At 52.4% G+C, this 56,652-nt stretch carries 57 protein-coding genes, 1 tRNA gene and 1 other annotated feature (1 of these 59 only partly in view); of the genes, 34 read left to right on the forward strand and 24 right to left on the reverse strand.

The window, feature by feature from the left end:
- The 5 genes from F0Q32_RS20535 to xthA form a co-directional block, all read right to left on the reverse strand.
- Positions 1–524, reverse strand: a 524-nt coding sequence (locus F0Q32_RS20535; protein WP_149464566.1) for an ABC transporter substrate-binding protein, incomplete at its 3' end; no start/stop codon positions are given.
- 22 nt (positions 525–546) lie between these two features.
- A complete protein-coding gene (locus tag F0Q32_RS20540) occupies positions 547–1,110 on the reverse strand; it encodes a carboxymuconolactone decarboxylase family protein (RefSeq protein WP_149464567.1) in 564 nt (187 codons plus the stop codon).
- Complete coding sequence (locus tag F0Q32_RS20545) at positions 1,110–1,814, reverse strand: TVP38/TMEM64 family protein (protein ID WP_149464568.1); 705 nt, start codon at positions 1,812–1,814, stop codon at positions 1,110–1,112. Before F0Q32_RS20545 ends, F0Q32_RS20540 begins: the two co-directional genes overlap by 1 nt.
- A 106-nt stretch (positions 1,815–1,920) precedes the next feature.
- Positions 1,921–2,595 carry a TVP38/TMEM64 family protein gene (locus F0Q32_RS20550; protein ID WP_370516898.1) on the reverse strand — a complete coding sequence of 225 codons (675 nt, stop codon included), beginning with the start codon at positions 2,593–2,595 and terminating at the stop codon, positions 1,921–1,923.
- A 219-nt stretch (positions 2,596–2,814) separates the two neighbouring features.
- Positions 2,815–3,621 (reverse strand): exodeoxyribonuclease III, encoded by an 807-nt coding sequence (gene xthA / locus F0Q32_RS20555; RefSeq protein WP_149464569.1) that lies wholly within the window; start codon positions 3,619–3,621, stop codon positions 2,815–2,817.
- A 310-nt stretch (positions 3,622–3,931) separates the two neighbouring features.
- Between xthA and F0Q32_RS20560 the strand changes: the two genes are divergently transcribed.
- From F0Q32_RS20560 to spy, 7 genes are all read left to right on the forward strand, one after another.
- The gene (locus F0Q32_RS20560) at positions 3,932–4,084 is read left to right on the forward strand and encodes a Hok/Gef family protein (protein ID WP_015964762.1); all 153 of its coding nucleotides are present in this window, start codon (positions 3,932–3,934) and stop codon (positions 4,082–4,084) included.
- A 441-nt stretch (positions 4,085–4,525) separates the two neighbouring features.
- Positions 4,526–5,746 (forward strand): aspartate aminotransferase family protein, encoded by a 1,221-nt coding sequence (locus tag F0Q32_RS20565; protein ID WP_149464570.1) that lies wholly within the window; start codon positions 4,526–4,528, stop codon positions 5,744–5,746.
- Positions 5,743–6,777, forward strand: a complete 1,035-nt coding sequence (astA, locus tag F0Q32_RS20570; protein ID WP_149464571.1) for an arginine N-succinyltransferase — start codon at positions 5,743–5,745, stop codon at positions 6,775–6,777. The genes F0Q32_RS20565 and astA overlap by 4 nt, the downstream gene beginning before the upstream one ends.
- Positions 6,774–8,252 carry a succinylglutamate-semialdehyde dehydrogenase gene (gene astD, locus F0Q32_RS20575; protein ID WP_149464572.1) on the forward strand — a complete coding sequence of 493 codons (1,479 nt, stop codon included), beginning with the start codon at positions 6,774–6,776 and terminating at the stop codon, positions 8,250–8,252. The genes astA and astD overlap by 4 nt, the downstream gene beginning before the upstream one ends.
- A complete protein-coding gene (gene astB / locus F0Q32_RS20580) occupies positions 8,249–9,574 on the forward strand; it encodes an N-succinylarginine dihydrolase (protein ID WP_149464573.1) in 1,326 nt (441 codons plus the stop codon). The genes astD and astB overlap by 4 nt, the downstream gene beginning before the upstream one ends.
- Positions 9,575–9,583: 9 nt before the next feature.
- On the forward strand, positions 9,584–10,555 hold the full coding sequence (astE, locus tag F0Q32_RS20585) for a succinylglutamate desuccinylase (RefSeq protein WP_149464574.1): 972 nt from the start codon (positions 9,584–9,586) through the stop codon (positions 10,553–10,555).
- 319 nt (positions 10,556–10,874) lie between these two features.
- Positions 10,875–11,366, forward strand: a complete 492-nt coding sequence (gene spy / locus F0Q32_RS20590) for an ATP-independent periplasmic protein-refolding chaperone Spy (RefSeq protein WP_188016895.1) — start codon at positions 10,875–10,877, stop codon at positions 11,364–11,366.
- Positions 11,367–11,443: 77 nt separating this feature from the next.
- Here spy and nadE read toward each other — a convergent pair whose 3' ends face one another.
- Entirely contained in the window at positions 11,444–12,271 is an 828-nt protein-coding gene (gene nadE / locus F0Q32_RS20595; RefSeq protein ID WP_149464576.1) for an ammonia-dependent NAD(+) synthetase, read from the reverse strand.
- A gap of 233 nt (positions 12,272–12,504) precedes the next feature.
- Between nadE and osmE the strand changes: the two genes are divergently transcribed.
- From osmE to chbG, 7 genes are all read left to right on the forward strand, one after another.
- Positions 12,505–12,846 carry an osmotically-inducible lipoprotein OsmE gene (osmE, locus tag F0Q32_RS20600; RefSeq protein WP_015964753.1) on the forward strand — a complete coding sequence of 114 codons (342 nt, stop codon included), beginning with the start codon at positions 12,505–12,507 and terminating at the stop codon, positions 12,844–12,846.
- Positions 12,847–13,131: 285 nt separating this feature from the next.
- On the forward strand, positions 13,132–13,452 hold the full coding sequence (locus tag F0Q32_RS20605) for a PTS sugar transporter subunit IIB (protein ID WP_015964752.1): 321 nt from the start codon (positions 13,132–13,134) through the stop codon (positions 13,450–13,452).
- 79 nt (positions 13,453–13,531) lie between these two features.
- Positions 13,532–14,890: a PTS N,N'-diacetylchitobiose transporter subunit IIC gene (gene chbC, locus F0Q32_RS20610; protein ID WP_149464577.1), complete on the forward strand. Its 1,359-nt coding sequence runs from the start codon at positions 13,532–13,534 to the stop codon at positions 14,888–14,890.
- A 48-nt stretch (positions 14,891–14,938) separates the two neighbouring features.
- Positions 14,939–15,286, forward strand: a complete 348-nt coding sequence (gene chbA, locus F0Q32_RS20615; protein ID WP_149464578.1) for a PTS N,N'-diacetylchitobiose transporter subunit IIA — start codon at positions 14,939–14,941, stop codon at positions 15,284–15,286.
- A 12-nt stretch (positions 15,287–15,298) separates the two neighbouring features.
- Complete coding sequence (chbR, locus tag F0Q32_RS20620) at positions 15,299–16,138, forward strand: transcriptional regulator ChbR (RefSeq protein WP_255475680.1); 840 nt, start codon at positions 15,299–15,301, stop codon at positions 16,136–16,138.
- A gap of 111 nt (positions 16,139–16,249) precedes the next feature.
- Entirely contained in the window at positions 16,250–17,596 is a 1,347-nt protein-coding gene (locus F0Q32_RS20625; protein WP_149464580.1) for a 6-phospho-beta-glucosidase, read from the forward strand.
- 11 nt (positions 17,597–17,607) lie between these two features.
- Entirely contained in the window at positions 17,608–18,363 is a 756-nt protein-coding gene (gene chbG, locus F0Q32_RS20630) for a chitin disaccharide deacetylase (protein ID WP_149464581.1), read from the forward strand.
- A gap of 59 nt (positions 18,364–18,422) precedes the next feature.
- On the opposite strand, the gene katE is transcribed toward chbG, so the two are convergent.
- Entirely contained in the window at positions 18,423–20,681 is a 2,259-nt protein-coding gene (gene katE / locus F0Q32_RS20635) for a catalase HPII (protein ID WP_149464582.1), read from the reverse strand.
- A 220-nt stretch (positions 20,682–20,901) separates the two neighbouring features.
- On the opposite strand from katE, the gene cedA reads away from it, so the two are divergent.
- The gene (gene cedA, locus F0Q32_RS20640; RefSeq protein WP_149464583.1) at positions 20,902–21,144 is read left to right on the forward strand and encodes a cell division activator CedA; all 243 of its coding nucleotides are present in this window, start codon (positions 20,902–20,904) and stop codon (positions 21,142–21,144) included.
- A gap of 65 nt (positions 21,145–21,209) precedes the next feature.
- On the opposite strand, the gene F0Q32_RS20645 is transcribed toward cedA, so the two are convergent.
- From F0Q32_RS20645 to hxpB, 4 genes are all read right to left on the reverse strand, one after another.
- The gene (locus F0Q32_RS20645) at positions 21,210–22,601 is read right to left on the reverse strand and encodes an L-cystine transporter (RefSeq protein ID WP_149464584.1); all 1,392 of its coding nucleotides are present in this window, start codon (positions 22,599–22,601) and stop codon (positions 21,210–21,212) included.
- Positions 22,602–22,732: 131 nt separating this feature from the next.
- The gene (locus tag F0Q32_RS20650) at positions 22,733–23,323 is read right to left on the reverse strand and encodes a metal-dependent hydrolase (protein WP_149464585.1); all 591 of its coding nucleotides are present in this window, start codon (positions 23,321–23,323) and stop codon (positions 22,733–22,735) included.
- A 90-nt stretch (positions 23,324–23,413) separates the two neighbouring features.
- The gene (gene kduD / locus F0Q32_RS20655; protein WP_149464586.1) at positions 23,414–24,175 is read right to left on the reverse strand and encodes a 2-dehydro-3-deoxy-D-gluconate 5-dehydrogenase KduD; all 762 of its coding nucleotides are present in this window, start codon (positions 24,173–24,175) and stop codon (positions 23,414–23,416) included.
- Positions 24,176–24,328: 153 nt separating this feature from the next.
- Entirely contained in the window at positions 24,329–24,997 is a 669-nt protein-coding gene (gene hxpB / locus F0Q32_RS20660; RefSeq protein WP_149464587.1) for a hexitol phosphatase HxpB, read from the reverse strand.
- A 145-nt stretch (positions 24,998–25,142) separates the two neighbouring features.
- Between hxpB and F0Q32_RS20665 the strand changes: the two genes are divergently transcribed.
- Complete coding sequence (locus F0Q32_RS20665) at positions 25,143–25,679, forward strand: YniB family protein (protein WP_149464588.1); 537 nt, start codon at positions 25,143–25,145, stop codon at positions 25,677–25,679.
- A gap of 35 nt (positions 25,680–25,714) precedes the next feature.
- Here F0Q32_RS20665 and yciA read toward each other — a convergent pair whose 3' ends face one another.
- The gene (gene yciA / locus F0Q32_RS20670; RefSeq protein WP_149464589.1) at positions 25,715–26,113 is read right to left on the reverse strand and encodes an acyl-CoA thioester hydrolase YciA; all 399 of its coding nucleotides are present in this window, start codon (positions 26,111–26,113) and stop codon (positions 25,715–25,717) included.
- Between the two features lie 213 nt (positions 26,114–26,326).
- On the opposite strand from yciA, the gene uraH reads away from it, so the two are divergent.
- The 3 genes from uraH (at position 26,327) to F0Q32_RS20685 (ending at position 28,002) form a co-directional block, all read left to right on the forward strand.
- Entirely contained in the window at positions 26,327–26,737 is a 411-nt protein-coding gene (uraH, locus tag F0Q32_RS20675) for a hydroxyisourate hydrolase (protein ID WP_149464590.1), read from the forward strand.
- Between the two features lie 495 nt (positions 26,738–27,232).
- A tRNA-OTHER gene (locus tag F0Q32_RS20680) sits at positions 27,233–27,310 on the forward strand.
- 164 nt (positions 27,311–27,474) lie between these two features.
- Complete coding sequence (locus F0Q32_RS20685) at positions 27,475–28,002, forward strand: anti-virulence regulator CigR family protein (protein WP_149464591.1); 528 nt, start codon at positions 27,475–27,477, stop codon at positions 28,000–28,002.
- A 123-nt stretch (positions 28,003–28,125) separates the two neighbouring features.
- Here the strand turns inward: F0Q32_RS20685 and F0Q32_RS20690 are convergent, their stop codons facing one another.
- From F0Q32_RS20690 to F0Q32_RS20700, 3 genes are read right to left on the reverse strand one after another with little or no spacing between them, the layout of a single operon-like run.
- Entirely contained in the window at positions 28,126–28,662 is a 537-nt protein-coding gene (locus F0Q32_RS20690; protein ID WP_015964669.1) for a septation protein A, read from the reverse strand.
- A gap of 53 nt (positions 28,663–28,715) precedes the next feature.
- Positions 28,716–29,459 (reverse strand): YciC family protein, encoded by a 744-nt coding sequence (locus tag F0Q32_RS20695; protein ID WP_149464592.1) that lies wholly within the window; start codon positions 29,457–29,459, stop codon positions 28,716–28,718.
- A gap of 24 nt (positions 29,460–29,483) precedes the next feature.
- A complete protein-coding gene (locus tag F0Q32_RS20700; RefSeq protein WP_149464593.1) occupies positions 29,484–29,888 on the reverse strand; it encodes a YkgJ family cysteine cluster protein in 405 nt (134 codons plus the stop codon).
- Positions 29,889–30,162: 274 nt separating this feature from the next.
- On the opposite strand from F0Q32_RS20700, the gene ompW reads away from it, so the two are divergent.
- On the forward strand, positions 30,163–30,798 hold the full coding sequence (gene ompW, locus F0Q32_RS20705) for an outer membrane protein OmpW (RefSeq protein WP_108475630.1): 636 nt from the start codon (positions 30,163–30,165) through the stop codon (positions 30,796–30,798).
- A gap of 82 nt (positions 30,799–30,880) precedes the next feature.
- Here the strand turns inward: ompW and F0Q32_RS26220 are convergent, their stop codons facing one another.
- Entirely contained in the window at positions 30,881–31,039 is a 159-nt protein-coding gene (locus F0Q32_RS26220) for a hypothetical protein (RefSeq protein WP_188016896.1), read from the reverse strand.
- Between the two features lie 239 nt (positions 31,040–31,278).
- Between F0Q32_RS26220 and F0Q32_RS20710 the strand changes: the two genes are divergently transcribed.
- Positions 31,279–32,121: a GGDEF domain-containing protein gene (locus tag F0Q32_RS20710; protein WP_255475683.1), complete on the forward strand. Its 843-nt coding sequence runs from the start codon at positions 31,279–31,281 to the stop codon at positions 32,119–32,121.
- Positions 32,122–32,387: 266 nt separating this feature from the next.
- Positions 32,388–33,284 (forward strand): diguanylate cyclase, encoded by an 897-nt coding sequence (locus F0Q32_RS20715; RefSeq protein ID WP_149464595.1) that lies wholly within the window; start codon positions 32,388–32,390, stop codon positions 33,282–33,284.
- Positions 33,285–33,550: 266 nt separating this feature from the next.
- Here F0Q32_RS20715 and trpA read toward each other — a convergent pair whose 3' ends face one another.
- Genes trpA through F0Q32_RS20740 form a run of 5 tightly spaced genes read right to left on the reverse strand, consistent with a single transcriptional unit; the run spans position 33,551 to position 40,091 of the window.
- On the reverse strand, positions 33,551–34,360 hold the full coding sequence (trpA, locus tag F0Q32_RS20720; RefSeq protein ID WP_149464596.1) for a tryptophan synthase subunit alpha: 810 nt from the start codon (positions 34,358–34,360) through the stop codon (positions 33,551–33,553).
- Positions 34,360–35,553 (reverse strand): tryptophan synthase subunit beta, encoded by a 1,194-nt coding sequence (gene trpB / locus F0Q32_RS20725; protein ID WP_149464597.1) that lies wholly within the window; start codon positions 35,551–35,553, stop codon positions 34,360–34,362. Before trpB ends, trpA begins: the two co-directional genes overlap by 1 nt.
- An 18-nt stretch (positions 35,554–35,571) precedes the next feature.
- A complete protein-coding gene (gene trpCF / locus F0Q32_RS20730) occupies positions 35,572–36,930 on the reverse strand; it encodes a bifunctional indole-3-glycerol-phosphate synthase TrpC/phosphoribosylanthranilate isomerase TrpF (RefSeq protein WP_149464598.1) in 1,359 nt (452 codons plus the stop codon).
- A 3-nt stretch (positions 36,931–36,933) separates the two neighbouring features.
- Positions 36,934–38,529, reverse strand: a complete 1,596-nt coding sequence (gene trpD, locus F0Q32_RS20735) for a bifunctional anthranilate synthase glutamate amidotransferase component TrpG/anthranilate phosphoribosyltransferase TrpD (protein WP_015964659.1) — start codon at positions 38,527–38,529, stop codon at positions 36,934–36,936.
- Positions 38,529–40,091: an anthranilate synthase component 1 gene (locus F0Q32_RS20740; RefSeq protein ID WP_149464599.1), complete on the reverse strand. Its 1,563-nt coding sequence runs from the start codon at positions 40,089–40,091 to the stop codon at positions 38,529–38,531. The genes trpD and F0Q32_RS20740 overlap by 1 nt, the downstream gene beginning before the upstream one ends.
- Positions 40,092–40,125: 34 nt before the next feature.
- Positions 40,126–40,220 (reverse strand) — a sequence feature (Trp leader region).
- A gap of 163 nt (positions 40,221–40,383) precedes the next feature.
- Between F0Q32_RS20740 and rnm the strand changes: the two genes are divergently transcribed.
- The 4 genes from rnm (at position 40,384) to F0Q32_RS20760 (ending at position 45,367) form a co-directional block, all read left to right on the forward strand.
- Complete coding sequence (gene rnm, locus F0Q32_RS20745; RefSeq protein WP_149464600.1) at positions 40,384–41,265, forward strand: RNase AM; 882 nt, start codon at positions 40,384–40,386, stop codon at positions 41,263–41,265.
- The gene (locus tag F0Q32_RS20750) at positions 41,262–41,882 is read left to right on the forward strand and encodes an L-threonylcarbamoyladenylate synthase (RefSeq protein ID WP_015964656.1); all 621 of its coding nucleotides are present in this window, start codon (positions 41,262–41,264) and stop codon (positions 41,880–41,882) included. Before rnm ends, F0Q32_RS20750 begins: the two co-directional genes overlap by 4 nt.
- A 198-nt stretch (positions 41,883–42,080) precedes the next feature.
- The gene (rluB, locus tag F0Q32_RS20755; protein WP_149464601.1) at positions 42,081–42,965 is read left to right on the forward strand and encodes a 23S rRNA pseudouridine(2605) synthase RluB; all 885 of its coding nucleotides are present in this window, start codon (positions 42,081–42,083) and stop codon (positions 42,963–42,965) included.
- Between the two features lie 209 nt (positions 42,966–43,174).
- Positions 43,175–45,367 carry a TonB-dependent siderophore receptor gene (locus tag F0Q32_RS20760; RefSeq protein WP_149464602.1) on the forward strand — a complete coding sequence of 731 codons (2,193 nt, stop codon included), beginning with the start codon at positions 43,175–43,177 and terminating at the stop codon, positions 45,365–45,367.
- A 42-nt stretch (positions 45,368–45,409) separates the two neighbouring features.
- Here the strand turns inward: F0Q32_RS20760 and cobO are convergent, their stop codons facing one another.
- Positions 45,410–46,000: a cob(I)yrinic acid a,c-diamide adenosyltransferase gene (gene cobO, locus F0Q32_RS20765; protein ID WP_149464603.1), complete on the reverse strand. Its 591-nt coding sequence runs from the start codon at positions 45,998–46,000 to the stop codon at positions 45,410–45,412.
- A complete protein-coding gene (locus F0Q32_RS20770) occupies positions 45,997–46,755 on the reverse strand; it encodes a YciK family oxidoreductase (protein ID WP_149464604.1) in 759 nt (252 codons plus the stop codon). The genes cobO and F0Q32_RS20770 overlap by 4 nt, the downstream gene beginning before the upstream one ends.
- Positions 46,756–47,007: 252 nt before the next feature.
- Here F0Q32_RS20770 and sohB point away from each other — a divergent pair, with 252 nt between their 5' ends.
- Complete coding sequence (gene sohB, locus F0Q32_RS20775; protein ID WP_015964651.1) at positions 47,008–48,054, forward strand: protease SohB; 1,047 nt, start codon at positions 47,008–47,010, stop codon at positions 48,052–48,054.
- Positions 48,055–48,114: 60 nt separating this feature from the next.
- Here sohB and F0Q32_RS20780 read toward each other — a convergent pair whose 3' ends face one another.
- Positions 48,115–48,366 (reverse strand): YciN family protein, encoded by a 252-nt coding sequence (locus F0Q32_RS20780; RefSeq protein WP_015964650.1) that lies wholly within the window; start codon positions 48,364–48,366, stop codon positions 48,115–48,117.
- Positions 48,367–48,773: 407 nt separating this feature from the next.
- Between F0Q32_RS20780 and topA the strand changes: the two genes are divergently transcribed.
- The 7 genes from topA to F0Q32_RS20805 form a co-directional block, all read left to right on the forward strand.
- Positions 48,774–51,371, forward strand: a complete 2,598-nt coding sequence (gene topA, locus F0Q32_RS20785) for a type I DNA topoisomerase (RefSeq protein WP_149464605.1) — start codon at positions 48,774–48,776, stop codon at positions 51,369–51,371.
- Positions 51,372–51,548: 177 nt separating this feature from the next.
- Complete coding sequence (gene cysB / locus F0Q32_RS20790) at positions 51,549–52,523, forward strand: HTH-type transcriptional regulator CysB (RefSeq protein WP_015964648.1); 975 nt, start codon at positions 51,549–51,551, stop codon at positions 52,521–52,523.
- Positions 52,524–52,847: 324 nt separating this feature from the next.
- Positions 52,848–53,009 carry a YmiA family putative membrane protein gene (locus F0Q32_RS20795; RefSeq protein WP_083867130.1) on the forward strand — a complete coding sequence of 54 codons (162 nt, stop codon included), beginning with the start codon at positions 52,848–52,850 and terminating at the stop codon, positions 53,007–53,009.
- A complete protein-coding gene (locus tag F0Q32_RS26225; RefSeq protein WP_188016897.1) occupies positions 53,009–53,161 on the forward strand; it encodes a hypothetical protein in 153 nt (50 codons plus the stop codon). Before F0Q32_RS20795 ends, F0Q32_RS26225 begins: the two co-directional genes overlap by 1 nt.
- A 121-nt stretch (positions 53,162–53,282) precedes the next feature.
- Positions 53,283–53,381: a small membrane protein YmiC gene (ymiC, locus tag F0Q32_RS26590; protein WP_229837649.1), complete on the forward strand. Its 99-nt coding sequence runs from the start codon at positions 53,283–53,285 to the stop codon at positions 53,379–53,381.
- Positions 53,382–53,582: 201 nt separating this feature from the next.
- On the forward strand, positions 53,583–56,258 hold the full coding sequence (gene acnA, locus F0Q32_RS20800) for an aconitate hydratase AcnA (RefSeq protein WP_149464606.1): 2,676 nt from the start codon (positions 53,583–53,585) through the stop codon (positions 56,256–56,258).
- 312 nt (positions 56,259–56,570) lie between these two features.
- Positions 56,571–56,652 carry the beginning of a carbohydrate ABC transporter permease gene (locus F0Q32_RS20805; RefSeq protein ID WP_149464607.1) on the forward strand. The gene runs 809 nt beyond the window's last position, so the window shows 82 of its 891 coding nt (coding positions 1–82); it begins with the start codon at positions 56,571–56,573; its stop codon lies beyond the right edge, outside the window.

The following is a 56,652-nucleotide window of genomic DNA, read 5'->3' on the forward strand; positions in this document are numbered from 1 at the left end:
ATGATCAGAATTATAGGGTGTTCTTTCTGCGTGCGACGTGCGATAAACGTCAGTTGCGCGCTGCCCCACGGCGACTCCGCCCCTTCAACCGGCACAGAAAAATCCTCGCGCACTGGTTTTTGTGTATCAACATACTGCCAGTTAGGCAACTGTTCAGCCCAGCCGGTGCGTAGCAGGCCATCTTCTTTTAGGGTGCGAAAGTTTTCCCCGTTGACCCATAGCAGATCCACTGAACCGCCAGAGGTGCGCCCGGCTTTGGCTACGGTCTGAATGCGTTTGACCGTATCCGCCGCATCGGCAATGTGCACGATGCGCAGGTTTATCGCGTAATTGCGTTTAACCTCGTCACGCACCCAGTCCAGGTAATTGTTGACCGCGCTATCTCCGCCCCAGGCATTGAACCAGACAGTTTGCCCTTTAGCGTGTTGCTCAATTTCCTGCCAACGTGCGTCCTGGGCTATCGCCAGTTGTGAACAGAACAGCAACGCACTCAGGCACGCTATCCCTTTACGCATAACGCGCATAATGACCTCTCAGAATCGCGAATCATGATTTTGACGTTGTGTTATTTTCATCCGGCAAGCGGCAAAGCCCTTGCGCAGGAATGTCCATTGACGAATTAAATCGTGCAGAAAGGTTTTGTAATCCAATCAGCGCGGTAAGTTCAGTCAGAGCCTGTGCATCGAAGTGTGCAGATAATTTTGCTCTCAGATCGTCATCGACCTGCGGCGGCGTCAGGCTGGCCGCTTCTGCATAGGCCAGCGCCAGCTTTTCTGTCTCGCTGAATAGCGTACTGTTCCGCCATTCGGACACGGCCAGCAATTTCTCCATACTGCCCGTATGCTGCGCAATTTTCATATTGGTAATATCCACACAAAACGCGCAGTGACACAGTTGTGCAATACGGGCACTTACCAGCGCGCGCAGAAGCGGATCCACAGGCGATCGCTTACGCTCGAGATAACCGACAAACAGGGATACCAAATAAAAAATAAAGGGAATGCGTCCCCACCAGTAAATAGGGTTGAGCACCTGGCCATAATGGCGTCGGTGCAACCAGGCCTGAGGACGTAAAATAAGCGGGATCGCGCGCAGAGGCGGTAAAGCCATCAGGAATTCCTCTTCTGACGTTCACGGTAAAGGCTTTTAGCAACAAAAACGACGACAGATAAAGCAAACAGCGTAAACAGCCCGGTAATAAACCAAAAAGTGCCGCCGGTCAGCATGCTTCCGGCCCATGAGTATACCAGGGTTGCAGGCAGTTGGCCGATGGCCGTCGCCATGAAGAAATGGCGAAAGCGAATTGATGTTAAACCTGCAGCATAGCTAATCGGATCGAAAGGAACAAAGGGCAACAGGCGGCAAATGAGGATGGTATGTTTTCCATAGCGCGCGAAAAACGTATCCATGCTCTGTAAAACCATTTTTCCGGTCAGTTTTTCCACGACGTCGCGTCCCAGGATCCTTGCAATGTAAAAACAGAGCGTCGCCCCTGTCATGGCGCTGCTCCAGGACAACACAGCCCCCCAGAAGGCGCCAAACAATGAGGCGTTAGCGAACGTGATGAGAAAGGCGGGTAGAGGGGCAATGATGGCCTGGAGTATCATCAGGAAAAAGGAGACCGTTGCCGCCTGCGCGCCATATGAATCGATAAAACGTTCAATCGCGTGCTGATCCAACGACGTAAATGCGCTGATACTTTGCTGAATAAAAGTATTGACCGTCGGTACCCCCAACCACAGGGCGACACACAAAAGTGCCAACAGGACGAGGATAATACGGCGATAATTAATTCCCGGGGTTTTGCTGCGCATTTTATATCCGTGGTAGCGAAGAACAGAGGGACAGCGTTTCAGATGGCGTAATTACCTTCTGAGGCCCCAGGATAAACCGTGATCCAGATTTTGTTTCCCTGATATCTTAATCATTAGCATTATTATGCTCACCTTGCACGCTGACTGTTCGATCCGGCAGAACAATCTTTTTATATCGACCATACCGTTTAGCAATGTGTATTAAAGCCCACAATAAAACGCCAGCCAGACTGAGCTTGATTATAAAGGCACCATTTATACCCTGTGTGGCAAGCTCATTGGCCATGACGGAATAAATGACGATGCCGGGCAGAGTTGTGATGGCTGAAATAAGGGTGAATGACCAAAAAGGGAGTGCCGTCAGCCCGTAGGCGTAATTCTGAATATTATAAGGAAAAAGGGGAATCAGCCGTGTCAGGATTAAAAAATCCGTTCCACTGCGGGCAATCCCGTTTTCGATAGCCTGAAAGACAGAGGTATGGCCGATATATTTGAGTAAGAGTTCCCGCCCAAGCCAGCGGGCAATCAGGAATGAGAGCGCTGATGCGAATGTTGCGGCAATCAACGAGAGTAACGACCCCCAGAATGCGCCAAAAACTACCCCTCCGGCGATCACCAGCAGGCTGCCGGGCATGAGGCACAGCGTGGAAATAATAAACAGGCCGATAAATATTCCATATCCCCACACTCCGCTTTGACGAAGAGTTTCTTGCAAATGCTGGAGATCGCGCAAGAGACTAACCCGTTCAAATGTATGTTCAAGAAGAACGACAAGCGCCAAAAAAATAGCGATAAGGAGAAATTTATATCCTGATGTTAGAGTGACTTCTTTGGCATTCTTTCTCTTTCCTGCTGTCGTGGGTAAAAGATGAGGCAAGTACAAAATCGAGCAGACGGTATAGTAAAACCGGCGTAACAACAAATTTAAACTGAATTTTATTGATTTGTTTCAAAGTCGAGAGTCCTCCTGACCGCAGTCGGCCAGGAGTAAAGGAGGCTATTATTCTTTAAACGTCGCCCAGATTGGCGCGTGGTCAGAAGGTTTTTCCATGCTGCGAATTTCGTAATCAATCCCTGTTTCAATGCAGCGCTCCGCCAGCGGCGGGCTCGCCAACAGCAGGTCAATGCGCAGACCACGATTATCATCAAAGCCTTTAGAACGATAATCGAACCACGAGAAGCGATCGTGGGTTTCCGGGTTGGCATGGCGGAACGTATCGACCAGGCCCCAGTTCAGCAGACGTCCCATCCACTCGCGTTCTTCCGGCAGGAAGGAGCATTTGCCGGTACGCAGCCAGCGCTTACGATTCTCTTCGCCGATACCAATGTCCAGGTCCGTCGGGCTGATATTCATATCGCCCATAATCAGCACCGGATTGGTACTTTTCAGCTCGTTCTCCAGGTAATCCTGAAGGTCCTGATAAAACTTCGCTTTCGCCGGGAATTTGGTTTCGTGATCGCGGCTTTCGCCCTGCGGGAAGTAACCGTTGATGACGGTGACATTCCCCAGCGGCGATGGGATTTCGGCGATGATCAGACGACGCTGTGCTTCTTCATTATCGTTGGGGAAACCACGGCGCACGGCAACAGGCGTCGCTTTGGTCAGCAGGGCAACGCCGTAGTGACCTTTCTGCCCATGATAGAAAATGTTGTAACCGAGCTTTGCCACCTCTTCGAGAGGGAACATATCGTCGTGAACTTTTGTCTCCTGCAAGCCGATGACATCAGGTTGATGTTTTTCAACGATGGCTTCCAGTTGATGGGGGCGTGCGCGCAGGCCGTTGATATTAAAAGAGACAAATTTCATAGTCGCTGCCACTTTGCAAGGTGAATTGTAACGGAATGGTATCAGAAATGGTGGCTTACGTGAACGATTCGTCAGAATTTGCGAGGCGCTACGAGGAACCTGCAATTGACCGTCAAAAAGCCAGAAAACGGGTCGATTTTATCAGGGGATGAGCAGAGAATTCGCGTGGGTGCTTGAGGCTTTCTGGCTTCAGGTAATCGATGAGGTTCAGAAGGACGAAAGCCCCAGGAAGATGTTTAAAATCAACCTGAGGCTAGCTTCCGAACCCAACAATTCGGATGTTAGTCTCTTCTTTGCATGGAGGCAAGACATGCTGACGAAATACGCCCTTGTGGCAATCATAGTGCTATGCATAACGGCACTGGGATTCACGCTGATGGTACGAGACTCATTGTGCGAGTTGAGCATCCGGGAGCGTGGTATGGAGTTTAAGGCCATTCTCGCTTACGAACCGAAGAAGTAGCCTGACGCGCGGGGAACTATCCCCGCGTTTCGGATGGCTGGGTTTAGCATTCAATGCACCCAATTTTTTCTTTTGCTTCATATCACCCTATGCTCCGCAGCGTAATAGAGCAAAATCTGCACCACATTGACGCGTCTGGCTCCCAAATGGCGCACAAAACTACGATAAATTTCGTAAGGGATCACAATTCCAGAATTATATTTTATTAATGCATAATCGTGCGAATGATATCTCTGGAATCATCGATTGAATGCACTTTATTCACTATTTATGCAAGTTTAGTGAATAGTGTGTATTTGTAACACATTGATATTTCTTGCTCATCTTCTGGTTATGCATTTTTAGCGCTGGCTGGCACGAACCCTGCAACCTACATTTACAGCGCAAACACCTATATTTATTAACATAAATGAAACCTTTCATTTACCAGAAGAGGTCGCTATGTCTCAGTCAATTACCCGTCAGGATTTCGATCAGTGGATGATGCCGGTTTACGCGCCGGCACCGTTTATTCCGGTACGAGGCGAGGGTTCTCGCCTGTGGGATCAACAGGGAAAAGAGTATATCGACTTTGCGGGTGGCATTGCGGTCAATGCATTGGGGCATGCGCATCCGGCGATGATTCAGGCGCTCACTGAACAAGCAAATAAGTTCTGGCATACGGGCAACGGCTACACCAATGAACCTGCGCTGCGTCTGGCAAAACAGCTGATTGATGCCACGTTTGCCGACCGGGTATTTTTCTGCAACTCCGGGGCCGAGGCTAACGAAGCCGCGCTTAAGCTGGCGCGAAAATACGCGCACGATACGTTTGGCAGCCATAAAAGTGGCATTGTCGCGTTCAAGAATGCCTTCCATGGCCGCACGCTGTTCACCGTTTCGGCGGGCGGACAACCAGCCTATTCACAGGATTTTGCGCCGTTGCCCCCGGATATTCGTCACGCGGTCTATAACGATCTGGCTTCCGCCAGCGCGCTGATTGATGACGGCACTTGCGCCGTGATCGTCGAACCGATGCAGGGGGAAGGCGGCGTGGTGCCTGCCGATCCGGCATTTTTACGCGGCCTGCGCGAACTGTGCGATCGCCACGATGCATTGCTGATTTTTGATGAGGTGCAAACCGGCGTAGGACGCACGGGCGAGCTGTACGCTTATATGCACTACGGCGTGACGCCCGATCTCCTGACTACCGCAAAAGCACTGGGTGGCGGCTTCCCGGTGGGCGCATTGTTGGCAAAAGAAACGTACGCCAGCGTGATGACGGTGGGTACCCACGGAACGACCTACGGCGGGAACCCTTTAGCCAGCGCGGTGGCGGGCGCGGTCTTTTCCATCATTAATACGCCGCAGGTACTCAACGGCGTCAAGCAGCGTCAGCAGTGGTTTACCGAGCGCTTGTTGTCGATAAATGCGCGCTACAGCCTCTTTAATGAGATACGTGGCCTGGGGCTGTTGATCGGCTGTGAGCTGAAAGCGGCTTACGCGGGTAAAGCGAAACAGATCAGTCAGCTGGCTGCGGAAGAGGGGCTGATGGTGCTGATCGCGGGGGCCAACGTGGTGCGCTTTGCGCCGGCGCTGATTATCTCAGAGGAAGAGGTTACGCATGGTCTTGACCGCTTTGAACGCGCCTGTGAACGTTTCCTGGCAGGAGTCTCGCCATGATGATTATCCGTCCAATCGAACGCGAGGACCTGCCTGGCCTGCTACGATTAGCAGCAGAGACGGGCGGCGGGCTGACTTCGCTCCCAGCCGATGAGTCTACGTTGTCAGCGCGCATTAACCGGTCCCTGGCGACCTGGCGGGGGGAACTTCCGCGCAGTGAACAGGGCTACGTATTCGTGCTCGAAGAGAGTGAAAGCAGCAACGTGGTGGGCATTTGCGCCATCGAGGTGGCGGTGGGGTTGAACGATCCCTGGTACAACTATCGGGTCGGTACGCTGGTACATGCTTCGAAAGAGCTGAACGTTTACAACGCGCTGCCAACCCTCTTTTTAAGTAACGACCACACCGGCAGTAGCGAACTTTGCTCGCTGTTCCTGGAACCTGAATGGCGTAAAGAGAACAACGGTTATCTGTTATCGAAAGCGCGTTTTCTGTTTATGGCGGCGTTCCGCGATCGCTTCAGCGAAAAAGTGGTGGCGGAGATGCGTGGTGTGATTGATGAACGCGGCTACTCACCCTTCTGGGATGCGCTGGGAAAACGCTTTTTCTCTATGGATTTTTCTCGCGCGGATTATTTGTGCGGCACGGGACAGAAGGCGTTTATTGCTGAACTGATGCCGAAGCATCCTATTTATACCGATTTTTTGTCCGACGAGGCGCGGGCAGTCATTGGCCAGGTACACCCGCAAACTGCGCCCGCACGTAAGGTGCTGGAAAAAGAAGGATTTCGCTACCGCGATTACGTCGATATTTTCGATGGCGGCCCGACGCTGGAGTGCGATCTCGACCGCATTCGCGCGATTCGCAAAAGCCGGCTGGTGACGGTAGCGGAAGGCCAGCCCGCACCGGGCGAGCTGCCCGTCTGCCTGGTGGCTAACGAACAATACCAACATTTCCGCGCCATGCTGGTGGCGGCGGATCCCCATTGCGACAAGCTGTTACTCAACGCACAACAGCTGGATGCCCTGAAATGCCGCGCCGGTGATAGCGTTCGCCTGGTGCGCCTTTGCCCGGAGGAGAAAAAAGTATGAGTTTATGGATTGGTGGTGAATGGCTCGACGGGCTCGGGCAGGCGCGGGAGAAAACCAACCCGGTTAGCGGGCAAATGCTCTGGCAGGGGCAGGATGCCGGTCCCGGTCAGGTTGCCCAGGCGGTTGCCGCCGCCCGTGCCGCCTTTCCCAACTGGGCCCGTGAACCTTTTGAATTACGTCAACGTATTGCTGAAACGTTCGCCCAGTTACTGGAAAGTCGTAAAGCGTCGCTGACCGAGATTATCGCCAGTGAAACGGGGAAGCCGCGTTGGGAAGCCGCTACGGAAGTGGCGGCGATGATCAATAAAATCGCTATTTCCGTTCGGGCCTATCACGCCCGCACCGGCGAGCAACATACCGATATGCCGGACGGCGCGGCTACGCTGCGTCATCGCCCACACGGCGTGCTGGCGGTGTTCGGCCCCTATAACTTCCCCGGCCATCTACCGAATGGACATATTGTCCCGGCGCTGCTGGCGGGGAATACGGTGGTGTTTAAGCCCAGCGAGCAGACACCGCTGAGTGGTGAAGTGGTGATGAAACTATGGCAGGAAGCCGGGCTACCAGCGGGCGTGCTGAATCTTATCCAGGGTGGACGGGAAACCGGAGAAGCCTTAAGCAGCGATCCGGGTATTGATGGGCTGCTTTTCACCGGCAGCTCCCACACCGGTTTTCAGCTGCATCGCCAGCTGGCGGGGCAGCCGCAGAAAATCCTTGCCCTTGAGATGGGCGGCAATAACCCGCTGATAGTTGATGAGCCGGAGGATATTGATGCGGCGGTGCATCTGACGATTCAGTCAGCCTTTATTACCGCCGGGCAGCGATGTACCTGCGCACGACGTCTGCTGGTGAGTCGCGGCGATCGTGGCGATGCTTTTTTGCGCCGTCTGGTAACGGTTGCACAACGTATTATTCCCGGTGCTTGGGATGCTGAGCCGCAGCCCTTTATGGGCGGCTTAATTTCACCGCAGGCCGCGCAGCTGGTGCATCAGGCGTGGTTGCAGCATGTCGCTAACGGCGGAGTCACGTTGCTCGAACCGCGTGTATTGCAAAGCGGCACCTCGCTGCTTACGCCCGGGATTGTCGATCTCACTGAAGTGAGTGAAGTGCCCGATGAAGAGGTCTTTGGCCCGTTGCTATGCGTGTGGCGCTATGACGATTTCGATGAAGCGATTGCCCTTGCCAACAATACCCGCTACGGCCTGGCAAGCGGGTTAATTTCCCCTGACCGGGAGAAATTCGACCGCCTGCTGCTGGAAGCGCGCGCCGGGATAGTGAACTGGAATAAACCCCTCACCGGTGCTGCAAGCACTGCCCCATTTGGCGGCGCGGGGGCCTCGGGGAATCATCGTCCCGGCGCATGGTACGCCGCAGATTACTGCGCCTGGCCAATGGCAAGCCTGGAATCACCAACGATTTCACTGCCGCAGAGCCTGAGCCCTGGGCTTGATTTTAGCCAGGAGAGTGCGTCATGAATGCCTGGGAGGTCAATTTTGATGGCCTGCCAGGCCTGACGCACCATTACGCCGGATTATCTTTTGGTAATGAAGCCTCGACGCGCAATCAGTTTCAGGTATCGAACCCACAGCGCGCGGCGAAGCAGGGGCTGCTGAAAATGAAAGCGCTGGCGGATGCGGGATTTAAGCAGGGGATCATTCCTCCGCAGGCGCGCCCCAACGTCAGCGTGTTGCGCCAACTGGGGTTTGATGGCAGCGATGAGCAGGTGGTGGCGAAAGTCGCCGCGCAGGCCCCCCAATTGCTGAGCGCGGCAAGTTCCGCCTCGTCAATGTGGGTGGCAAATGCGGCAACGGTAGCGCCCTCGGCAGATACGCTGGATGGACGTGTACACCTTACCGTGGCCAACCTCAATAATAAATTCCATCGCGCGACGGAAGCGCCCACCACAGAAGCGCTACTGCGGGCTATTTTCCCGGATGAAAGCCGTTTTGCGGTGCATCGTGCGCTTCCTCAGGTGGCGATGTTTGGCGATGAGGGCGCGGCAAACCATAACCGGCTGGGCGGCGACTACGGCCAACCGGGTTTGCAGCTGTTTGTCTATGGTCGCGACGAGCGACAGGAGACACAACCCCAGCGGTATCCGGCGCGTCAAACCCTCGCGGCCAGCGAAGCGGTGGCGCGTCTCAATCAGGTCAATCCCAACCAGTTGTTGTTTGCCCGGCAAAACCCGGCGGTTATCGATCAGGGCGTTTTCCATAATGATGTTATCGCCGTGAGCAACCGACAGGTACTGTTTTGCCATCAGCAGGCGTTTGTTAATCAACCTGCGCTGATGACGGAACTGGCTCGCCGGGTCCCCGGCTTTATGCCCATTGAAGTCCCGACGGCGCGCGTGACGGTTGCGGACGCGGTCGCCACTTACCTGTTTAACAGTCAGTTATTGTCGAAACCGGATGGCAGTATGCTGTTGGTGCTACCGGCGGAATGCGAAACGAATCCGCGCGTCTGGCGTTATCTGAACGAATTGCTGGAGCGGGATAACCCGATTAACGAGCTGAAGGTTTTTGATTTGCGAGAAAGTATGGCCAACGGCGGCGGCCCGGCCTGCTTGCGCCTGCGCGTGGTGCTGACTGACGCGGAGTATCGCACGGTGAATCCATCGGTGTTGATGAATGACACGCTGTTTGCCACGCTCAATGACTGGGTTGACCGTTACTACCGCGATCGTCTGACGCAGTCTGACCTCGCTGACCCGCAACTTTTACGGGAAGGGCGCGAAGCGCTCGACCGTTTGACACAAATTCTGCAACTGGGATCGGTCTATGACTTCCAGCATTAAGGAGCCGCCATGCACCATTTTTTACCGCTAACGCTGGCGGGAACGCAGCCAGAGACAGTACAGGGCGAGGGGCCATCATTTTACTGGCGCTGGCGTGGGGCGGGAATTCTTGAACTGACGCCTTATCAGCCGTGTCGCCGTGCGCTGGTGCTTTCAGCAGGAATTCACGGTAACGAAACCGCGCCGGTAGAAATGGTTGATGCGCTGCTTGCCGGGTTGTTGGCTGGAAGTGTTGTTTTGCGCTGGCGGTTGCTGCTGATTCTGGGCAATCCGCCCGCGCTGCGAAATAACCGGCGTTATATTCACAGCGATATGAACCGCATGTTTGGTGAGCGCTGGCAGCAGTTCTCGCCTTCCGATGAGACGGCCAGAGTCGCGGAGCTTGAACAGGCGATGACGGCGTTTTACCACGCCCAGCCTGCCGACAGCGTGCGCTGGCATCTCGATCTGCATACGGCGATTCGCGGCTCGCATCATTTGCGTTTTGGCGTGCTGCCTGCGCGTGATGCGCCGTGGGATGACAATTTCCTGAACTGGCTTGGGCGCGCAGGCTTGCAGGCGCTGGTGTTTCATCAAACGCCAGGCGGTACCTTCACGCACTACAGCTGTGAACGCTTTGCGGCGCTTGCCTGTACGCTGGAACTGGGGAAGGCGCTACCGTTTGGTCACAACGATCTCTCCCGTTTTGCACTCACGCAGCAGCAACTGGGCTATTTACTGGCAGGCGAGTGGGGCGGCGGTTCATCAGATACGCCGCTTCGCTATCGAGTTGTGCAGCAAATTACCCGGCGCAGTGAGGCGTTTCACCTCTATATGTCGACGCAGACGCTGAACTTTACCCCGTTTGCGCGGGGTACACTGCTTGCGGAAGATGGTGACACGCGTTACGTGGTGGAGAGACCCTGTGAATACGTGCTGTTTCCAAACCCTGATGTGGCGTTAGGGTTGCGCGCCGGGCTCATGCTGGAACGCTGCGGTTAATTATTACTGAGCCGCTACAATAACGTAGTGGCATTATTTCTTCGTTTTTATTTCTGATGCAGATTATTCCGATTAAATTGCTTTATTAATCGGCAGTGCTGTTTTATACTTCTCTATATTCCCTTCTTAATCAGTGCTTTATTTATTTTTGTTGCAATTCTCCACTGTTTTTCCTTAATTCCTCCACAATTGGCGTAAAATTGTTTTTTACACTTTCATTGTTTTACGCACGCTCTGATTAATTGACGATAAACCCCGTAAAGTTAATCTCGTCAACACGGCAACGCGCCGTAACAGAATAACCTGAAGAAAGGAATTAATGATGAAAAAGATGACTGCACTGTTTGTTGCCTCTACTCTGGCTCTGGGCGCGGCTAACCTGGCACACGCCGCCGATACCTCAACCACGCCAGCCGCACAGCCGGATGGCAAAACCATGATGCATCACCATAAAGGCAAACCGGGTCCGCGTCATCATGAAATGATGATGTTCCAGGGCCTGAATCTGACCGATGCACAGAAACAACAGATCCGCGACATCAAGAAAGCGGAACACGACAAAATGCAGGACAACCGCCGTGCGATGCACGACCTGATCGCCAGCGACAGCTTCGACAAAGCGAAAGCACAGGCGCAGATCGACAAAATGGATACCCAGCGTAAAGAGATGATGCTGTCTCACATGGAAACCCAGAACAAGATCTACAACATTTTAACGCCGGAACAGAAAAAACAGTTTAATGCTAATTTTGAGAAGCGTCTGACAGAACGTCACGCGCCAGAAGGTAAAATGCCGGTACCTGCTGAATAACTCAGCGCACTGACTTAAGACCGCCGGACCTGCTCATACGCTCTCAGAAGCTGTGGGCAAGTCCGGCGGTTTTTCTTTTATCGTTTCCAGAAATCGTCAAACACTGTAATCGGTGGGCGACGTTTATGTTCCGTCTTCACGTACCAGCCTTCGATAATCTTTGCCAGTTCAGGCGCGACAGTTTTGCCTTCAAGGTAATCGTCGATATTTTCATAGGTTACTCCCAGCGCCACTTCGTCAGGCAGGGAAGGGCGATCGTCTTCCAGATCCGCCGTTGGGGCTTTCAGATACAGATGCTCCGGGCAGCCCAGCGCGGCCAGTAACTGTTTTCCCTGACGTTTATTCAGACGAAAAATTGGGTTAATGTCGGTGCCGCCATCGCCGTATTTGGTGAAGAAGCCCGTCACGGCTTCCGCCGCATGGTCGGTGCCAACCACCACGCCTTTGGTCATTCCAGCGATGCTGTACTGGGCCTTCATGCGTTCACGTGCTTTTTCGTTGCCGCGAACGAAGTCGCTCAGTTCAATTCCTGCTTCGCGCAGGGCTACTTCGCTGGCGAGGACTGCGCCCTTAATATTAACGGTCAGTACGCGATCCGGCTGAATAAAGGCGATAGCGTCCTGGCAATCCTGCTCATCGGCCTGCACGCCAAACGGCAGACGCACGGCGATAAACTGAAGTTCGTTATCTCCGGTTTCTTTACGCAGTTCACTGATGGCCTGCTGGCACAATTTGCCCGCAAGGGTGGAATCCTGGCCGCCGCTGATACCCAATACCAGTGATTTAATAAACGGGTAGGTTTGCAGATACGATTTCAGGAAATCGACGCTGCGGCGGATCTCCTGTTGCACGTCAATCTGTGGTTTCACGCCAAGCGCCTGGATGATTTCCTGCTGTAAACTCATTTACCCCTCCAAAAGATGTTGCCGATACCCATCAGAACAAGACCTTAAAGCTACCTCTTTGAAGCTGAAACGACAAGGCGTGGCGCGTTGAGTGACGTAATTTAGCGCAATTCAGCGACTTACTTTTTTGTCAGCAGAATGTTCTTAAAACCGACCGATTTTCAGCGTAGGGTTGAAAAATAAGATCCTTTATTCCAGGCTTAAACTACACAAAACAACAAAGAGGATGTTTTATGAACAAGTACGTTACAGGTTTTCTGGGTGCAGCAGCAGCATTAACCATGTTGGCCGGGTGTACGACATATGACCGTACAAAAGATCAGTTCACCCAGCCGGTGGTTAAAGATGTGAAGAAAGGCATGTCGCGCAGCCAGGTTGCGCAAATTGCAGGTAAGCCGTCCTCTGAAGTAAGCATGATTCATGCACGCGGCACCTGTCAGACCTACATTTTGGGTCAACGTGATGGTAAAACTGAGACTTACTTCGTTGCCCTCGACGATACGGGCCACGTGATGAACTCTGGTTACCAGACCTGTGCTGAGTACGACACCGATCCGCAGGCCGCTAAACAGTAATCGTTCATTTTCCTGAGCACTACGTAAGCCCGACGAACCCGTCGGGCTTTTTTGTTGTTTCTGATGCTTATTTAATTGCGCGAATTATTTTGACCAAAGTGTGAAGGGAATCATAAGGCGAGGTCAATGAGAGACAATTTTGGATGAGGAGGAATTATCCTGGTCTGAAGAGATACCGTATACTCAACTCATAAACAAAAGTGAAACATCTGATGTTGAAATGGGTTCATGGGCGGATGGAACGAAGCCCGATGATGGCAGATTCGATAAGTTGAGGAAGCGTGAATGGAAAAGAAACATATCTATCTTTTTTGCTCTGCAGGGATGTCGACTTCATTACTGGTCTCCAAAATGCGTGCGCAGGCGGAGAAATATGAAGTACCAGTAATTATTGAAGCATTCTCAGAAAGTTTTGCTGCAGAAAAAGGGCCACAGGCTGACGTCGTATTATTAGGGCCACAAATTGCGTATATGAAGGCAGATATTCAAAAGTTGCTGCCTACTAAACCGGTAGAGGTTATTGATTCAGCGCTCTACGGTAAAGTCGATGGTTTAGGTGTTCTTAAAGCAGCCGTTGCTGCTATTAAAAAAGCTGCTGCGCAGTAATTTTTTTATTTTTCCCGTCAAAGAGTTATTTCACATTTAACGCCGTGGTATTCGCTGCGGCCTTTAAGGGTATTTTTCTATGAGTAAAGTGATCAGTTCGCTTGAAAAGGTACTCCTTCCTTTTGCTATTAAAATAGGAAAACAGCCTCACGTTAATGCGATTAAAAACGGTTTTATTAAGTTAATGCCATTGACCCTCGCGGGTGCGATGTTTGTCTTAATCAACAACGTTTTTCTCAGCTTTGGTGAGGGATCTTTTTTCTATTCAATGGGTATTCGCCTCGACGCGTCTACTATTGAGAACTTAAATAGCTTTAAAGCCATCGGCGGTAATGTTTACAACGGCACGTTGGGCATTATGTCACTGATGGCACCTTTCTTTATCGGTATGGCGCTGGCAGAAGAGCGTAAAGTTGATTCGCTGGCGGCAGGTCTGTTATCCGTTGCGGCCTTTATGACAGTAACGCCGTACAGCGTGGGTGAAGCTTATGCTGTGGGGGCAAACTGGCTGGGCGGGGCGAACATTATTTCCGGTATTATTATTGGCCTGGTGGTCGCGGAAATGTTCACCTTTATTGTGCATAAAAACTGGGTTATCCGCCTGCCGGATAGCGTTCCTGCATCCGTATCCCGTTCTTTCTCGGCAGTTATTCCTGGCTTTATCATCCTCTCTATTATGGGGATCATCTCCTGGGCGCTGACTCACTGGAGCACCAACTTCCACCAGATCATCATGGACGGCATCTCCACACCGCTGGCTTCGATGGGTGCGATTGTTGGTTGGGCGTACGTTATCTTTGTTCCGCTGCTGTGGTTCTTCGGTATCCACGGTTCCCTGGCGCTGACTGCACTGGACAGCGGCATCATGACCCCGTGGGCGCTGGAAAACATCGCGACTTATCAGCAGTATGGTTCCGTTGCGGCGGCGCTGGAAGCCGGTAAATCGTTCCATGTCTGGGCGAAACCGATGCTCGACTCCTACGTCTTCCTCGGCGGTAGTGGTGCGACTCTGGGTCTGATTATCGCTATCTTTATCGCTTCACGTCGCGCAGATTACCGTTCAGTTGCCAAGCTGGCGCTGCCATCAGGTATCTTCCAGATTAACGAACCGATTCTGTTTGGTCTGCCGATTATCATGAACCCGGTCATGCTGATTCCATTCGTACTGGTTCAGCCTATCCTTGCCGCCATCATGATTATCGCGTACTCACTGGGCATCATTCCGCCAATTACCAACATGGCGCCATGGACTATGCCGACCGGCTTAGGGGCTTTCTTCAGTACCAACGGAAGTATTGCCGCCTTGCTGCTGGCGCTCTTCAACCTGGTTATCGCCACGCTTATCTACATGCCATTTGTCATCGTAGCCAACAAAGCGCAGACGGCCATTGAAGAAGAAGAGTCTGAAGAAGACATCGCGAATGCACTGAAATTCTGATGACGTGCGGTAGGGGGAACCCTACCGCCATCACTAAAAGGAAAATGTATGTTTGATCTGGACAATATCACAGCAGAACCTGTGCAGGAAAATGACCTCGAAGAAGTGGTGATGGGCCTGATTATTAACTCCGGCCAGGCGCGAAGCCTCGCTTATATGGCGCTGAAACAGGCCAAGCAAGGCGACTTTGAAACCGCTAAAACGACGATGGAACAATCGCGCATTGCACTGAGCGAAGCGCACCGTGTGCAGACGCAACTCATCGAATCCGATGAGGGCGAGGGAAAAATGAAGGTGAGTCTGGTATTAGTTCATGCTCAGGATCATCTTATGACCTCAATGTTGGCCCGCGAGCTGGTTGCCGAATTGATTGAGCTTCACGAGAAGGTACAATAGGTTATCCGTATTATGAGGCAGCCTAAGATGATGACCATGGAAATTAACACCGCACGAGAACAGCAACTGTTTGATGGCCGGAATTTTCATGTCTTTATCTACAATAAAACGGAGAGCGTAAGCGGCCTGCATCAGCATGATTATTATGAATTCACGCTGGTGCTCACGGGCCGCTACTACCAGGAGATTAACGGCAAGCGCGTCCTGCTGGAACGTGGTGACTTTGTCTTCATCCCGTTGGGTTCGCATCATCAGAGCTTCTACGAGTTTGGTGCGACGCGTATCCTCAACGTCGGGATTAGCAAAGACTTCTTCGCTACGCACTATCAGCCGCTTCTGCCATTTTGCCTGGTGGCATCGCAGGTTTACTCTGTTAAAAGTACTTTTCTCAGCTATATCGAGTCGGTTATTGCTTCGCTACATTTCCGCGAAACCGAATTCGATGAATTTATTGAAGTGGTGGCTTTTTATGTGATTAACCGCCTGCGTCATCATCGTGAAGATCAAGCTCAGGATGTTACACCGCAGTGGTTAAAAACAACCGTCGAAGCCATGCACGATAAAATGAAGTTCGGTGAAGGTGCGCTGGAAAATATGGTTGCGCTCTCCGGGAAGTCTCAGGAGTATTTAACGCGTGCGACCCAGCGCTATTATGGCAAAACACCCATGCAGATTATTAATGATATCCGCATCAACTTTGCCATGAAACAACTGGAAATTACGAACTATTCTGTCACCGATATTGCATATGAGTCCGGGTACAGCAGCCCAAGTTTGTTTATTAAAACATTCAAGAAGCTGACGTCGTTTACCCCGAGCAATTATCGCAAACGACTGACGGTCATTAAGTAAAATAATTCACGCACTACGGTATTATCCGTATTAATGCGACAGCAAATTTAATATCCGCGCTGAATGTGGAGGGTTGACTGCATTTAGCGGGTGGATCACGAGGGAGAAAGTATGAGCCAGAAATTAAAAGTTGTAACCATCGGCGGCGGCAGCAGCTATACACCAGAATTACTGGAGGGTTTTCTCAAACGTTACCATGAATTGCCGGTAAGCGAATTGTGGCTGGTTGATGTTGAAGGCGGTAAAGAGAAGCTGGATATCATTCATGCGCTGTGTGAGCGTATGGTGGAGAAAGCAGGCGTACCAATGAAAGTCTTCAAAACTCTCGACCGCCGTGAAGCGCTGCATGATGCCGACTTCGTGACCACCCAGCTGCGTGTTGGCCAGCTGAAAGCGCGTGAAAAAGATGAGCGTATTCCGCTGAGCCACGGCTACCTCGGTCAGGAAACTAACGGCGCAGGCGGCTTGTTCAAAGGTCTGCGTACCATTCCGGTTATATTTGACATCATTAAAGATGTGCAGGAACTGTGCCCGAATGCGTGGGTGATTAACTTTACCAACCCGGCCGGGATGGTCACCGAAGCGGTGTATCGTCACACCAATTTCAAGCGCTTTATCGGCGTGTGCAACATTCCGATCGGCATGAAAATGTTTATCACCGATGTGCTGAAGCTTTCCGAAAAGGACGATCTTTCTATCGATCTCTTTGGCCTGAACCACATGGTGTTTATCCGCGATGTGCTGGTGAATGGCAAATCGCGTTTCGCTGAGCTGATTGACGGTGTCGCTTCCGGTACCCTGACGGCCAACTCGGTCAAAAATATCTTCGACCTGCCGTTTAGCGAAGGATTGATTCGCTCACTAAATCTGATTCCTTGCTCGTATCTGCTTTACTATTTCAAAACCAAAGAGATGCTGGCGATTGAAATGGGCGAGTACTACAAGGGCGGCGCGCGTGCGCAGGTGGTGCAGAAGGTTGAGAAACAACTGTTCGAGCTGTACAAGAACCCGGATCTCAACGTTAAGCCGAAAGAGCTGGAGCAACGTGGCGGTGCGTATTACTCCGATGCGGCCTGCGAAGTGATCAACGCTATCTACAATGATAAGCAGGCTGAACACTACGTTAACTTCCCGCACAATGGCCACGTGGATAACATCCCGGCGGACTGGGCGGTCGAAATGACGGCGATTCTGGGCCGCGACGGTGCGAAACCACACCCGCGCCTGACGCACTTTGATGACAAAGTGATGGGGCTTATCCATACCATTAAAGCTTTTGAAATTCAGGCAAGCCATGCGGCGCTGAGTGGCGACATTAACGACGTCGAACTGGCGATGAACTTAAGCCCGCTGATTGGCTCTGACAAAGACGCGGAGATCCTCGCGCGTGAAATGATCCTCGCTCACGAAGAGTGGTTGCCGAACTTCGCCGCCACGGTGGAGAAGCTGAAAAAGTGACAGGAGGTACGATGGAACGACTGCTGATCGTCAACGCTGATGACTTCGGCCTGAGCAAAGGGCAGAACTACGGCATTATTGATGCCTGTAAAAATGGACTGGTGACCTCAACCACCGCGCTGGTGAACGGCGCGGAAATCGAACATGCGGCCCAACTGAGCCGCCGTACGCCGGAGCTCGCGGTCGGGATGCACTTTGTCCTGACGCTGGGCGAACCGCTCTCAGAGATGCCGGGGCTGACCCGGGAAGGCAAACTGGGTAAATGGATCTGGCAGATGGCGGAAAACGATACGCTGCCGCTGGACGAAATTGCGCATGAGCTGGCGTGCCAGTTCGATCGTTTCGTCGCCATTTTCGATACTGCGCCAACGCATATTGATAGCCATCACCATGTGCATATGATCCCGCAGATCTACCCGCTGGTGGCGAAGTTTGCTTTAGAGAAGGGCGTGGCGCTTCGTATTGACCGCTCTCTTCCGCCTGCAGAGGGCGCACCGGATGATGTACGCAGTAGCGCTGGATTCAGCAGTGAGTTCTATGGTGATGAGATTTCCGAAGCGTTATTCCTGCAGGTACTGGATAAATCTGTGCAACGCGATGAACCCTCAGTTGAGGTGATGTGCCACCCGGCGTTTGTTGATCAGACCATCATGGGCAGCGCTTACTGCTACCCACGACTGGCTGAGCTGGATGTCCTCACTTCGCCATCGCTGAAATATGCCATTGCGGAACGTGGTTATCGTCTCGGCACCTATCGCGACGTCTGATTCTGCGAGTTGAGAGAATGTTGTGCTTTTCGCCCGGTCATCCGTCACCGGGCTTTTTTTTATGCCGGTATCGCCGCCGTTTTCCCTGCGCGTGACCAAACGCGATGTGCCGCGCTCAGGCTGAGTAAATCTTCCACGGTTGATTTAGCGATCGTATCGCCTTCAACAATGCCTTCTTCGCCCTGGCTATCGACGTTTAGCAGGCCTTTAAACTGGCGCGCATCGCCCGCCAGCAGTATTGGCTTAAGATGTTTGTAGGCTTCCAGCAGATAGTATTGCGCATCGCCACTTTTTAGCAGATCGTTAAGATCGCCACCAGGCACTACCACTGCATCCACCGTTAGCGAAGGCGAACCCGCGAACGTACCGGCGATAGGCAGTGTTGAACCATCATCGGCGGTCACTTCCCCCATGCGCGAGTAGAGCAGTTTGGCATGCACGCCTTGTGCTTTTAGCTCTTTCAGAAGCGTCAGCACGTCAGCAGACGCAGTATTCTGATTAAGCAGAACCGCCACCACACGTCCTTTTACGCCGCCACCGGGGATAGCATACAGGCTGAGGGTGGGATCTTTATCCAGACCGTTCACACTGGCAGGAGGTTGTCTGTTCTGCTGCTCGTCACTGAGAGTAATGCCTAAATTTTCCGCGACGGCCTGCGCGATGCGAATATCGACGCTCACGAGTTGATCAACGACGCGTTCACGGATCCACTCGCGTGCGACTTTGCTGAGCTCAAAACTAAAGGCATCAATAATGTGCTGCTGCTCAATCGGCGTCTGACTGTTCCAGAAGAGGCGAGGCTGCGCGTAATACTCGCCAAAGGATGGGCTACGCTCGCGCACTTTGTGCCCGTCAACGCGTTCCTGATACGATTCGAAACCGCCGCGCTTCGGCCCTGGCGGTGTTTCGCGCGGCCAGTTATCGTTGATAGAATTTGGCTCGTAGTTTGCCGGATTGGTGTCGATGTCCTGACGATGCATGCCATCACGCTGGAAATTGTGATACGGGCAGGTTGGTCGGTTAATCGGGATCTCGTGGAAGTTTGGCCCACCAAGGCGGCTGATCTGGGTATCGGTGTAAGAGAACAGGCGCCCCTGGAGCAGGGGATCGTTACTGAAATCCAGACCGGGAACGATATGCCCTGGGTGGAACGCGGCCTGTTCATTCTCAGCGAAGAAGTTATCCGGATTGCGGTTGAGCACCATTTTCCCGACGAGCTGCACCGGGACCAGCTCTTCGGGAATAAGCTTGGTGGGGTCGAGCAGGTCGAAGTCGAATTTAAATTCATCCTCTTCCGGGATCAATTGCAGCCCCAGTTCATATTCCGGGTAATCGCCCGCTTCAATCGCTTCCCACAGATCGCGGCGGTGGAAGTCAGGATCGCGTCCGGTGAGTTTTTGCGACTCATCCCACAACAGAGACGCCTTTCCGGCAACGGGCTTCCAGTGGAAGCGGACAAACGTCGCTTTACCCTCGGCATTGATTAAACGGAAGGTATGAATACCAAAGCCTTCCATGGTGCGATAGCTTCGGGGAATACCGCGGTCCGACATCGCCCAGAACACGTTGTGCAACGTCTCTGGTTGCAGCGAGACATAGTCCCAGAAGGTATCATGCGCGCTTTGTCCCTGCGGCATTGCCGAATGTGGCTCGGGCTTCACGGCGTGCACGAAATCGGGGAATTTCAATGCATCCTGAATAAAGAAGATAGGCGTGTTATTGCCGACCAGGTCAAAAATACCCTCATCGGTATAGAACTTGGTGGCAAAGCCACGGATATCGCGCACGGTGTCAGCGGAGCCCGCCCCACCTTGTACGGTTGAGAAACGCACGAAAACGGGCGTGATTTTCTCCTTTGAGGAAAGGAAGTCCGCTTTCGTGACATCACTCAGGCTTTTATAGGGCTGAAAATAACCGTGCGCCGCTGAGCCACGGGCGTGGACGATGCGCTCTGGAATGCGTTCATGGTCGAAGTGGGTGATTTTCTCGCGCAGAATAAAATCTTCCAGCAGCGTAGGGCCACGGCTTCCGGCACGCAGCGAATTCTGGTCATCGGCAATGCGAACGCCCTGATTAGTGGTCAGCGGGAAGTTTTCACCGCCTTTACGCTGCTTATCGAGCGCTTTAAGTTTCTCATTGCTGGTTTTTGGCGCTTTCAGACTCCCCGGTGCGGTAGGCTCTTCACCCGGCGCGGTAGGTTTTGGCGTCGGTCGCCAGGAACCGTCCGCAGGCGCCAGAGAATCCAGGCCAGGTTTTGATTCACTGGCGTCGTGAACCGGGGATTGATGGGTTTTGGATTTTTTATGTTGATCCGACATGCTCGTCTCCTTTTTCACTACTGAAAGTTGGCCGATAGTGCGGCAAAACCCTTCTAACTATAGAGCAATCTCAGGGTTTATCTGGGGAAGAGGGCGGATCGCGGTGGGTATACGCGCGATTGCGCAAGATGAAATCGACGCAAGGCGCGACGCCACAGGGGTAAATCGGCTATTATAGAATTTTCCTGTTTTTGCCCCGAGTGATTTGAAATAACCGTTTATGAAACCGCTTCGCCAACAAAATCGACAGGTCATTAGCTATATTCCCCGAACCGAACCCGCACCGCCCGACCATGCAAGCAAGGTGGAGGGCTTTCGCGATGTGTGGCTTCTGCGCGGCAAATATGTCGCATTTGTATTGATGGGAAGCGCTTTCCGACGTTCACAGGCGTTTAGCGTCCCTGAGTCAGCCCAGCGTTGGGCTGCGCAGATGAGGCAGGAAGAAGATGTTAGCGATGAGTGATTGTTAATCGCGGATATAAAAAAACCGCTGATTTATCAGCGGTTTTTTTTGTGCCTGAAAGGTCATTAACGATGCGCCAGTTTCGCGTCATCCTCACTGTTCAGGATGTCTTTATCCGTCTGGCGCAGCCACTGGCTGGTCAGGGTACCGGCCGTCATGGAGCCACTGACGTTCAGCGCGGTACGACCCATGTCGATCAGCGGCTCAACGGAAATCAGCAATGCGACCAGCGTGACCGGCAAGCCCATTGCCGGCAGCACAATCAGCGCAGCGAAGGTTGCACCGCCGCCGACGCCTGCCACACCCGCAGAACTCACGGTGACGATACCGACCAGAGTGGCAATCCACAGCGGATCGAGCGGGTTGATGCCAACGGTTGGCGCAACCATCACGGCGAGCATTGCCGGGTAGAGACCCGCACAGCCATTCTGACCAATCGTCGCGCCGAATGAGGCGGAGAAGCTGGCGATAGATTCAGGTACACCCAGACGGCGCGTTTGTGCTTCCACGTTCAGCGGAATGGACGCGGCGCTGGAACGGCTGGTGAAGGCGAAGGTGATAACCGGCCACACTTTACGGAAGTATTTCAATGGGCTGACACCGTTCACGCCCAACAACAGGCCGTGTACGGCGAACATGATTGCCAGGCCGATGTAAGAGGCTACCACGAAGCTGCCGAGTTTGATGATGTCCTGCAGGTTAGAACCGGCCACGACTTTGGTCATCAGCGCCAGCACGCCGTAAGGGGTCAGTTGCATGACCAGGCGAACCAGTTTCATCACCCAGCTTTGCAGTGTGTCGATTGCCGCGATGACGCGCAGGCCTTTTGGTTCGTCATCTTTCAGCAGTTTCAGCGCCGCAACACCCAGGAACGCGGCGAAAATGACGATGCTGATGATAGAGGTTGGGTTCGCGCCGGTCAGATCGGCAAACGGATTTTTAGGCACGAAGGAGAGCAACAGCTGTGGCACGTTCAGGTCAGCAACCTTGCCAGCGTAGTTGCTGTGAATGGCGTCGAGGCGCGCGGTTTCAGCAGTGCCCTGGACCAGACCTTCCGCCGTCAAACCAAACAAATTGGTGACCAGCACGCCGACCAGTGCCGCAATCAGCGTGGTGAACAACAGCGTACCAATGGTCAGGAAGCTGATTTTACCCAATTGTGACGCGTTGTGCAGACGGGCTACGGCGCTCAGAATCGAGGCGAAAACCAGCGGCATTACGATCATTTGGAGCAGTTGCACGTAGCCGTTACCGACGACGTTGAACCACTGAATAGAATCTTTAAGAATCTGGCTGTCGGAACCATAGATAAACTGAAGCGCGAGGCCAAACACGACCCCCATCACCAGACCGACCAGTACTTTTTTTGCCAGACTCCACTGTTTGTGACGCGTTTGCGCCAGCAGCAACAGCAGTGCCGCGAACACGATAACGTTCGCGATTAATGGAAAGTTCATCCCCGTTCTCCTGATTTCATTATATAGCCAGCCTCACCGGGCTGGTCAGATGTGAAAAGGGTAACAGAACTGGGAATCGTCGCTTATATCCAAATGGAATGGATTATGACAAAAGTGATAGTTTTGTGCGGTTATTGTTCGATCTGGTGATTTATAAAGCGATTGAAGGTCATTTGCAGAGAATTAATCATCCCTGAAGACCAGCGTACGGCGCTGTTTTCCGGCAACGACTGCGGCATCCAGACGGCATAAGCGAACAGCGCCATGCACAGGAAACGTTCCAGTTGATTACCCTTTTGTGGCGCGAGTATCGGCAAACGAAAACGCCAGCGGCATGGCCATAACAGCGGCACACCCGCAGGGGTGAGCATGTCGGCCAGGATATGGCTGAGGTAGCCCAGGACCATTCCCTGAAGCGCGTCGGCAGGAATAAACCACGTGTCGGGCACTTTAAGATAGAAAACTGTGAGCAGGGCGAAAACGGCCAGCAAGCTGTGGGTAAATCCGCGATGGCCAAATGCGCGGGCCACAGGTTTCGACAGCCAGCTTAGCCGCTGGCCGAGAAACGATTTTGGGTGATCGATATCCGGTAGCAGACAGGTCAGTACTGCTGACGGCACGATATGCCACCAGTCGCCTTGCGCCAGCACAGGCGTAAGCTCGGCATTTTTAGCAAATACCGCGCAGGCGATGGAAAAGAGCAGGTGGCCTTCCGCCGTCATGATAAAACCCGATAAAACTGTCAATTCATACAGTATAGGGTTTTTATACAGTAGGCGGAAGAGGTTACGGTGTAACTCTTTGTTAAAAAATTAACGCGCCAGCCAGCCGCCATCCACTGCCAGTGTATAGCCGTTGATATAGTCAGACGCGGAAGACGCAAGGAATACTGCCGGGCCTTTTAAATCCTCCGGTGATCCCCAGCGCCCGGCGGGGATACGATTGAGAATTTCTTTGCTGCGTTCGGCATCGTCACGCAGTTGCTGCGTATTATTGGTTGCCATGTAACCCGGCGCAATCGCGTTAACGTTGATGTTATGCTGCGCCCATTCGTTAGCCAGCAGACGCGTAATGCCCAGCACGCCGCTTTTAGACGCGGTATAAGACGGTACGCGAATCCCGCCCTGGAAAGAGAGCATTGAGGCAATGTTAATGATTTTCCCGCCGCCGCCCTGGTGTAAAAATTGTTTCGCTACCGCCTGAGAGAGGAAAAACACCGACTTCAGATTCAGGTTAATCACGTCATCCCAGTTCTTTTCGCTAAAAGAGAGCGCATCTTCCCGACGGATGGTTCCGGCGTTGTTTACCAGAATATCAATGTGGCCCATCGCCGCGACTGCCTTCGTCACGATATCCGTAATCGCATCCTGACGACTGAGGTCCGCCTGAATAGCGGTGAATCGGCGCCCGAGAGCCTGTACTTGGGCGGATGTCTCTTCCGGTATTTTGCGGCTGACGCTGATGATATCGCAGCCCGCTTCCGCAAGCCCTAAAGCCATCCCTTGTCCCAAACCCGTATCGCACCCGGTGACAAGCGCAACTTTACCGTTCAGGTTGAAGGCGTTCAGTATCATAGTGACCTCTGTATGCTGTTATTGTCGTTATGGCTGATCCACACGACAAGCATAGAAGGGCGTGATGAAAAATTCAAACTAAAATGAAACGATGTTTCAATAATTTGACGGGCGTTGGATTTGCGGACAACCCGGCGTTGCCCGCGAAAGGGGTTAACCGCGAAGATCGCTCAGCGTTAAATCGGCTAAGGAGTGCAGTTTCACGTTGGCCAGCACGAAGCGAGGATCGTTTTGTCCTTCTTCTGCGGGCACCACTACCGAGCGCATACGCGCGGCTTTGCTGGCAATCATGCCATTGACTGAATCTTCCAGCGCTACGCAGGTGAGTGGGTCAACGCCCAGTCTGGCGGCGCAATCGAGGTAAACCTGCGGATGCGGCTTGCTGTAGGGCAATTTTTCCGCGGATGCCAGCGCATCGAACTGGTCGCGCAGGTCAAACATGGTCAGCACTTTTTCCAGCATATGCAGTGGCGAGGCTGACGCGAGGCCTACCTTCAGGCCGTTTGCTTTGCACAGGGCGACGGCTTCGCGCACCCCCGGCAGCAGCGGGCGGGTTTCTTCCACCAGGCTGATGGCGCGTTCGATAATGCGCGCAGTGACATCTTCACGGCTTGGCCCGTTCCAGGGCTGCTGAGCAAACCACAGATCCACCACCATATCGATGCGCAGACCCAGGGTATCTGGCAGTTCGTTGCGACGAGTAATATCCACGCCAAGGCTCGCAATGACCTCCAGTTCGGCACGATCCCACAGTGGTTCGGAATCGATCAGTAATCCATCCATATCAAAAATAGCGGCGAGTATCTGGCGCTCTGCGGACATAACAACCTCTCTATTGAGTAACTTAGGCGATGAATGCCGTTTAATATGGTATATCATATCGCGCGTAAAGTCGGGAAAAATGGCTGCCAGCAGGTAGACTGATAACATAAATTCTGACAAAAAGACGTCTGAACAAGGGGAACCCATGACGTATCAACAAGCGGGACGCATTGCGATTCTCAAACGTATTTTAGGCTGGGTGATTTTCATACCTGCGCTCATTTCAACGCTGATCTCGGTACTGAAATTTATGTACGATCACAGCGAAAAGCAGCCGGGCATCGATGCGGTGATGATGGATTTCGCGCACGTGATGATCGAGATGATGCGTTTCAACACACCTTTCCTGAATTTCTTCTGGTATAACTCGCCGACGCCAAATTTCCAGCAGGGGCTGAACGTGATGTTCTGGGTGATTTTCGCGCTGGTGTTTATTGCGCTGGCCTTGCAGGACTCTGGCGCACGCATGAGCCGTCAGGCGAAGTTTCTGCGTGAAGGCGTTAACGATCAGATGATCCTGGAAAAAGCGAAGGGTGAAGAAGGCATGACGCGCGAGGCGCTGGAAGCGAAAATTAAGGTGCCGCATAACACCATCTTTCTACAAATATTCCCGCTTTATATCCTGCCGATTGTAGTAATCGTGATAGGTTACTTCTTCTTTAAAGTACTTGGTTTTATCTAACTGTTTTGAGGCCCGGTGAATCGCCGGGCGTCATATTAGTTAGCGGGGATCGCACGGGGTTTGCCGGAGGGATCTACTGCAACATAGATAAACAGTGCTTCAGTTGCTTTGTAGCGCTGGCCAATCGGCTCAGACGACACCTTTTTCACCCACACTTCAATATTCACCGTAATTGACGTATTGCCTTTTTTAACACAGCGCGCATAGCAGCAGACAACATTACCTACGGCAACCGGGCGCAGGAAGGTCATACCGTCAACGCGTACGGTGACGACCCGTCCGTGTGCAATCTCTTTTGCCAGAATCGCGCCGCCAATATCCATTTGTGACATTAACCAGCCGCCAAAGATGTCTCCATTAGCGTTGGTGTCCGCGGGCATGGCGAGTGTGCGTAGAACCAGTTCACCCTGCGGGGCATCATTTTTCAGTGTCATTATAATCCCTGTGCTTATTCAAAAGACGACGGGCGGGATGCTACTACGAAATGGGCAAGGAGAATAGAGAAACGCGCGTATGACGGGGCCGCTGGAAGAAAAAACAGACAAACAAAGGCTGCCCTCGTAACCTGAATATCACAATAAATTGAATATTTTTCTATCTAAAGATGGCTAAGCTTTCCCTGACTTATTAATAACAGGATGAAGACAATGAAAAAAATATCAGGGCTGGTCTTACTGAGCACGCTTATCGCAATGCCGGTTGCTTTTGCGGCGCCTCAGGGGACACTGAGTGTGCATATTTTGAATCAGCAAACCGGTATACCTTCAAAAGATGTCGAGGTGACGCTTGAAAAGCAGCAGTCGTCGGGATGGATCATGTTGGCGAGCATGAAGACGGATAACGATGGGCGCATTAAGTCGCTTTATCCTGAAACCGAGGACATGCAACCTGGTGTTTATCGTGTGGTATTCAAAACAGGGGAGTATTTTAAACGTGATCATTTAACCTCCTTCTTCCCTGAAATTCCGGTGCTGTTTACCGTGACGAAAACTAACGAAAAGCTTCATGTTCCCCTTCTACTGAGCCAGTACGGTTACTCAACCTATAAAGGAAGTTAGTGAAGGGCAGAAAGAATAGGGCACCTGATTTACGTTGCGTTAAACCAGCCAAAAGTGCTCTATAATTATGAGAGCGACCAGCACAGGAGAGGCAAAATGTATACTCCACTTGTCGTTATCATGTTTATTCTGCTCACCGCGCAGGCGCTCATTGAAATAGGTGTTCTGCATCACTGACCTGACCGTCCCATTTCTCAGCAGCAGAAGCACACAGTTTACCTGTGTGCTTCATGACTCACTTACCCGGCATCTTATTTACGCAGGCTGTAACGCAACCTTTTATTTTGCCATAGATGAAAAACAACGTTCTTCATGTGGATTGAATTTTCTTAAAAGCTTGTTTGATATGTGAAATCTGTCACATACTTCTTCCGTTGCCATTACAATGCCGGCCAGGAGATTACTCTTCTTAACGAATTTCGGGCAAGGCTTAGCCTGCGGTGATTCTTCAACGCTTTCGTCCAGGCCAGCTACCGATGCTGGCCTTTTTTTTATCCGTCATTAGCTCAACCGGATAGAGCTCAGAGTGTCTGTCTACTTCTGGAGATCGGGGTTCGAGTCCTCGATGGCGGATCAACACTTTCATCGACATTAGGACATCCTGGTCCAGAGATGTGCCGATTGTAACTCCTTCCCAGAAGGTAATCGCGAGGAATAAAATAAGAAAACATGAGATTGATAAGGGAATAGCTTTGTCATAAGTTTGAAGGGGCAACTCAACCTTCAGGAATATCATCATGTCTACGCGTCACACTCTAAAAACAGCATTGGCTGCGGTGATATCACTCGCTGTTCTTGTTGCGCCTGTTTACGCCAATCCGGGAAATGGTAATGGAAATGGTGGCGGCGGGCACGGAAACAGCGGTGGTGGTAGCAATCATGGTAATAACGGAAATAATGGCAAGGGCGGGGGCCATAGTGATAAAGCGCAGAAAAACAATCAGTCATATGAAGATCATGGGAAGCGCAAAAACTATGGTAAGCCAGACCATGTAGATTCAGATATTGATTTCTCGCGCGCGCGTTCTCTTGCTGTGAATTACGGACTGGTAGGCTATCAGGCGCTGCCTCCGGGCATTGCCAAGAATTTAGCACGTGGTAAGCCGTTACCTCCGGGGATTGCTAAGAAAACGCTCCCTGCCTCAATGATAAACGACCTACCGTATTATCCTGGATATGAATGGCGTGCAGTAGGTGACGATTTAGTGTTAATCGCCTTAAGTACAGCAATCGTTACTACCATAATCAACGGTGTGTTTGATTAAGAAAACGTATAAGAGTTAGATCAGAGACACACAATGAAAAGGTGCATATCATTGTGTGTCTCGAGGGCGTCAAACCTATTCGAGAGCGCATAGTTTTAGAACGTAACACGATGCGCTAATGAATTACTTTTCTTCCTGAGGCATATGGCGGTAGATGTAGACGCCGCTCAGCACAGTAAACAGAAGCGTCATCGCCGTCAGGCCAAACACCTTGAAGTTGACCCAAATGTTCTGCGGCAGCCAGAATGCAATGTAGATATTGGCCAGGCCGCAGAGAATAAAGAACACGGCCCAGGCGATATTCAGATTGGACCACACCGACGCAGGCAGCGTTAGCTCTTTCCCCAGCATGCGCTGAATCAGCGGCTTTTTCATCACCCACTGGCTAACCAGCAGCGCACCGGCAAACAGCGCGTAAATCACGGTGACTTTCCACTTGATAAACTCATCATTATGGAAAAAGAGCGTTAAGCCACCAAAGACCGCCACCAATACAAAGGTGATTAGCGCCATTTTTTCGACTTTGCGGTAGCGTACCCAGCTGTAGATCAGCACAATAGCGGTTGCGACAATCAGCGCAGAGGTTGCGGCATAAATGTCGTAAATCTTATAAAACGCGAAGAAGACGACCAGCGGTAAAAAATCCAGAAACTGCTTCATACTTCGATTCCGTACTCCAGTTGCGGCCCAACGACTGCCGGGCCTGCAGAAAATTAGTTGCGAATAAGCATATACAAGCGGAATAAATAAATCAGCAACACGGCAGAGATAAGGTTGCTGAGCGTATTCACCACAACTGCACCCACGTTTGGCGTCAGCACGGCAAAGTTTGGTGCAAATACCAGTAACAGCGTTTTCGCCAGCAGCCAGCCAATGACAGCGGGTGCCACCAGGCGCATATTGGCCCACGCCAGCTTCATGCTGCTACGCATCGAAACAAAGATACCCATTTTATCCTGCACTAACATGACAGGCGCGAAAGCCAGCACAATGGCCAACAAGACGCCCGGCACGACGATCAGCATCACGCCCATCTGTACCATAAAGGTGGTGAGGAAAATCAGTATAAACAGTTTAGGCAGGATAGGCGCGCTTGCACCAATGGCGCGCAGGGCGCTGACGCGATGACCGGCAGAAACCAGTTGAATCATCAGCATGACGCCGCCAGCCAGAATGGCGTTGCCAATCAGCCCGGAAAACGTCGATGCCGCTGAAGCGCGCAGCAGAATTTGCTGCTGCTCAGGTGTCATGTTTTGTACCAGATCAAACAGACCGACGCTTCCGGTGAGGTTGTCACCCTGACGTAGGAGAGCAAGCTGTTCATCGCTGGGTGTAAAGGCGTGACCAATCACCACGGTGATAAATGCGCACAGCAGCGCAATCAGCAAAATGGTTAAAAACTGGTTACGGAAAAAATTACCCGTGTCACGGTATACGGACTGCGCCGTGATAGACATGCACTCTCCTTGAGTATGCTTGTGTTAATTAGCCGCTGATTGTACCGCAGTTAATGCACTCGTTGCAGCCTCAAGACTCGTATGGAAAAGCATATCTTTGTAAAGAGGAGGTAAGCCGTAGCTCGCCCGAGCGCGATGACATGCCTCATTTACTTCGCCATTTTCACCCGACATGGCAAATTCACGGCAGGGAGAAGGGCGATGAGGGTAGATGGCACAGCTGACCCGGCTGCCAATTTCTCCCTCAAGTGACCTACAGCGCGGATGTTTGCTGTTGGTTCCTTTCATGCAACGTAAAAAAGGCGTGAGGGGCTCTGTAAGCTGTGCAGGGACCAGGCCGCCGCCATCATCGGCTTCAGCCCAGTAAAAAGAGACACGGAAATACGCACAACAGGCCCCGCACGTCATACACGGATTCAAATCGCTCATAGCTCACCTGAAAAAACGCATAAACAAAAGTTGTCGCGTCTAAATTATCCAGACGGTTGCAAGAGAGCAAGTGGGGATCCGGACAATCTTGTGTCAGAAAACATCCATGAAATTGATGTAGATACGTATCCTTCATCTCAATTAAATAAGCAAAAATTAATCCATATCAACAAATGTTAAAATTTAACATTTGGTGTGATCTGTGTTGCGATCTGATTAACTATTTGTAGGTATATTTGCCATGACTAATAAAACCCCTAAAAAAGGAGTGGGTATGAAAAAATTAGCAGTGGCAGCCTTAGCACTTTCAACACTTTCTGGTGGCGCATGGGCCCATGACGCGGGCGAATTTTTCATTCGTGCGGGTTCCGCAACGGTGCGTCCTTCCGAAGGTTCGGATAATGTTCTTGGTGCGCTGGGTGGATTTAATGTCAGCAATAACACGCAGTTGGGTCTGACATTTACTTATATGGCAACCGAAAACATCGGTATTGAACTGCTGGCGGCTACGCCGTTCCGTCATAAAGTGGGTACTGGCCCAACAGGTGATATCGCTACCGTTCACCACTTACCGCCAACCTTAATGGCACAATGGTATTTTGGTGATTCCAGTAGCAAACTGCGTCCATATATTGGTGCGGGTATCAACTACACCACCTTCTTTGACAACGATTTTAACAAAACAGGTAAAGAAGCCGGGCTCTCAGACCTTAGTCTTGATGATTCCTGGGGCGCCGCAGGGCAAGTGGGGATGGACTACTTAATCAACCGCGACTGGCTGGTGAATATGTCCGTCTGGTATATGGATATCGACACTAACGTGAAATTCAAACACAACGGGGAGCGTCAAAGCGTCAGTACGCGTCTTGACCCATGGGTGTTTATGTTCTCGGCAGGTTATCGCTTCTAACATATTGAAGGGCTGGCCTTCTGCGGCCAGCCTTACCCGGTTTCGGCACCATGAGGATCGCTTCCCGATCTTCCTTTCACCATCATCCTTTCAGCATGAACAGGATATTATACCTCGACCATTCACGTAGCGCGTCAAGCCACGGATCTAACCATTCCACAATGCTGTGCACATCAATATCCATCTCAAGAATAAAGCTGGTCACGGCAGCGGCGACAATCACTATATAATTCGTACACATAAGAACATCCTTATTCTTATTAAGGTATTAAGCGGATTTACATTAATTGAATAATCGCCGGTGGGCAATATTAGCCCTGATACTTTTCACTATAATCCATGGTGAATGACCGCTAGAATTAATGTCAGATTATCTTAAATTACGATAATCATTTTGTCGTCAAGCCAGTGCGTGATATCAGGAGTAGGTGAATGCCGATTGAGAACAGGTTAGAGAAAACGGGCGTACAGCCAGGACGAATGGGGTGGGTCGCGATCGTTTTCGTACTGGTTGTCGTGGTTACTGTGTTGGCGGGTAATCCCCTGGGGAATGCCCGGCAGGTCCTGCGTAACCCTGGGCTCTATATTGATGGTATTGGGCTGATATTCCTTATCTTTATGTACTGGAGTGCTACGCGGGTGCGTCTTGCCCATAACGTATTGCGTTGGGTGCGCTATGGCTTTCTGCTATGGATTGCAGGTATGACGTTCGATGTGATGGACGAAATTGTTCAGCAACCTCGCTGGATGGGATTCTATTGTGAAGACATGTTGCGTCTGGCCGGAATGCTGGCGACGGCGGTCGGTGTCTATAAAATCATTCAGCGTATAAATATGTTGTATGTCGATGCGCGCTTTAAATCCCTGCGCGATGAATTGACCCAATTACCGAATCGCCGCTTTTTCATCGATACTATTCGGGAAAAGGAGGGGCGTCAGGTCTCACTGATTATTCTGGATATTGATTTTTTCAAACGCATCAACGATACCTGGGGCCACCTGATCGGTGATGAAGTGTTGTTTGCGCTGGGCAGACAGTTGCTGAATTTAAGTAGCGATAGCGTGATGCCTGCGCGCATCGGCGGGGAAGAGTTCGCCATTATTGTTGAGGGGCGTTCGGCGAGCGACATGCATCTCTTTGCACAATCGGTGCTCGAAAATGCGAGAACGATTCTGGTCAACGGCGATCAACCGCTCTCCATCAGTATTGGGGTGGGTTCACGTGAATTGGGAGAGGCGCAGGATTCGTTCATTCGCAAGGTGGACGAAGCACTCTATCGGGCGAAGAACAATGGACGTGGCCGCATCGAGTGGGCAGAGTAAACGCCAGGTCTCTATTTTTGTCATAGAAAGACTTCCTTACCAGGGAGTCTTCATTTATCCTCGGACGGTATTGTTGTATTTTTCCTAATCGTGCAAGATCATTCGTAAGAGTTATTAATTAGATTGTAATGTAATCAGGGTAAACTCTTTCTGCAATGAATTAAATACTGAGTGATATTAGCTTTTTTTTGTCTTTCTTGACAAAGTTTTAATTAATTATTGTTAATGTTTCACGTCACACGCTCAACGTTATTATCGGAGGCCAGATGAACAGGAAGTTAAAAGAGATAGATGAACTCCTTTCGGGATTGAATCGTTCTGTCGGGGGGCATTATCGCTGGCTGGTGCAGGCGTTCCGCCTTATCGCAAAGCGAAACGATGGCACGGATGGCATTACCGGTCTTGAGGCACATAACTGCTGCCAGTTTGGCGGCTGGTTGAGTCAATATCTGGCCACTAATACCGAAGATAAAGGTTTTTTATTAACCATTAATGATAAACATATTCGGGTGCATGAAGTTTGCCGTCGATTAGTCGATTCGGTTTTACAGGATAATATACGAGAGACACTATTTAATGATTTTGAACATGCACTTCAGGAATTTGTCGCGGCCATTACTGTTTATCAGACACATTTATTACAGCTGCGTATAAGCTATGATGCATTAACCAGTTTGCCGTTGAGAAGAATCCTGGATGAATCGTTCGAAAGTCAGATAATGGATCGTAGTAACGGCGAACTGTACGTGATGATTCTGGATATCGATCATTTCAAACGTATTAATGATACCTACGGGCATATCATTGGTGATGAGGTATTACGAGCCTTTGCGCAAAAATTGCAAAGCTGCACGCGACATTATGAACCCGTTTACCGTTTTGGCGGTGAAGAGTTTATCGTGATCCTGAAGGCGAAGGGTGAGGCGGAAGCGATGGCGGCGGGTCTGCGTATCACACGTGCGATTGAACATCATCAAATCAGAGTTGGGCAATATGATATTCCGGTTACCGTCACCTCAGGCTTAACACGGGCTATTCCCGGTGAATTGCTGCGTATCGTGCTTGAACGTGCCGACGGCGCGATGTACGTGGGGAAACAGTCGGGCAGAAATCGCTGTATGTACATTAGCGAAGAAGGCTCGATTGAGCGGGTAGTGGAATAAAAAAAAGCCCGCACGAAGCGGGCAAGTAATACTGGAAGCAATGTGAGCAATGTCGTAACGAATACCTGAGTGATTTGCTCAACTATTCGTTAATGAGAAAGATAATGGTTCTCATCTAAGATATCAACCCTACAGTTTGTGTTAATTGCATTTTTTTTCGCATCCAAAGAAAAAGCTGCCGTTTGGCAGCTTTTACATAGAGATAACGCTTTAAAAATGTGCCTGTATTTTGCCGGGGGCGCTACGCTTGCCCGGCCTACACAGCACTACGCCTGGCGCGTTGCGGCCTTCATGGCCTGCGCAAAGGCTTTCAACTCGGCCAGCATAACGTCGGGCTTATCAAGATTCTTCTCGATGATTTTTACCGTGGCGGAACCGGAAATTGCCCCAGCGGCACCGGCTTCAATTGAAGCATGCACCTGCTCTGGCGTAGAAATACCAAAGCCCTGTAGCGGGGGCGCGGCGTGATATTCCGCCAGCTTTTCAACGAGGTGATGCAGCGGAAGCGCAGCGCGGCTGTCGGCTCCCGTCACGCCCGCACGAGAAAGCAGGTAGGTATAACCGCGACCGTGGGAAGCAATCTGACGCAGCAGGTCGTCGTCGGCGTTCGGCGGGCAGATGAAGATCGGCGCCACGTTGTGGCGCATTGCAGCCTGGCGGAACGGGGCGGACTCTTCAACCGGCACATCAGCGACCAGGACTGAATCAACACCCACTCGCGCGCATTCCGCATAAAACTCATCAATACCGCGGTTAAAGACCAGGTTTGCATACATCAACAGGCCGATAGGCATGCTCGGATGTTTTTGGCGAATCGCCGCCAGCATCTCAAAGCACTGTGTCGGCGTGACGTGGGAAGCAAAAGCACGCAGCGTCGCGCTCTGAATGGTCGGGCCATCCGCCAGCGGGTCGGAGAAGGGGATCCCCAGCTCCAGCGCGTCTGCGCCGCCTTCAATCAGCGCATCGATAATCTTCAGTGACTGCTCTGGGTTCGGATCGCCGAGGGTGACGAAGGGAACAAATGCGCCTTCCTTGCGGGCGGTGAGTTCTGCAAACAGGATGTCATAACGTTCCATCAGATTTCCCCTCGAGCTTTCAGAATATCGTGTACGGTAAAGATGTCTTTGTCGCCGCGTCCGGAAAGGTTAACGACCAGAAGCTGCTCTTTTTCCGGATTTTCGCGCATCATTTTCAGCGCGTGCGCCAGGGCGTGTGATGATTCCAGCGCCGGGATTATCCCTTCGTGACGGCTGAGTTCTTTAAAGGCGTCAAGCGCTTCGTTATCGGTGATTGAGACATACTCCGCGCGACCAATGCTGTTCAAATACGCATGCTGTGGCCCGACAGACGGGAAGTCGAGGCCCGCAGAGATGGAGTAAGATTCTTCAATCTGCCCCTCATCGGTCTGCATCATCGGTGATTTCATACCGAAGTAGATGCCGACGCGACCATGCTTCAGCGGCGCGCCGTGCTCGCCGGTTTCGATACCATGCCCCGCAGGTTCAACGCCAATCAAACCGACGGTGGTTTCAGTAATAAAATCGGCAAACATACCGATGGCGTTGGAGCCGCCCCCGACACAGGCGATAACGGCGTCTGGCAGACGACCTTCTTTTTCCAGCACCTGAACTTTGGTTTCTTCGCCAATCATGCGCTGGAATTCACGCACGATGGTCGGGAACGGGTGCGGGCCTGCCGCCGTGCCGAGCATATAGTGAGCAGTTTCGTAACTGCCAGACCAGTCGCGCAGTGCTTCGTTACAGGCATCTTTCAGCGTGGCGGAACCACTGTGCACCGCGATCACTTCCGCACCCATCAAACGCATACGAAAAACGTTCGGTGACTGACGTTCAATATCTTTCGCACCCATATAGATGCGGCACTTCAGGCCCAGCAAGGCACAGGCGAGCGCTGACGCAACACCATGCTGACCCGCGCCGGTCTCGGCGATGATTTCGGTTTTACCCATGCGTTTAGCGAGTAAGGCCTGGCCCAGCACCTGGTTGGTTTTGTGCGCGCCGCCGTGCAGCAGATCTTCACGTTTCAGGTACAGCGTAGTTTTGGTACCCGCTGTTAAGTTACGGCATTTGGTCAGCGCAGTCGGGCGACCCGCGTAGTTTTTCAGCAGGTCGGTAAATTCCGCCTGAAATTCCGGATCTTTTTGCGCACTGACGAAGGCTTCTTCCAGTTGACGCAGCGCAGGCATCAGGATTTGCGGAACGTACATTCCGCCAAACTCGCCGAAATAGGGATTAAGTAACGTGCTCATTGTTGCTCCTTTCATACCTTAATATGCGCGCAGTGTCTGGAAAACCGAGGCCAGTTTGCTGGCATCTTTTACACCCGGTTGCGACTCTACACCTGAATTGAAATCCAGCCCGGCGCAGCCGCTTTTGGCTGCGTCTACGCAGTTATCTGCGCCTAATCCACCTGCCAGAATCACGTTGCTGAGATCCTGTCCCTGCAACAGCGACCAGTCGAAACGTTGACCGGTACCGCCCTGGCCATTATCGAATACGTATTTATCCACGTGATTCAGATTACGAGCGGGCAGGGTTTCGCCCACGCTGAGGGCTTTCCAGATTTGCACTGTTGCCGGCAACTGTTCGCGCAGGGTGTCGATGTATGCCTGATCTTCATTACCGTGCAGTTGTACGGCGGCGAACGACAGTTCACTTGCACGTGCAACGACATCGTGAACAGGAGCATTGCGGAAGACGCCCACGTAATTCAATGGTGCGGCGGCCATCACCTCACGGGCCTGTTCAGGCGTTACGGCACGAGGTGAGGTGGCAACAAAAATCAGTCCCCCGAAAATTGCGCCAGCGTCATACGCCGCCTGGGCATCCTGTGGACGCGTCAGCCCGCAGACTTTATTTTCGCCCAGCAGCACGCGGCGAACTGCCGTATTCAGATCGTCGTGCGACATCAGCGCAGAGCCAATCAGGAAGCCGTTAGCAAAGTGGCTTAACTCGCGCACCTGGGCATAGGTGTTAATTCCCGATTCGCTGATCACCGTCACATCGTGGCCCAAACGTGGTGCCAACTGGCGGGTACGGTTCAGGTCGATAGAGAGATCGCGCAGGTCGCGGTTATTAATTCCGACCACTTTTGCACCCAGCGCAATCGCGCGTTCCAGCTCTTCTTCATTACTCACTTCCGTCAGCACGCCCATTTTCAGGCTGTGGGCGACGGCGGCGAGCTGGCGATATTGTTCATCATCAAGGACCGAGAGCATCAGCAGACAGGCATCGGCCTGGTAAAAACGTGCCAGGTAAATCTGGTAAGGATCGATAATAAAGTCCTTACACAGAATCGGCTGGTGCGCGATTTTGCTGACGATAGGTAAAAACTCAAAATTACCCTGGAAATATTTCTCATCGGTTAACACGGAAATAGCCGATGCATAATGCTTATAGACACCTGCAATACGCGCCGGGTCGAAATCATCACGGATGACGCCTTTCGACGGAGAGGCTTTTTTACACTCCAGAATAAAGGCGGTGCGTGTGCCGCGCAGCGCATCGTAGAAACTACGCTGCGTAGGCTGAACATCATTCTGGAACGTGGCTAACGGTTGTTGTTGTTTACGGGCTTCTACCCAAATCGCTTTATCGGCTACGATTTTTGCTAATACGGTCTGCATTTTTTACCCTCTTGCCGCTAATGCGGTGACGCAATCATAGGCTGCACCGCTGCGCAGAACATCCAGTACTTTTTGTGCGTTGGCTTTTAAATCTTCATGGCCATAAAGGCGCATTAACATGGCGACGTTGGCGGCGACAGCGGACTCATGCGCTGTCTCACCTTTACCTTGTAACAAGCGCGTCAGAATGTCACGGTTTTCTTCCGGCGTACCGCCAGCCAGTTCTTCCTGATGGTAAGGTTTAAGACCAAAGTCGGCGGCGGTCAGCTGATAGCTCTTGATTTCACCCTGATTAAGTTCGGCTACCACGGTCGGCGCATGCAGCGAAACTTCATCCATACCACCGCTGTGTACCACGGCGGCGCGTTGATAACCCAACACGCGCAGGGTTTCCGCAATCGGCAGCACCAGTTCCGGGCTGTAGACACCAATCAGCGCCAGCGGGGGATGCGCCGGGTTAATCAGCGGCCCCAGCACGTTAAACAGCGTACGGGTTTTAAGCTGCTGGCGAACCGGCATCGCGTATCGGAACCCGGTGTGGTATTTCGGCGCGAACAGGAAACAGACGCCCAGTTCATCCAGCGCTTTTCGTGACTTATCAGCATTCATATCCAGATTGATGCCGAATGCAGCCAGTAAGTCCGATGATCCGGATTTGCTGGAGACGCTACGGTTGCCATGTTTCGCCACTTTCAACCCACAGGCCGCCGCGACAAAGGCGCTGGCGGTCGAGATGTTGATGCTGTTGCTACCGTCTCCACCGGTGCCGACGATATCGGCGAACGGGTAGTCCGGGCGTGGAAATGGTGCGGCGTTTTCCAGTAATGCGGTGGCCGCTCCGGCGATTTCAATCGGGCTCTCACCGCGAATTTTCATGCTGACCAGCGCGGCAGCCAGCTGCTCCGGCTTCACTTCGCCGCGAACCACGGCAGAAAATAGCTGGTGGCTTTCCTGTTGCGTCAGGGTTTGCGCCTGATACAGTTTTTCCAGAATCGGTTGCAGGGTGTTGGTCTGCTCCAGTTTTTGCAGCGCCCATGCCAGGGTTTGTTCCAGCAGGCGTGCGCCCTGCGTGGTCAGAATCGATTCCGGATGGAACTGGAAACCACACACGCGATCCGCATCGTGGCGAACCGCCATCACCATGCCGTTAAAGTGCGCGTTAATGGTTAAGCCCGCGGGAATATTGCTGCCGACCAGCGAGTGGTAGCGGGCAACCGGCAGCGGGTTGCTCAGCCCGGCAAACATCGCCTGGCCGTCGTGCTCAATGCTTGACGCTTTCCCGTGCAGGATTTCACCTGCCTGACCCACGTAGCCGCCATAGGCTTCGACAATCGCCTGATGCCCGAGGCAGATACCGATAATCGGCAATTTGCCGCGCATACGGGTCAACAGTTCCGGCATACAACCGGCTTCGGACGGTGCGCCAGGGCCTGGTGAGAGCATCAGCACCGGGTTTTTCATGGTGCCCAGACGCTCAATTAACGTTTGAGCAGGCACATGGTTGCGATAAATCACCACGTTGTGACCGTTGGCGCGTAGCTGATCTGCAAGGTTATAGGTGAATGAGTCGATATTATCGAGCAGCAGAATGTCAGCCATCAGAAAATCTCCTGTGCGTGGTGTGCGGTTGCGATTGCGCGCAATACCGCGCGTGCCTTATTACGTGTTTCATCGGCTTCGGACTGGGGAACAGAATCCAGTACCACGCCAGCGCCAGCCTGAACGGTGGCAACGCCGTTTTCAACGAAGGCGGAACGGATCACAATGCAGGTATCCAGATCGCCGTGAGCGGTGAAGTAGCCGACCGCGCCGCCGTAGCTGCCGCGACGCTTGCCTTCTGCGCCTGCGATAAGTTGCATCGCGCGAACCTTCGGTGCGCCGCTCAGGGTGCCCATGTTCATGCAGGCGCGATAGGCGTGCAGCACGTCGAGATCTTTACGCAGCTCGCCAACAACGCGAGAAACCAGATGCATTACGAAGGAGTAACGGTCAACTTTGGTGAGGTCCGCCACATAGCGGCTGCCCGGTGTACAAATGCGCGCCAGGTCATTACGCGCGAGGTCAACCAGCATCAGATGCTCCGACAGCTCTTTATGGTCGGTGCGCATTTCCAGCTCAATGCGGCTATCAAGGTCGCGGTCCAGAGAACCGTCTGCGCGACGACCGCGTGGGCGGGTACCGGCAATCGGGTAGATCTCAATCTGGCGGCTGGTGGCTTCATATTTCAGCGAGCTTTCCGGTGAAGCGCCGAACAGGGTGAAGTCGTTATCCTGCATGAAGAACATATACGGGCTTGGGTTGCTCTTTTTCAGAACATCATAAGCGGCCAGCGGCGACGGGCAGGGCAGTGAGAAGCGACGAGACGGCACCACCTGGAAAATTTCCCCGGCGCGAATCGCTTTTTGCATTTTGCGCACCACATCACCGTACTCTTCATCACTTTGATTGGTCTCGCAGCGCATCTGTTCAACAGTTTCCACCGGCAAAGCCGCAGGCGGCTCGTTCAGTTGTTGGCGCAGCTCCGCAATGCGTTGCAGCAACCTGTCTTTTTCACTCAATGATGGCGTGAACAGGCTGGCCTGAATGCGCGTGTTTTTGGTCTGGTGGTCAATCACCAGCAGGGTTTCCGCCAGGTAGAAGCAGTAGTCCGGGCAGGAGGTGTCGCTTTCAAGCGTTGGCAGGTCTTCAAAACCGGCCACCAGGTCATAAGCGAACAGCCCGCCGAAGAACATTGCATCGCGCTCGTCTTCTGGCAGCGTCACCAGCGTTTGCAGCAGGCGGAACGCGTCAAAAACCGACAGTGAGCACAGACGCGCATCTTCATCCAGCAATTGGCTGACTGCCGGGAAAGTCAGCACGCGGCCGCTAGCCTGATGCTGGTTGTCAACGCCCGCTGGCAGCGCCGCATCCAGCAGCGGCAGCAGTGACGCGCCGTTTTCGGTTAGCGCATGAATAGTGACAGTGTCACCGAGTGCGGTGATACGCAGCGCACTGTCGACCAGCAGCAGGCTTTTTAAATCGTTTTTGCTATCAATATCCGCAGATTCCAGCAGCAACGTGGCCGGGCGTGAACCGCATAGCTGATGAAACAGCGCGGTGGGGTTTTCACGATAAATCGCGTCACTGGTCAGAAGCTCAAGCGTTGGTTTTGATGTTTGCATTGTTTGTTTCGCCTGTTCTGTAAAATAAGTGTTCAATAAAAAGCCCGCTCAGTGGCGGGCCGGGTATCTGTTTGCATAATGCAGACGTGATGACACTGCCCGTTATCTGGGAGTGCGCCACCAACCATGCAGTACATTGATTTGCGTCTTCATTTGCCGATACCTTGCTTAAGTGAACTTGCGTACTAGTTAACTAGTTCGATGAATCAAAGTCAACCCCTGATTTTAGAAATTCCTCAGTAAACGTTATGATGAGCCGTCTTATACGAATATTAGCCCAACGGGAGCCGTTTTGAGCGACACAACATACGCAGTGATTTACGATCTTCACAGCCATACCACCGCCTCTGATGGTCGATTGACGCCGGAAGCGCTGGTGCATCGCGCCCTGGAAATGCGCGTGGGTACGCTTGCGATCACCGATCATGACACTGTCGATGGCATCCCTTTGGCGCAGGCAGAGATCGCGCGCGCCGGTCTGGCGCTGAACTTAATAACCGGCGTTGAGATTTCGACGCTGTGGGAAAATCACGAAATTCATATTGTCGGCCTGAATATTGATATTGAGCACCCGGCCTTAACCGCCTTTCTGAATCAGCAAAAAGCGCGGCGAAACGAGCGGGCGGCGATGATTGCCGAGCGTCTGGAGAAAGCGCATATTCCCGGCGCGCTGGAAGGCGCACAGCGTCTGGCCGACGGCGGCGCGGTAACACGCGGTCATTTCGCCCGTTTCCTGGTGGAGCAGGGGAAAGCGAACACCATGGGTGATGTGTTTAAAAAATATCTCGCGCGCGGGAAAACGGGATACGTTCCGCCACAGTGGTGTACAATAAGGGAAGCTATTGATGTCATTCATCATTCAGGCGGCGTGGCGGTAATGGCCCATCCGGCCCGTTACAACCTGTCTGCCAAGTGGCTGAAAAGATTGCTGGCCCACTTCAGTGAACAGGGTGGCGATGCGATGGAAGTCGCGCAGTGCCAGCAGGCGCCACACGAGCGCGCTCAGCTTGCAACCTATGCCCGAGAATACGCGTTACTGGCCTCGCAGGGTTCTGATTTTCATCAACCCTGCCCATGGATAGAACTGGGCCGTAAGCTGTGGCTACCCGCCGGGGTAGAGGGCATCTGGCAACGCTTCGAGACGCCACAGAATTCTACTGAGAGGGAAGTATGAGTCAGTTTTTTTACATCCACCCGGATAACCCGCAGGCGCGACTGATTAACCAGGCGGTTGAGATCGTGCGCAAAGGTGGGGTGATTGTTTACCCAACCGATTCCGGCTACGCGCTGGGCTGCAAAATTGAAGACAAAGGCGCGATGGAGCGCATCTGTCGTATTCGTCATCTGCCAGATGGTCATAACTTCACGCTGATGTGCCGTGACCTGTCCGAATTGTCGACCTATTCTTATGTCGATAACGTGGCGTTTCGTCTGATGAAAAACAACACGCCGGGCAATTACACCTTCATCCTGAAAGGGACGAAAGAGGTGCCGCGCCGTCTGTTGCAGGAAAAGCGTAAAACCATCGGCATGCGCGTGCCGTCTAACCCGATTGCGCAGGCGCTGCTTGAGGCGTTAGGCGAGCCAATGCTTTCGACCTCCCTGATGTTACCGGGCAGCGAATTTACCGAATCTGACCCGGAAGAGATTAAAGATCGTCTGGAAAAAGTGGTCGATTTGATTATTCATGGTGGTTATCTGGGCCAACAACCGACCACGGTCATTGATTTAACTGACGACGCGCCAGTGGTGCTGCGTGAAGGTGTGGGCGATGTGAAGCCGTTCCTGTAAACGTGAATAAACCAGATGAATCTTTTCATCAGAAATTCATGTAAGATACGCGGCCACGAATTATTGTTATGGCGCACGTGGTGCGCCATTTGACGTGTAAAAGATACCTTTCAATGAGTTAGGGTTTAACTGAACTCAACGCATTGTTTTTGAAAGTATACCCAGACGCCTGTGAAGGCGACACCGGAAGGAAGCTCTATGAGCGATAAAAGCGAAAAACTGCAAAAAGTGCTGGCGCGTGCCGGCCACGGCTCCCGTCGTGAAATCGAGGCGATTATTGAAGCGGGGCGCGTGAGCGTCGACGGCAAAATCGCCAAACTCGGCGATCGCGTTGAAGTGATCCCTGGCCTTAAAATTCGTATTGATGGTCATCTGATTTCCGTTAAAGAATCCGTAGAACAAATTTGTCGCGTTCTGGCTTATTACAAGCCGGAAGGTGAACTCTGTACGCGTAACGACCCTGAAGGTCGCCCAACCGTATTCGATCGTCTGCCAAAACTGCGCGGCGCGCGCTGGATTGCCGTCGGTCGTCTGGACGTCAACACCTGCGGGCTGCTGTTGTTCACCACCGACGGTGAGCTGGCAAACCGCCTGATGCACCCGAGCCGCGAAGTTGAGCGTGAATACGCCGTACGCGTGTTTGGCCAGATTGATGACAACAAAGTGCGCGAGCTGTCTCGCGGCGTACAGCTTGAAGATGGCCCGGCGGCGTTTAAAACCATCAAGTTTACCGGTGGGGAAGGTATCAACCAGTGGTACAACGTGACCCTGACGGAAGGCCGTAACCGCGAAGTGCGCCGTCTTTGGGAAGCCGTTGGCGTGCAGGTTAGCCGTCTTATCCGCGTTCGCTACGGCGATATTCCATTGCCGAAAGGTCTGCCGCGCGGCGGGTATACCGAACTGGATCTGGCGCAGACCAACTACCTGCGTGAGCTGGTTGAACTGCCGCCTGAAACCGCATCAAAAGTGGCGGTTGAGAAAGACAGACGTCGCATGAAAGCGAATCAGATTCGCCGTGCGGTAAAACGTCACAGCCAGGTCAGTAACCCACGTCGTGGCGGGGGAAGCCGCAGCAACGGTTAATCAACCTCCTGATTATCAAGCCGGGCAAACAGCAATGTTTGCCCGGTTTTTTTGTGCCTGACATCCCGCCTTCACAAAATCTATCGATTTGATTGTTTCTTACGCAAAAAAGGAGATGTGAAGGAGATTCCATGAATCATATGTGAAATGCGAATAATTATCATTAGTATGCGCAATTGATTTTATGATTCATGACAGGGAATGATGGAATGTATACTTCTGTAACAACACGAAAAAAACCAATAGCCCTCTTTTTAGCCAGCTTGCTGAGCACCACTGCGTGGGCCGCCAACGAGGAGCCGACAGAATCGCTTGCCGATAACGAAACCATGATTGTTACCGCTGAGCAGGAGCTCAAGCAGCAGCCAGGCGTTTCTACCATCACCGCTGAAGATATCCAGAAAAGCCCGCCGGTGAACGACCTCTCCGACATCATCCGCAAAATGCCTGGCGTTAACCTGACGGGAAACAGTGCCAGTGGTAGCCGTGGCAACAACCGCCAGATCGATATCCGTGGCATGGGGCCGGAAAACACCCTGATTATGGTTGATGGCGTACCGGTGACATCGCGTAACTCTGTGCGTTACAGCTGGCGCGGGGAACGTGATACGTGCGGTGATACCAACTGGGTTCCGGCGGAAATGGTCGATCGCATTGAAGTGATTCGTGGCCCGGCGGCGGCGCGCTATGGTTCTGGTGCGGCGGGCGGGGTGGTGAATATTATCACTAAACGTCCGACTAACGACTGGCACGGCTCGCTCTCTCTGTTCACCAATCAGCCGGAAGACAGCAAAGAAGGCGCGACCAAACGCGCTAACTTCAACCTGAGCGGCCCGCTGGCCGGAGATGCGCTGACCATGCGTCTGTACGGCAACCTGAACAAAACGGACGCTGATGCCTATGACATCAATACCGCCCAGAACGGTTCCGCTGCTGCGGGGCGTGAAGGCGTGCGTAATAAAGATATCAACGCAGTCGTATCGTGGAAAATCACCCCGTTGCAGATTGTCGACTTCAGCTATGGCTATAGTCGCCAGGGTAATATCTACGCGGGCGATACTCAGTACAGCAACAGCAACGTCAGCCCGGGCGGGTTAGTGCAGACGCTTTATGGTGACGAAACCAACCGCATGTACCGCCAGAACTACGGCATCACCTACAACGGCATCTGGGACTGGGGAACGTCGAAACTCAATTTCAACTACGAAAAGACCAACAACACGCGTCTGGATGAAGGCTCCACCGGTAAAGTGGAAGGGATGATCAACAGTGATGATTATTCAACCAGCCGTCTCGAAAGCTATCGTGCCGGTGGCGAAGTGAACTTCCCGCTCCAGTTGCTGGTGGATCAAACCGTCACGCTGGGCGCGGAGTGGAACCGTGATGAATTGAACGATCCTGCCTCGATGACGGCGACAGATAGCACGGGTGTAACGGTGGGTAATGTCTCTGGTAGCGCCAGCGGCCGCAGCAGCAAAAACAGTTCAACCATTAGCTCCCTCTATTTTGAAGATAATATTGCCGCCACAGACAGCACTCAGATATTACCAGGACTGCGCTTCGACTATCACGATACCTTCGGTGCAAACTGGAGCCCGAGCCTGAATATTTCGCAGGGCTTAGGCGATATGTTCACCCTGAAAGCGGGGATCGCGCGGGCGTTTAAAGCGCCAAACCTCTATCAGTCTACTGAGGGATATCTGCTCTCTACGCGTGGCAATGGTTGCCCGGTCGGGGTTAGTACCGGTAGTTGCTTCCTGTTAGGTAATGAAGACCTCGATCCGGAAATCAGCGTCAATAAAGAAGTGGGGATTGAGTTCCATGACAACGGCTATGCGGCAGGGGTGACCTGGTTCCGCAACGATTATAAAAACAAAATCGTGGCCGGGGATGACGTGGTCGGTTACGCTTCAAATGGCGCCAATATCCTGCGTTGGGAAAACGGCGGTAAAGCGATCGTTGAGGGTCTGGAAGGCAACCTGACCATTCCTGTGCTGCGCGATGTCCTTGAGTGGCGCACCAACGCAACCTATATGTTCCGCTCCGAAAGCAAAAAAACCGGTAACCCACTCTCGGTTATTCCTGAATTTACCATTAACTCGCAGCTCGACTGGCAGGTCACCGACAAACTGGATACTACATTAAGCTGGACACAGTATGGTCGTCAGAAGCCGCGCCAGAATGCGGAGATCCGTAACGAAGCGGGCGAGATGTCGAGCCGTGAAATCAGCCCGTACTCCATTTTTGGCCTGAACGTCAATTACGACATCACTAAAAACCTGCGCGCCAATGCCGGGATCAACAACCTGTTTGATAAACGGGTTTATCGCGAAAACGACGGCGCATCAACGTATAACGAACCAGGTCGCGCGTACTACGCAGGCGTAACCGTCTCGTTCTAAGCCGTACCGCCGGAAAGGTTAACCTTTCCGGCATTTCTTCGTTTAATAATCGATGCCAATCTGCGCTTTGATACCCGCATCAAACGCATGTTTCACCGGACGCAGTTCACTGACGGTGTCAGCCATCTCGGTGATATCGCGGTGACAGCCGCGACCGGTAATGATCACCGACTGGTGCGCCGGGCGCTGGCGTAACGCGCTCAGCACCTCTTCCAGCGGCAGATAGTCATAGGCCACCATATAGGTCAGCTCATCCAGCACAACCAGGTCCAGCGATGCATCGGCCAGCATGCGTTTGGCATGTTGCCAGACGGCCATACAGGCGGCCGTATCGCTCTCGCGGTCCTGTGTATTCCAGGTAAAACCGGTCGCCATTACCTGAAACTCGACTCCGTGGGGCTCCAGCAAATTACGCTCACCATTGGGCCAGGTGCCTTTAATAAACTGGATGACACCGACTTTTTTGCCGTGTCCGACGGCGCGCGTCGCCGTCCCAAAGGCAGCGGTGGTTTTGCCTTTCCCGTTGCCGGTAAAGACCATGATAATGCCACGCTCTTCCTGAGCGGCCGCCACCCGGGCATCGACTTTATCTTTCACGCGCTGCTGGCGCTCGCGGTAACGTTCATCACTCATTGGGCAATCCCCGGTTTACGGCCTGGTTGGGCATCGAAAGTCATCCCTGTTTTGCGGCGGCTATCGTCGCCCATCAGCCACAAATAGAGCGGCATGATATCGGCAGGTGTTTTCAGTTTTAACGGATCTTCCGTCGGAAACGCGCTGGCACGCATGCTGGTTCGCGTGCCGCCGGGGTTAATGCAGTTGACGCGCACGCGGTTTTGATACTCCTCGGCGAGCACCTGCATCATGCCTTCGGTGGCGAATTTGGACACCGAATAGGCCCCCCAGTTGGCGCGCCCCTGGCGGCCTACGCTTGACGAGGTAAAGACCAGTGAGCCTGCTTCAGACTGCAACAACAGCGGCAGTAACGCCTGGGTCAACATAAAGGTACCGTTGACGTTAACCTGCATCACCTGCTGCCAGATGTCGGGCTTCTGTTCAGACATTGGCACTACCTCGCCGAGCAGCCCGGCGTTATGCAACACGCCGTCAAGGCGCGGGTAATGCATGCTTATTTGCTGAGCAACCTGTTGGCAATCCTGCGGTGTACAGGTGAGCAGGTCGAGCGTGAACCAACGTACGGGCAATCCGCCGTGGTTTTCAATTTCTTGCGCGACGGCGCGTAATTTTTCTTCATTACGACCAAGTAAAACCACGCTGGCACTATAGCGTGCGTAGGTGATGGCTGCTTCCCGACCAATACCATCACTGGCACCGGTGACCAGAATTATATGGTTTTGCAACAAATCGCGTTTGGGCTGGTAGTGCACGAGGACTCCTTTGTGGCTTTTCGCTACCACAATCTGTGTTCTTTTCATGGCTTTTGGGCTTTATGCCCTAATCGCGCCACTATTTCAATCAGCCAGGAGGAGAGTCAACGTAAAATTAACAATTTGCAATGATTTCATCAGCCAATTTGAATTACGGAAAGCGCCTCGCAGGCTTTAATCGTGGTCGAGACGTAGCGAAAACGGTGTTGTACACTGGTCCACAGATTCAGTGGATTTGTACAAGGTGAAAGCGTGGAAATTCTTTTTCAATATGGTCTGTTTTTGGCGAAGATCGTGACGGTTGTCGTCGCAATCATTGTAATCGCAGCACTTATTATCAATTTGTCACAGCGCAAGCGGCAACGTGGAGAGCTGCGGGTAACCAATCTCAGCGAACAACATAAAGAGATGCAGGAGGATTTAGCGGTGGCGCTGCTTGACGGCCCACAGCAAAAACTCTGGCATAAAGAACAAAAGAAAAAAGCCAAACTTGAGGCAAAGGCGGCAAAAGCAAAGGCCAAACAGGGCAACGCAACGCCTTCAGGCAAACCGCGCGTGTGGGTGATTGATTTTAAAGGCAGTATGGATGCACATGAAGTTGCCTCGCTGCGTGAAGAAGTCACTGCGGTGCTGACGGTCGCCACGCCGCAAGATGAAGTGGTGGTGCGTCTTGAAAGCCCTGGTGGCGTGGTGCACGGTTACGGCCTGGCGTCGTCTCAGCTACAACGCATCCGCGATAAGCAGATCCCGTTGACGGTGGCGGTCGATAAAGTGGCGGCCAGCGGCGGCTATATGATGGCCTGCGTGGCGAATAAAATCGTCGCTGCGCCGTTTGCCATTCTGGGCTCCATTGGCGTGGTCGCGCAAATTCCGAACCTGCATCGTTTTCTGAAAAATAAAGATATTGATATCGAGCTGCACACGGCGGGCCAGTACAAACGTACCCTGACGCTGCTGGGTGAAAACACGGAAGAGGGGCGGCAGAAATTCCGCGAAGATCTTAACGAAACCCATCATCTGTTTAAGGCTTTCGTTAAAGAGATGCGGCCAACGCTTGATATCGACGCGGTGGCGACCGGTGAGCACTGGTACGGCGTGCAGGCGCAGGAGAAAGGGCTGGTGGATGAAGTGGGTACCAGCGATGAACTGCTGCTGAACCTGATGAAAGATCGCGAAGTGATGAGCGTGAGTTATAAACAGCGCAAGAAAATGATGGACCGTTTCACCGGGAGTGCGGCAGAAAGTGCGGATCGTCTGCTGCTGCGCTGGTGGCAGCGGGGGCAAAAGCCGTTGATGTAAATCTCAGGACAGCCCGGTAGGCTCACTGCCGGGCTGTGAGATCGCCTGACTCAACGTGTGTTAGTCGACCAGGTGATATTTCTCGGAAAGCTGATGGGCAAGGTATTTAAACATGTTAAATACTGCCGTGCTTTTCGGCGTGGGCAGGCCTTGTTCATCCAGGAAATACTCGCCGCTGAATATCAACACGCCATTGCGCTGTTCTACGCCCGTGGCTTCGATGCCAGCTAAGGTATCTTCATGTTCACGGATGAGTCGGTTTGCTTCAATAAGCAGAGTTTGACGATCGATGGGTTGTGTATTACCAGACATTTTCTACTCCTCGAAAAACTTCCCCTAGTTTACGCCGGGCACGCGCTCGGGGCAAATACTCCCTTGAAACTTCAGGGCTATAGTTAAGGTTAAGCCTGTACCTGCCTTTCTGGCGCGTTTAACAAATGCGTGCTAATAAAGTTGCGTAACGAATTTTATCAGGTACAGTGTGACGCTTTCGGCAATCTGGCAACAGATTTGCTTGACATTCGACCGAAAATTCTTCGTGCTATAGCACCTGGCGGTAAAACGTCAGTGAACTCAACCGCCTGGCTTCAGGATGTGAAGTGGGTGGCTATAGGGTTGATATCCATTGAGACCGCTGCAACATACAAGGCTTGTCGCCAGTGGACAGGTGACTCAATGTGCGATGTATTCTGGAAGAATCAAATTAGGTAAAGGTGAATATGGGTAAAGCTCTCGTTATCGTTGAGTCCCCGGCAAAAGCCAAAACGATCAATAAGTATCTGGGTAATGACTACGTGGTTAAGTCCAGCGTCGGTCATATCCGCGATTTGCCGACAAGTGGCTCAGCCGCCAAAAAGAGCGCTGACTCTGCCTCCACCAAAACGGCCAAAAAGCCTAAAAAGGATGAACGTGGCGCGCTGGTTAACCGCATGGGCGTTGACCCATGGCATGACTGGAAAGCGCACTACGAAGTGCTCCCGGGTAAAGAAAAGGTAGTTTCAGAACTTAAGCAACTGGCGGAAAAAGCCGACCACATCTATCTCGCAACCGACCTTGACCGCGAAGGGGAAGCCATTGCATGGCACCTGCGGGAAGTGATTGGTGGAGATGATTCGCGCTATAGCCGCGTGGTGTTCAACGAAATTACAAAAAATGCGATTCGTCAGGCGTTTGAAAAGCCGGGTGAACTGAATATCGATCGTGTTAACGCGCAGCAGGCGCGTCGCTTTATGGACCGCGTTGTGGGCTATATGGTGTCGCCGTTACTGTGGAAAAAAATCGCCCGTGGTTTGTCTGCAGGCCGCGTGCAATCCGTTGCTGTGCGTCTGGTGGTTGAGCGCGAACGCGAAATTAAAGCCTTCGTACCGGAAGAGTTCTGGGACGTGGTTGCGAGTACCACTACGCCGGGTGGCGATGCGTTGCCGCTGGAAGTGACGCATCAGAAAGATAAAGCCTTCCGTCCGGTAAGCCGCGACGAGACAATGGCCGCCGTTAGCCTGCTGGAAAAAGCGAGCTACAGCGTCCTAGAGCGTGAAGATAAACCGACCAGCAGCAAGCCTGGCGCGCCGTTTATCACTTCCACGTTGCAGCAAGCCGCCAGCACCCGTCTGGGCTTTGGCGTGAAAAAAACCATGATGATGGCGCAGCGTCTGTATGAAGCGGGCCACATTACTTATATGCGTACCGACTCTACCAACCTGAGCCAGGACGCAGTAAGCATGGTGCGTGGTTATATCGGCGATAACTTTGGCGATAAATATCTGCCGAAGAACCCGAACCAGTACGCCAGCAAAGAGAATTCTCAGGAAGCGCACGAAGCGATTCGCCCTTCCGATGTTTCGGTGGTTGCTGAATCGCTGAAAGATATGGAAGCCGATGCGCAAAAACTGTATCAGCTGATCTGGCGTCAGTTTGTTGCCTGTCAGATGACACCGGCGCAGTACGACTCCACGACGCTGACGGTGCAGGCGGGTGATTTCAAACTCAAGGCGCGCGGTCGTACCCTGCGTTTTGATGGTTGGACAAAGGTGATGCCTGCGCTACGCAAAGGCGATGAAGACCGCACGTTGCCAATGGTGAATCAGGGAGACAAACTCTCTCTGGTTGAACTGACACCGGCTCAGCACTTCACCAAACCGCCGGCGCGCTTTAGCGAAGCCTCACTGGTTAAAGAGCTGGAAAAACGCGGTATTGGCCGTCCGTCCACCTATGCGTCGATCATTTCGACCATTCAGGATCGCGGCTATGTGCGCACCGAAAACCGTCGTTTTTACGCAGAAAAAATGGGTGAGATCGTCACCGATCGTCTGGAAGCGAACTTCCGCGAACTGATGAACTACGATTTTACCGCCCAGATGGAAGACCATCTCGACCGCGTGGCAAACCACGAAGCCGAGTGGAAGCAGGTGCTGGATCTCTTCTTCGGTGATTTCACCAAACAGCTCGAAACGGCTGAGAAACCGCCTGAAGAGGGCGGCATGCAGCCGAACGAGATGGTGTTGACCAGTATCGATTGTCCGACCTGTGGTCGCAAGATGGGCATTCGTACCGCCAGTACGGGGGTATTCCTGGGCTGCTCCGGTTATGCGCTGTCGCCGAAAGAGCGATGCAAAACCACCATCAACCTGGTGCCGGAAAACGAAGTGCTGAACGTGCTGGAAGGCGATGACGCTGAAACCAACGCACTGCGCGCGAAACGTCGTTGCCAGAAGTGTGGCACGGCAATGGACAGCTATCTCATCGATCCGAAACGCAAGCTGCACGTTTGCGGTAATAACCCGACCTGTGACGGTTACGAGATCGAAGAGGGTGAATTCCGCATTAAGGGTTATGATGGCCCGATCGTTGAGTGTGAGAAATGTGGTTCTGAAATGCACCTGAAAATGGGGCGTTTTGGTAAGTACATGGCCTGCACTAACGAAGAGTGTAAGAACACCCGTAAGATCCTGCGCAACGGTGAAGTCGCACCGCCGAAAGAAGATCCGGTTCCGTTGCCGGAGTTGCCGTGCGAGAAATCGGACGCCTACTTCGTACTGCGTGACGGTGCTGCCGGGGTCTTCCTGGCGGCGAACACCTTCCCGAAATCGCGTGAAACCCGCGCGCCGTTGGTCGAAGAGCTGTTCCGATTCCGCGATCGTCTGCCGGAAAAACTGCGTTATCTGGCCGATGCGCCGCAGGAAGATCCGCAAGGTAACAAGACGATGGTGCGCTTCAGTCGTAAGACGAAGCAGCAGTATGTTTCTTCTGAGAAAGATGGCAAAGCGACCGGTTGGTCTGCCTTCTTTGTCGACGGTAAATGGGTCGAAGCGAAGAAATAATTGTCACCTGACAAACCACACAAAGGGCCGATCATCGGCCCTTTTTTATAACCGCGTTATTATTTTTTGTTCCCATCTATACACACTTGCTATAAATGATATAGTGGTTATAGCAAACACTTTTTTTATTATTAAATCGTATTAATAGCGTATCACTACGCAACCGGATACCGCGCCATGAAACTACAGCAGCTCCGCTATATCGTTGAAGTTGTTAACCATAACCTCAACGTCTCCTCTACCGCTGAAGGCTTGTACACCTCACAGCCGGGCATCAGTAAGCAGGTCAGAATGCTGGAAGATGAGCTGGGTATCCAGATTTTTGCGCGCAGTGGTAAGCACCTGACGCAGGTTACGCCAGCCGGGCAGGAAATCATTCGCATTGCCCGTGAAGTGCTTTCGAAAGTGGATGCCATCAAATCTGTGGCGGGCGAACACACCTGGCCGGACAAAGGCTCGTTGTACGTCGCCACAACGCATACCCAGGCGCGCTACGCGCTTCCCGGCGTGATTAAGGGCTTTATCGAGCGTTATCCGCGCGTTTCTCTGCACATGCATCAGGGCTCGCCAACGCAGATTGCCGAAGCGGTTTCGAAGGGGAATGCAGATTTTGCCATCGCCACGGAAGCGCTGCACCTGTATGACGATCTGGTTATGCTGCCGTGTTACCACTGGAACCGTTCTATTGTGGTGACGCCGGAGCATCCGCTGGCGTCGAAAACGTCGGTCACAATCGAAGAACTGGCCCAGTATCCACTGGTAACCTACACCTTTGGTTTTACCGGGCGTTCAGAGCTCGATACCGCGTTTAACCGCGCCGGGCTGACGCCGCGCATTGTTTTCACCGCCACGGATGCCGACGTTATCAAAACCTATGTTCGCCTCGGGTTGGGGGTAGGGGTTATCGCCAGCATGGCGGTTGATCCGGTTTCCGATCCTGATCTGGTTAAACTGGATGCTGACGGTATTTTCAGCCACAGCACCACTAAAATCGGCTTCCGCCGCAGTACTTTCCTGCGCAGCTACATGTATGATTTTATTCAACGCTTTGCGCCGCATTTAACGCGCGACGTTGTTGATACCGCGGTAGCGTTGCGCTCCAATGAAGACATCGAGGCGATGTTCAAAGATATTAAATTGCCAGAGAAGTAATCTTCTGAATTTCCGAACGGTATCTCCTGTCGGGAGATACCGTTTGAATCGTAATAATACCTCTCCTCATTCTCATCCTCTAAATCATTCTGCTCTCGATATGTCCTTATATTTTTCATTAGTTTGGCTAATGTATTGCCAGTGAGGGCATAAAAGTAGAAACGATTTCCCCTTAAGGCAAATTTTACAGTTCAATTATTTATTTTTGGTCAAAAGATTAAATAAATGCGTCCGCCTGGCTGGCGAAAGCACTGGATTTTTGACTAGATTTTATTTAGGATTTGTCTCAGTGATGATTAATCGTACCGATTGTTTGGTGCCAAAATGATAAGTAATATCGATTGTAAGAGGTTGTCGATGCCGTCAGGAACCAAAGGTCCACAGCGCGATCCGCACGTGAAGCGTAAAGCCTGGGCGTCGGTGTTTCTGGGGTCTGCGCTGTTTTGGGTGGTTGTAGCACTGCTTGTCTGGAAGTACTGGGGCTGATGATGTTTATCTCCAGTCGTCCCCGGCCAACACAGCCCAAGCCGCAGCCGGAGAAACAGGATAAGGTCAAAATTCCTGAATCATGGGAATTGACCCCCGAACAACGTGAATTTATTGAGTCGTTTAATCCTGGTGAGCGCAAAAAAAAATAATAGCAGGGTGGCTCGCCCAACATACCTTCCGCATTCGCACTGACTTTTAAATACACCACAGCAACGGTCTGTCGACACAATGTCGGCTGAATGCACTCATGCATAAAAAGGTGTAAGCAAAATGAATACGCATCACAATTTGAAATACTGGTCATGGATGGGCGCGCTGTCGGCTTCACTTCTGTTTTGGGGGCAGATTATCTGGCTGCTGTGCCGGTAAATTTGCGGCGCAATAATCTCCGTCTTCCTTCCTTCTCACGCCTGACCTCTGCGCCGGGCGTTTTAATTTCACAGAATAGTCTCAACAATTTTATCAATTAGAGTTGTTATCAAAACGTTACGACATCTTTGTGTTATCTTTAATGCGTACCCTGAGGAGTGTCAGGGGATTGCAAGTCCCGTTACACATAAAGGAGGAGCTATGTCGTCAACACTACGAGAAGCCAGTAAGGACGCGCTGCACACGCAAGATAAAACCTATCACTACTACAGCTTACCGCTGGCAGCCAACACGCTGGGTGACATTTCCCGTCTACCCAAATCCCTCAAAGTCCTGCTGGAAAACCTGTTGCGCTGGCAGGATGGGGATTCTGTTACGGAAGAGGATATTAAAGCCCTGGCCGGGTGGGTGAAAACTGCCCATGTTGACCGGGAGATTGCCTACCGCCCGGCGAGGGTCTTGATGCAGGATTTCACCGGCGTACCGGCGGTCGTGGATTTGGCTGCCATGCGCGAAGCGGTGAAGCGTCTGGGCGGCGACACCGCGAAGGTTAATCCGCTTTCGCCGGTCGACCTGGTCATTGACCACTCGGTTACCGTGGATCATTTCGGCGACGATGATGCTTTCGCAGAAAACGTGCGCCTGGAGATGGAGCGCAACCATGAACGCTATGTGTTCCTGCGCTGGGGCCAGCAGGCGTTCAGCCGATTTAGCGTTGTGCCGCCGGGTACAGGGATCTGCCATCAGGTTAACCTTGAGTATCTGGGTAAAGCGGTCTGGAGCGAATTACAAAACGATGAATGGGTTGCTTACCCGGACACGCTGGTCGGCACCGATTCACACACCACGATGATCAATGGCCTTGGCGTGCTGGGCTGGGGCGTCGGGGGAATTGAAGCAGAAGCCGCGATGCTCGGCCAACCGGTTTCTATGTTGATTCCGGATGTGGTGGGCTTCAAGCTAACCGGCAAACTCAGTGAAGGTATTACCGCCACCGACCTGGTGCTGACCGTCACCCAAATGCTGCGTAAACACGGCGTGGTGGGGAAATTTGTTGAATTCTATGGCGATGGTCTGGACTCTTTGCCGCTGGCGGACCGCGCCACTATCGCTAACATGTCGCCGGAATATGGCGCAACCTGCGGCTTCTTCCCGATTGATGGCGTTACGCTCGATTACATGCGCCTGAGCGGACGCAGCGACGAGCAGGTCGCACTGGTTGAAGCCTATGCTAAAGCGCAGGGTATGTGGCGTAACACCGGTGATGAGCCGATTTTCACCAGCAGTCTCGAACTGGACATGGGCACGGTCGAAGCGAGTCTTGCCGGACCGAAACGCCCGCAGGATCGCGTCGCTTTGGGCGATGTACCTAAAGCCTTTGCCGCCGCGACAGAGCTGGAAGTGAACACCGCGCAGAAAGATAAGCAGCCGGTAGAATACACGCTTAAAGGTGAAACCGTACCGCTACCGGACGGCGCGGTGGTGATTGCCGCCATTACCTCCTGTACCAATACGTCCAACCCGAGCGTTCTGATGGCAGCGGGCCTGCTGGCGAAAAAAGCCGCTGAGCTGGGCCTGAAGCCGAAACCGTGGGTGAAAGCCTCGCTGGCGCCGGGGTCGAAGGTGGTTTCTGATTATCTCGCCCACGCACGTCTCACGCCATACCTGGATAAACTTGGCTTTAACCTTGTGGGCTATGGCTGTACCACCTGTATCGGTAACTCCGGTCCACTGCCAGAGCCCATCGAAACGGCGATTAAGAAGGGCGACCTGACCGTTGGGGCCGTGCTTTCCGGTAACCGTAACTTCGAAGGGCGTATCCATCCGCTGGTGAAAACCAACTGGCTGGCCTCACCGCCGCTGGTGGTTGCCTATGCGCTGGCCGGAAACATGAACGTCAACCTGGCAAGCGACCCGCTCGGTCACGATCAAAAAGGCGACCCGGTTTACCTGAAAGATATCTGGCCGAGCAGCCAGGAGATCGCCAAAGCCGTGCAGCAGGTTTCCACCGAGATGTTCCGCAAAGAGTATGCGGAAGTCTTCGAAGGCACACCGGAATGGAAAGCCATCACCGTCGCGGAATCGGATACCTACAACTGGCAGGATGACTCTACCTATATTCGCCTGTCGCCGTTCTTTGACGATATGGAAGCCCAGCCGAAGCCGGTAGAGGATATCCATGGGGCGCGTATTCTGGCGATGCTGGGTGATTCCGTCACCACCGACCATATTTCACCAGCAGGCAGCATTAAACCGGACAGCCCGGCGGGCCGCTTCCTGCAGGCGCGCGGGGTGGAACGTCGCGACTTCAACTCGTATGGTTCCCGTCGCGGTAACCACGAAGTGATGATGCGCGGTACCTTTGCCAACATTCGCATCCGCAACGAAATGGTGCCAGGGGTAGAAGGGGGGATGACGCGATTGTTGCCGGGTTCAGAAGTAATGTCGATTTATGACGCGGCGATGGCGTATCAGAAGCAGGGCACCCCCCTGGCGGTGATTGCCGGGAAAGAGTATGGCTCCGGTTCCAGCCGCGACTGGGCGGCGAAGGGGCCGCGTCTGCTGGGCGTGCGGGTGGTGATTGCGGAATCTTTTGAGCGTATTCACCGTTCCAACCTGATCGGTATGGGGATTCTGCCACTGGAATTCCCGCAGGGTGAAACGCGGCAGTCGCTGGCGTTGACCGGGGAAGAGCAGCTGGATATTCCTGATTTACAGCAGCTTAAACCGGGTGCCACGATACCGGTTACCGTGACGCGCGCCGACGGTACTACGGAAACGCTGGCTTGCCGTTGCCGTATCGATACGCAGACAGAACTGACGTACTACCAAAACGATGGCATCCTGCATTACGTGATTCGTAATATGCTGGATTGATTCTGTTTAATGCCAGGCCCGACTCGCGAAAGCAGTCGGGTTTTTTTATACATATTGCTAATATTATTAGCAATTACGTTAAAATAAATAATGGATTTATTAGTTTTATTAGCGTGTATTTTATACTGGTTATGTGATGGAGGGTGTTTATTTAAATCATTCATGGTAATTATATCTAAATCCAGATGCCACAAGGCTTTGATAGCGATCACATGTTGAAAGTATTGAATTATTTCTACTGTGATATTGATCGCGATGTCGTTATGAGTTTTACGGGATGATACGGCATTATTTATTTACCCCGAGGCTGTCATGAATGAAAATAAGTGGTTAGGGTTGGCATGGATCTCGCCCTATATTATTGGATTGTTAGTGTTTACCGCCTTTCCCTTTG

Source organism: Pseudocitrobacter sp. 73, assembly GCF_008369545.1.
Lineage (GTDB): Bacteria > Pseudomonadota > Gammaproteobacteria > Enterobacterales > Enterobacteriaceae > Pseudocitrobacter > Pseudocitrobacter vendiensis.

Bases quoted from the DNA above. Each gene is read 5' to 3' on its own strand.
- trpCF (WP_149464598.1), bottom strand. From the start codon at position 36,930: ATGCAGACCGTATTAGCAAAAATCGTAGCCGATAAAGCGATTTGGGTA.
- ompW (WP_108475630.1), top strand. From the start codon at position 30,163: ATGAAAAAATTAGCAGTGGCAGCCTTAGCACTTTCAACACTTTCTGGT.
- F0Q32_RS20625 (WP_149464580.1), top strand. From the start codon at position 16,250: ATGAGCCAGAAATTAAAAGTTGTAACCATCGGCGGCGGCAGCAGCTAT.
- osmE (WP_015964753.1), top strand. From the start codon at position 12,505: ATGAACAAGTACGTTACAGGTTTTCTGGGTGCAGCAGCAGCATTAACC.
- chbC (WP_149464577.1), top strand. From the start codon at position 13,532: ATGAGTAAAGTGATCAGTTCGCTTGAAAAGGTACTCCTTCCTTTTGCT.
- astA (WP_149464571.1), top strand. From the start codon at position 5,743: ATGATGATTATCCGTCCAATCGAACGCGAGGACCTGCCTGGCCTGCTA.
- F0Q32_RS20665 (WP_149464588.1), top strand. From the start codon at position 25,143: ATGACGTATCAACAAGCGGGACGCATTGCGATTCTCAAACGTATTTTA.
- katE (WP_149464582.1), bottom strand. From the start codon at position 20,681: ATGTCGGATCAACATAAAAAATCCAAAACCCATCAATCCCCGGTTCAC.
- hxpB (WP_149464587.1), bottom strand. From the start codon at position 24,997: ATGTCCGCAGAGCGCCAGATACTCGCCGCTATTTTTGATATGGATGGA.
- spy (WP_188016895.1), top strand. From the start codon at position 10,875: ATGATGAAAAAGATGACTGCACTGTTTGTTGCCTCTACTCTGGCTCTG.
- chbA (WP_149464578.1), top strand. From the start codon at position 14,939: ATGTTTGATCTGGACAATATCACAGCAGAACCTGTGCAGGAAAATGAC.
- cysB (WP_015964648.1), top strand. From the start codon at position 51,549: ATGAAACTACAGCAGCTCCGCTATATCGTTGAAGTTGTTAACCATAAC.
- ymiC (WP_229837649.1), top strand. From the start codon at position 53,283: ATGAATACGCATCACAATTTGAAATACTGGTCATGGATGGGCGCGCTG.
- uraH (WP_149464590.1), top strand. From the start codon at position 26,327: ATGAAAAAAATATCAGGGCTGGTCTTACTGAGCACGCTTATCGCAATG.
- acnA (WP_149464606.1), top strand. From the start codon at position 53,583: ATGTCGTCAACACTACGAGAAGCCAGTAAGGACGCGCTGCACACGCAA.
- F0Q32_RS20750 (WP_015964656.1), top strand. From the start codon at position 41,262: ATGAGTCAGTTTTTTTACATCCACCCGGATAACCCGCAGGCGCGACTG.
- F0Q32_RS26225 (WP_188016897.1), top strand. From the start codon at position 53,009: ATGATGTTTATCTCCAGTCGTCCCCGGCCAACACAGCCCAAGCCGCAG.
- topA (WP_149464605.1), top strand. From the start codon at position 48,774: ATGGGTAAAGCTCTCGTTATCGTTGAGTCCCCGGCAAAAGCCAAAACG.
- F0Q32_RS20690 (WP_015964669.1), bottom strand. From the start codon at position 28,662: ATGAAGCAGTTTCTGGATTTTTTACCGCTGGTCGTCTTCTTCGCGTTT.
- F0Q32_RS20605 (WP_015964752.1), top strand. From the start codon at position 13,132: ATGGAAAAGAAACATATCTATCTTTTTTGCTCTGCAGGGATGTCGACT.
- F0Q32_RS20700 (WP_149464593.1), bottom strand. From the start codon at position 29,888: ATGAGCGATTTGAATCCGTGTATGACGTGCGGGGCCTGTTGTGCGTAT.
- F0Q32_RS20760 (WP_149464602.1), top strand. From the start codon at position 43,175: ATGTATACTTCTGTAACAACACGAAAAAAACCAATAGCCCTCTTTTTA.
- F0Q32_RS20565 (WP_149464570.1), top strand. From the start codon at position 4,526: ATGTCTCAGTCAATTACCCGTCAGGATTTCGATCAGTGGATGATGCCG.
- cobO (WP_149464603.1), bottom strand. From the start codon at position 46,000: ATGAGTGATGAACGTTACCGCGAGCGCCAGCAGCGCGTGAAAGATAAA.
- F0Q32_RS20780 (WP_015964650.1), bottom strand. From the start codon at position 48,366: ATGTCTGGTAATACACAACCCATCGATCGTCAAACTCTGCTTATTGAA.
- astE (WP_149464574.1), top strand. From the start codon at position 9,584: ATGCACCATTTTTTACCGCTAACGCTGGCGGGAACGCAGCCAGAGACA.
- rluB (WP_149464601.1), top strand. From the start codon at position 42,081: ATGAGCGATAAAAGCGAAAAACTGCAAAAAGTGCTGGCGCGTGCCGGC.
- astB (WP_149464573.1), top strand. From the start codon at position 8,249: ATGAATGCCTGGGAGGTCAATTTTGATGGCCTGCCAGGCCTGACGCAC.
- kduD (WP_149464586.1), bottom strand. From the start codon at position 24,175: ATGATACTGAACGCCTTCAACCTGAACGGTAAAGTTGCGCTTGTCACC.
- F0Q32_RS20710 (WP_255475683.1), top strand. From the start codon at position 31,279: ATGGGGTGGGTCGCGATCGTTTTCGTACTGGTTGTCGTGGTTACTGTG.
- F0Q32_RS20685 (WP_149464591.1), top strand. From the start codon at position 27,475: ATGTCTACGCGTCACACTCTAAAAACAGCATTGGCTGCGGTGATATCA.
- yciA (WP_149464589.1), bottom strand. From the start codon at position 26,113: ATGACACTGAAAAATGATGCCCCGCAGGGTGAACTGGTTCTACGCACA.
- trpB (WP_149464597.1), bottom strand. From the start codon at position 35,553: ATGAGCACGTTACTTAATCCCTATTTCGGCGAGTTTGGCGGAATGTAC.
- trpA (WP_149464596.1), bottom strand. From the start codon at position 34,360: ATGGAACGTTATGACATCCTGTTTGCAGAACTCACCGCCCGCAAGGAA.
- F0Q32_RS26220 (WP_188016896.1), bottom strand. From the start codon at position 31,039: ATGTGTACGAATTATATAGTGATTGTCGCCGCTGCCGTGACCAGCTTT.
- F0Q32_RS20540 (WP_149464567.1), bottom strand. From the start codon at position 1,110: ATGGCTTTACCGCCTCTGCGCGCGATCCCGCTTATTTTACGTCCTCAG.
- chbG (WP_149464581.1), top strand. From the start codon at position 17,608: ATGGAACGACTGCTGATCGTCAACGCTGATGACTTCGGCCTGAGCAAA.
- F0Q32_RS20795 (WP_083867130.1), top strand. From the start codon at position 52,848: ATGATAAGTAATATCGATTGTAAGAGGTTGTCGATGCCGTCAGGAACC.
- xthA (WP_149464569.1), bottom strand. From the start codon at position 3,621: ATGAAATTTGTCTCTTTTAATATCAACGGCCTGCGCGCACGCCCCCAT.
- F0Q32_RS20715 (WP_149464595.1), top strand. From the start codon at position 32,388: ATGAACAGGAAGTTAAAAGAGATAGATGAACTCCTTTCGGGATTGAAT.
- F0Q32_RS20695 (WP_149464592.1), bottom strand. From the start codon at position 29,459: ATGTCTATCACGGCGCAGTCCGTATACCGTGACACGGGTAATTTTTTC.
- nadE (WP_149464576.1), bottom strand. From the start codon at position 12,271: ATGAGTTTACAGCAGGAAATCATCCAGGCGCTTGGCGTGAAACCACAG.
- F0Q32_RS20740 (WP_149464599.1), bottom strand. From the start codon at position 40,091: ATGCAAACATCAAAACCAACGCTTGAGCTTCTGACCAGTGACGCGATT.
- F0Q32_RS20645 (WP_149464584.1), bottom strand. From the start codon at position 22,601: ATGAACTTTCCATTAATCGCGAACGTTATCGTGTTCGCGGCACTGCTG.
- F0Q32_RS20545 (WP_149464568.1), bottom strand. From the start codon at position 1,814: ATGCGCAGCAAAACCCCGGGAATTAATTATCGCCGTATTATCCTCGTC.
- trpD (WP_015964659.1), bottom strand. From the start codon at position 38,529: ATGGCTGACATTCTGCTGCTCGATAATATCGACTCATTCACCTATAAC.
- cedA (WP_149464583.1), top strand. From the start codon at position 20,902: ATGAAACCGCTTCGCCAACAAAATCGACAGGTCATTAGCTATATTCCC.
- F0Q32_RS20650 (WP_149464585.1), bottom strand. From the start codon at position 23,323: ATGACGGCGGAAGGCCACCTGCTCTTTTCCATCGCCTGCGCGGTATTT.
- chbR (WP_255475680.1), top strand. From the start codon at position 15,299: ATGAGGCAGCCTAAGATGATGACCATGGAAATTAACACCGCACGAGAA.
- F0Q32_RS20560 (WP_015964762.1), top strand. From the start codon at position 3,932: ATGCTGACGAAATACGCCCTTGTGGCAATCATAGTGCTATGCATAACG.
- astD (WP_149464572.1), top strand. From the start codon at position 6,774: ATGAGTTTATGGATTGGTGGTGAATGGCTCGACGGGCTCGGGCAGGCG.